At 72.4% G+C, this 55,561-nt stretch carries 55 protein-coding genes and 2 pseudogenes (2 of these 57 running past the window's edge); 25 read left to right on the plus strand and 32 right to left on the minus strand.

From position 1 onward, the window contains the following. Window positions 1–396, minus strand: the 5' portion of a protein-coding gene (locus ABGB06_RS08155; RefSeq protein ID WP_347586810.1) for a transcriptional regulator. It extends 1,002 nt beyond the left edge of the window; 396 of the gene's 1,398 nt are visible here — the first part of the coding sequence; it begins with the start codon at window positions 394–396; its stop codon lies off the left edge, out of view. A gap of 406 nt (window positions 397–802) precedes the next feature. Here ABGB06_RS08155 and ABGB06_RS08160 point away from each other — a divergent pair, with 406 nt between their 5' ends. From ABGB06_RS08160 to ABGB06_RS08170, 3 genes are all read left to right on the plus strand, one after another. Further along, entirely contained in the window at window positions 803–1,456 is a 654-nt protein-coding gene (locus ABGB06_RS08160) for a bifunctional DNA primase/polymerase (RefSeq protein WP_347586812.1), read from the plus strand. 58 nt (window positions 1,457–1,514) lie between these two features. Beyond that, window positions 1,515–2,360 (plus strand): ABC transporter ATP-binding protein, encoded by an 846-nt coding sequence (locus tag ABGB06_RS08165; RefSeq protein WP_347586814.1) that lies wholly within the window; start codon window positions 1,515–1,517, stop codon window positions 2,358–2,360. A gap of 134 nt (window positions 2,361–2,494) precedes the next feature. Then, window positions 2,495–4,042, plus strand: a complete 1,548-nt coding sequence (locus tag ABGB06_RS08170) for a transporter (protein WP_347587511.1) — start codon at window positions 2,495–2,497, stop codon at window positions 4,040–4,042. On the opposite strand, the gene ABGB06_RS08175 is transcribed toward ABGB06_RS08170, so the two are convergent. Both ABGB06_RS08175 and ABGB06_RS08180 read right to left on the minus strand, forming a co-directional pair. Further along, the gene (locus tag ABGB06_RS08175; RefSeq protein WP_347586816.1) at window positions 4,029–4,901 is read right to left on the minus strand and encodes an alpha/beta hydrolase; all 873 of its coding nucleotides are present in this window, start codon (window positions 4,899–4,901) and stop codon (window positions 4,029–4,031) included. The two genes, ABGB06_RS08170 and ABGB06_RS08175, sit on opposite strands and share 14 nt — an antisense overlap. A gap of 343 nt (window positions 4,902–5,244) precedes the next feature. Next, on the minus strand, window positions 5,245–5,937 hold the full coding sequence (locus ABGB06_RS08180; protein WP_347586818.1) for a metal-dependent transcriptional regulator: 693 nt from the start codon (window positions 5,935–5,937) through the stop codon (window positions 5,245–5,247). Between the two features lie 137 nt (window positions 5,938–6,074). Here ABGB06_RS08180 and ABGB06_RS08185 point away from each other — a divergent pair, with 137 nt between their 5' ends. Beyond that, window positions 6,075–6,848, plus strand: a complete 774-nt coding sequence (locus tag ABGB06_RS08185) for an SIS domain-containing protein (RefSeq protein ID WP_347586820.1) — start codon at window positions 6,075–6,077, stop codon at window positions 6,846–6,848. Between the two features lie 394 nt (window positions 6,849–7,242). Here the strand turns inward: ABGB06_RS08185 and pdxH are convergent, their stop codons facing one another. After that, window positions 7,243–7,866, minus strand: a complete 624-nt coding sequence (gene pdxH, locus ABGB06_RS08190) for a pyridoxamine 5'-phosphate oxidase (RefSeq protein ID WP_347587513.1) — start codon at window positions 7,864–7,866, stop codon at window positions 7,243–7,245. Between the two features lie 279 nt (window positions 7,867–8,145). On the opposite strand from pdxH, the gene ABGB06_RS08195 reads away from it, so the two are divergent. From ABGB06_RS08195 to ABGB06_RS08210, 4 genes are all read left to right on the plus strand, one after another. After that, on the plus strand, window positions 8,146–9,294 hold the full coding sequence (locus tag ABGB06_RS08195) for a citrate synthase 2 (RefSeq protein WP_347586822.1): 1,149 nt from the start codon (window positions 8,146–8,148) through the stop codon (window positions 9,292–9,294). A 1-nt stretch (window position 9,295) separates the two neighbouring features. Continuing rightward, on the plus strand, window positions 9,296–10,135 hold the full coding sequence (locus ABGB06_RS08200; RefSeq protein WP_347586824.1) for a phosphotransferase: 840 nt from the start codon (window positions 9,296–9,298) through the stop codon (window positions 10,133–10,135). A gap of 37 nt (window positions 10,136–10,172) precedes the next feature. Then, window positions 10,173–11,102, plus strand: coding sequence for a PhzF family phenazine biosynthesis protein (locus ABGB06_RS08205; RefSeq protein WP_347586826.1), 930 nt, complete (start codon window positions 10,173–10,175; stop codon window positions 11,100–11,102). A gap of 122 nt (window positions 11,103–11,224) precedes the next feature. Further along, window positions 11,225–11,500 carry a hypothetical protein gene (locus ABGB06_RS08210; RefSeq protein WP_347586828.1) on the plus strand — a complete coding sequence of 92 codons (276 nt, stop codon included), beginning with the start codon at window positions 11,225–11,227 and terminating at the stop codon, window positions 11,498–11,500. Between the two features lies 1 nt (window position 11,501). On the opposite strand, the gene ABGB06_RS08215 is transcribed toward ABGB06_RS08210, so the two are convergent. Then, a complete protein-coding gene (locus ABGB06_RS08215; protein WP_347586830.1) occupies window positions 11,502–11,660 on the minus strand; it encodes a hypothetical protein in 159 nt (52 codons plus the stop codon). Between the two features lie 135 nt (window positions 11,661–11,795). On the opposite strand from ABGB06_RS08215, the gene ABGB06_RS08220 reads away from it, so the two are divergent. After that, window positions 11,796–12,185: a hypothetical protein gene (locus ABGB06_RS08220; protein ID WP_347586832.1), complete on the plus strand. Its 390-nt coding sequence runs from the start codon at window positions 11,796–11,798 to the stop codon at window positions 12,183–12,185. A gap of 98 nt (window positions 12,186–12,283) precedes the next feature. On the opposite strand, the pseudogene ABGB06_RS08225 reads toward ABGB06_RS08220, so the two are convergent. Then, window positions 12,284–12,424, minus strand: a pseudogene (locus tag ABGB06_RS08225) (WYL domain-containing protein); the annotation flags it as partial. Window positions 12,425–12,472: 48 nt separating this feature from the next. On the opposite strand from ABGB06_RS08225, the gene ABGB06_RS08230 reads away from it, so the two are divergent. Beyond that, a complete protein-coding gene (locus tag ABGB06_RS08230) occupies window positions 12,473–13,072 on the plus strand; it encodes a hypothetical protein (RefSeq protein ID WP_347587560.1) in 600 nt (199 codons plus the stop codon). Here ABGB06_RS08230 and ABGB06_RS08235 read toward each other — a convergent pair. The 3 genes and pseudogenes from ABGB06_RS08235 to ABGB06_RS08245 form a co-directional block, all read right to left on the minus strand. Then, a complete protein-coding gene (locus ABGB06_RS08235) occupies window positions 13,056–14,033 on the minus strand; it encodes an alpha/beta hydrolase (RefSeq protein ID WP_347586834.1) in 978 nt (325 codons plus the stop codon). The two genes, ABGB06_RS08230 and ABGB06_RS08235, sit on opposite strands and share 17 nt — an antisense overlap. Before the next feature lie 115 nt (window positions 14,034–14,148). After that, a pseudogene (locus ABGB06_RS08240) lies at window positions 14,149–14,791 on the minus strand (response regulator transcription factor). Between the two features lies 1 nt (window position 14,792). Continuing rightward, window positions 14,793–16,016, minus strand: coding sequence for a transposase (locus ABGB06_RS08245; protein WP_347586836.1), 1,224 nt, complete (start codon window positions 16,014–16,016; stop codon window positions 14,793–14,795). A 297-nt stretch (window positions 16,017–16,313) separates the two neighbouring features. On the opposite strand from ABGB06_RS08245, the gene ABGB06_RS08250 reads away from it, so the two are divergent. Then, window positions 16,314–17,132 (plus strand): NAD(P)H-binding protein, encoded by an 819-nt coding sequence (locus tag ABGB06_RS08250; protein WP_347586838.1) that lies wholly within the window; start codon window positions 16,314–16,316, stop codon window positions 17,130–17,132. 10 nt (window positions 17,133–17,142) lie between these two features. Here ABGB06_RS08250 and ABGB06_RS08255 read toward each other — a convergent pair whose 3' ends face one another. The 9 genes from ABGB06_RS08255 to ABGB06_RS08295 form a co-directional block, all read right to left on the minus strand. Further along, window positions 17,143–18,369 (minus strand): hypothetical protein, encoded by a 1,227-nt coding sequence (locus tag ABGB06_RS08255; RefSeq protein WP_347586840.1) that lies wholly within the window; start codon window positions 18,367–18,369, stop codon window positions 17,143–17,145. Window positions 18,370–18,417: 48 nt separating this feature from the next. Further along, window positions 18,418–19,215, minus strand: coding sequence for an inositol monophosphatase family protein (locus tag ABGB06_RS08260; protein ID WP_347586841.1), 798 nt, complete (start codon window positions 19,213–19,215; stop codon window positions 18,418–18,420). Next, window positions 19,212–19,838, minus strand: a complete 627-nt coding sequence (locus ABGB06_RS08265; RefSeq protein WP_347586843.1) for a 2'-5' RNA ligase family protein — start codon at window positions 19,836–19,838, stop codon at window positions 19,212–19,214. Before ABGB06_RS08265 ends, ABGB06_RS08260 begins: the two co-directional genes overlap by 4 nt. Beyond that, the gene (locus ABGB06_RS08270; RefSeq protein ID WP_347586845.1) at window positions 19,835–20,701 is read right to left on the minus strand and encodes a carbohydrate kinase family protein; all 867 of its coding nucleotides are present in this window, start codon (window positions 20,699–20,701) and stop codon (window positions 19,835–19,837) included. The genes ABGB06_RS08265 and ABGB06_RS08270 overlap by 4 nt, the downstream gene beginning before the upstream one ends. Continuing rightward, entirely contained in the window at window positions 20,698–21,966 is a 1,269-nt protein-coding gene (locus ABGB06_RS08275) for a DUF4145 domain-containing protein (RefSeq protein WP_347586847.1), read from the minus strand. Before ABGB06_RS08275 ends, ABGB06_RS08270 begins: the two co-directional genes overlap by 4 nt. 136 nt (window positions 21,967–22,102) lie before the next feature. Beyond that, window positions 22,103–22,855 carry a methyltransferase domain-containing protein gene (locus ABGB06_RS08280; protein ID WP_347586849.1) on the minus strand — a complete coding sequence of 251 codons (753 nt, stop codon included), beginning with the start codon at window positions 22,853–22,855 and terminating at the stop codon, window positions 22,103–22,105. Between the two features lie 35 nt (window positions 22,856–22,890). Next, the gene (locus ABGB06_RS08285) at window positions 22,891–23,934 is read right to left on the minus strand and encodes an acyltransferase family protein (protein WP_347586851.1); all 1,044 of its coding nucleotides are present in this window, start codon (window positions 23,932–23,934) and stop codon (window positions 22,891–22,893) included. A 250-nt stretch (window positions 23,935–24,184) separates the two neighbouring features. Then, window positions 24,185–24,865: a response regulator transcription factor gene (locus ABGB06_RS08290; protein WP_347586853.1), complete on the minus strand. Its 681-nt coding sequence runs from the start codon at window positions 24,863–24,865 to the stop codon at window positions 24,185–24,187. After that, complete coding sequence (locus tag ABGB06_RS08295) at window positions 24,862–26,331, minus strand: sensor histidine kinase (protein WP_347586855.1); 1,470 nt, start codon at window positions 26,329–26,331, stop codon at window positions 24,862–24,864. Before ABGB06_RS08295 ends, ABGB06_RS08290 begins: the two co-directional genes overlap by 4 nt. 152 nt (window positions 26,332–26,483) lie before the next feature. On the opposite strand from ABGB06_RS08295, the gene ABGB06_RS08300 reads away from it, so the two are divergent. After that, the gene (locus ABGB06_RS08300) at window positions 26,484–27,008 is read left to right on the plus strand and encodes a GNAT family N-acetyltransferase (RefSeq protein ID WP_347586857.1); all 525 of its coding nucleotides are present in this window, start codon (window positions 26,484–26,486) and stop codon (window positions 27,006–27,008) included. On the opposite strand, the gene ABGB06_RS08305 is transcribed toward ABGB06_RS08300, so the two are convergent. Further along, window positions 27,005–27,562: a GyrI-like domain-containing protein gene (locus tag ABGB06_RS08305; RefSeq protein WP_347586858.1), complete on the minus strand. Its 558-nt coding sequence runs from the start codon at window positions 27,560–27,562 to the stop codon at window positions 27,005–27,007. The two genes, ABGB06_RS08300 and ABGB06_RS08305, sit on opposite strands and share 4 nt — an antisense overlap. Before the next feature lie 72 nt (window positions 27,563–27,634). On the opposite strand from ABGB06_RS08305, the gene ABGB06_RS08310 reads away from it, so the two are divergent. Next, complete coding sequence (locus tag ABGB06_RS08310) at window positions 27,635–28,177, plus strand: DinB family protein (RefSeq protein ID WP_347586859.1); 543 nt, start codon at window positions 27,635–27,637, stop codon at window positions 28,175–28,177. A gap of 3 nt (window positions 28,178–28,180) precedes the next feature. Here the strand turns inward: ABGB06_RS08310 and ABGB06_RS08315 are convergent, their stop codons facing one another. Genes ABGB06_RS08315 through ABGB06_RS08330 form a run of 4 tightly spaced genes read right to left on the minus strand, consistent with a single transcriptional unit; the run spans window position 28,181 to window position 32,550 of the window. After that, on the minus strand, window positions 28,181–29,017 hold the full coding sequence (locus ABGB06_RS08315; protein WP_347586861.1) for a carbohydrate ABC transporter permease: 837 nt from the start codon (window positions 29,015–29,017) through the stop codon (window positions 28,181–28,183). Beyond that, complete coding sequence (locus ABGB06_RS08320) at window positions 29,014–29,973, minus strand: sugar ABC transporter permease (protein ID WP_347586863.1); 960 nt, start codon at window positions 29,971–29,973, stop codon at window positions 29,014–29,016. Before ABGB06_RS08320 ends, ABGB06_RS08315 begins: the two co-directional genes overlap by 4 nt. A 13-nt stretch (window positions 29,974–29,986) precedes the next feature. Continuing rightward, entirely contained in the window at window positions 29,987–31,291 is a 1,305-nt protein-coding gene (locus ABGB06_RS08325; protein WP_347586864.1) for a sugar ABC transporter substrate-binding protein, read from the minus strand. Further along, a complete protein-coding gene (locus tag ABGB06_RS08330; protein WP_347586866.1) occupies window positions 31,288–32,550 on the minus strand; it encodes an aminotransferase class V-fold PLP-dependent enzyme in 1,263 nt (420 codons plus the stop codon). The genes ABGB06_RS08325 and ABGB06_RS08330 overlap by 4 nt, the downstream gene beginning before the upstream one ends. 209 nt (window positions 32,551–32,759) lie before the next feature. On the opposite strand from ABGB06_RS08330, the gene ABGB06_RS08335 reads away from it, so the two are divergent. Then, window positions 32,760–33,473 carry a FadR/GntR family transcriptional regulator gene (locus ABGB06_RS08335; RefSeq protein ID WP_347587515.1) on the plus strand — a complete coding sequence of 238 codons (714 nt, stop codon included), beginning with the start codon at window positions 32,760–32,762 and terminating at the stop codon, window positions 33,471–33,473. A 104-nt stretch (window positions 33,474–33,577) separates the two neighbouring features. Here the strand turns inward: ABGB06_RS08335 and ABGB06_RS08340 are convergent, their stop codons facing one another. The 4 genes from ABGB06_RS08340 to ABGB06_RS08355 form a co-directional block, all read right to left on the minus strand. Next, window positions 33,578–33,988 carry a RidA family protein gene (locus tag ABGB06_RS08340; RefSeq protein WP_347586868.1) on the minus strand — a complete coding sequence of 137 codons (411 nt, stop codon included), beginning with the start codon at window positions 33,986–33,988 and terminating at the stop codon, window positions 33,578–33,580. A 261-nt stretch (window positions 33,989–34,249) separates the two neighbouring features. Further along, entirely contained in the window at window positions 34,250–35,809 is a 1,560-nt protein-coding gene (locus ABGB06_RS08345) for a sodium:solute symporter family protein (RefSeq protein WP_347586870.1), read from the minus strand. A gap of 167 nt (window positions 35,810–35,976) precedes the next feature. Next, a complete protein-coding gene (locus ABGB06_RS08350) occupies window positions 35,977–37,251 on the minus strand; it encodes a glucarate dehydratase family protein (protein ID WP_347586872.1) in 1,275 nt (424 codons plus the stop codon). A 349-nt stretch (window positions 37,252–37,600) separates the two neighbouring features. Next, a complete protein-coding gene (locus ABGB06_RS08355) occupies window positions 37,601–40,540 on the minus strand; it encodes an FAD-binding and (Fe-S)-binding domain-containing protein (RefSeq protein ID WP_347586874.1) in 2,940 nt (979 codons plus the stop codon). Between the two features lie 214 nt (window positions 40,541–40,754). Here ABGB06_RS08355 and ABGB06_RS08360 point away from each other — a divergent pair, with 214 nt between their 5' ends. From ABGB06_RS08360 to serC, 7 genes are all read left to right on the plus strand, one after another. Then, window positions 40,755–42,653 (plus strand): ATP-binding protein, encoded by a 1,899-nt coding sequence (locus ABGB06_RS08360; protein WP_347586876.1) that lies wholly within the window; start codon window positions 40,755–40,757, stop codon window positions 42,651–42,653. Next, entirely contained in the window at window positions 42,650–43,159 is a 510-nt protein-coding gene (locus ABGB06_RS08365) for a roadblock/LC7 domain-containing protein (protein WP_347586878.1), read from the plus strand. Before ABGB06_RS08360 ends, ABGB06_RS08365 begins: the two co-directional genes overlap by 4 nt. Beyond that, complete coding sequence (locus ABGB06_RS08370) at window positions 43,156–43,527, plus strand: DUF742 domain-containing protein (RefSeq protein WP_347586879.1); 372 nt, start codon at window positions 43,156–43,158, stop codon at window positions 43,525–43,527. Before ABGB06_RS08365 ends, ABGB06_RS08370 begins: the two co-directional genes overlap by 4 nt. Beyond that, the gene (locus ABGB06_RS08375) at window positions 43,508–44,137 is read left to right on the plus strand and encodes an ATP/GTP-binding protein (protein WP_347586881.1); all 630 of its coding nucleotides are present in this window, start codon (window positions 43,508–43,510) and stop codon (window positions 44,135–44,137) included. The genes ABGB06_RS08370 and ABGB06_RS08375 overlap by 20 nt, the downstream gene beginning before the upstream one ends. Window positions 44,138–44,244: 107 nt before the next feature. Next, window positions 44,245–45,459, plus strand: coding sequence for a cytochrome P450 (locus tag ABGB06_RS08380; protein WP_347587517.1), 1,215 nt, complete (start codon window positions 44,245–44,247; stop codon window positions 45,457–45,459). A 59-nt stretch (window positions 45,460–45,518) separates the two neighbouring features. Then, complete coding sequence (locus tag ABGB06_RS08385; RefSeq protein WP_347586883.1) at window positions 45,519–46,805, plus strand: cytochrome P450; 1,287 nt, start codon at window positions 45,519–45,521, stop codon at window positions 46,803–46,805. A 122-nt stretch (window positions 46,806–46,927) separates the two neighbouring features. Continuing rightward, complete coding sequence (serC, locus tag ABGB06_RS08390) at window positions 46,928–48,046, plus strand: phosphoserine transaminase (protein WP_347586885.1); 1,119 nt, start codon at window positions 46,928–46,930, stop codon at window positions 48,044–48,046. A gap of 75 nt (window positions 48,047–48,121) precedes the next feature. Here serC and ABGB06_RS08395 read toward each other — a convergent pair whose 3' ends face one another. Together ABGB06_RS08395 and ABGB06_RS08400 are read right to left on the minus strand one after the other, a co-directional pair. Next, on the minus strand, window positions 48,122–48,970 hold the full coding sequence (locus ABGB06_RS08395) for an ABC transporter permease (RefSeq protein ID WP_347586887.1): 849 nt from the start codon (window positions 48,968–48,970) through the stop codon (window positions 48,122–48,124). Then, window positions 48,967–49,995, minus strand: coding sequence for an ATP-binding cassette domain-containing protein (locus ABGB06_RS08400; RefSeq protein WP_347586889.1), 1,029 nt, complete (start codon window positions 49,993–49,995; stop codon window positions 48,967–48,969). Before ABGB06_RS08400 ends, ABGB06_RS08395 begins: the two co-directional genes overlap by 4 nt. Window positions 49,996–50,120: 125 nt before the next feature. Between ABGB06_RS08400 and ABGB06_RS08405 the strand changes: the two genes are divergently transcribed. Next, window positions 50,121–50,888: a TetR/AcrR family transcriptional regulator gene (locus ABGB06_RS08405; RefSeq protein ID WP_347586891.1), complete on the plus strand. Its 768-nt coding sequence runs from the start codon at window positions 50,121–50,123 to the stop codon at window positions 50,886–50,888. On the opposite strand, the gene ABGB06_RS08410 is transcribed toward ABGB06_RS08405, so the two are convergent. Continuing rightward, a complete protein-coding gene (locus ABGB06_RS08410) occupies window positions 50,876–51,445 on the minus strand; it encodes a Uma2 family endonuclease (protein WP_347586893.1) in 570 nt (189 codons plus the stop codon). The two genes, ABGB06_RS08405 and ABGB06_RS08410, sit on opposite strands and share 13 nt — an antisense overlap. 54 nt (window positions 51,446–51,499) lie before the next feature. Next, the gene (locus ABGB06_RS08415; RefSeq protein ID WP_347586895.1) at window positions 51,500–52,558 is read right to left on the minus strand and encodes a hypothetical protein; all 1,059 of its coding nucleotides are present in this window, start codon (window positions 52,556–52,558) and stop codon (window positions 51,500–51,502) included. Between the two features lie 187 nt (window positions 52,559–52,745). Between ABGB06_RS08415 and ABGB06_RS08420 the strand changes: the two genes are divergently transcribed. Beyond that, window positions 52,746–53,264 (plus strand): hypothetical protein, encoded by a 519-nt coding sequence (locus tag ABGB06_RS08420; protein WP_347586897.1) that lies wholly within the window; start codon window positions 52,746–52,748, stop codon window positions 53,262–53,264. A 105-nt stretch (window positions 53,265–53,369) separates the two neighbouring features. Further along, window positions 53,370–54,365 (plus strand): aldo/keto reductase, encoded by a 996-nt coding sequence (locus ABGB06_RS08425; protein ID WP_347586899.1) that lies wholly within the window; start codon window positions 53,370–53,372, stop codon window positions 54,363–54,365. Between the two features lie 169 nt (window positions 54,366–54,534). On the opposite strand, the gene thpR is transcribed toward ABGB06_RS08425, so the two are convergent. Continuing rightward, window positions 54,535–55,134, minus strand: coding sequence for an RNA 2',3'-cyclic phosphodiesterase (gene thpR, locus ABGB06_RS08430; protein ID WP_347586901.1), 600 nt, complete (start codon window positions 55,132–55,134; stop codon window positions 54,535–54,537). Window positions 55,135–55,176: 42 nt separating this feature from the next. Between thpR and ABGB06_RS08435 the strand changes: the two genes are divergently transcribed. Beyond that, on the plus strand, window positions 55,177–55,561 hold the 5' portion of the coding sequence (locus ABGB06_RS08435; RefSeq protein ID WP_347586903.1) for a GNAT family N-acetyltransferase. It continues 116 nt past the right edge of the window; the window shows 385 of its 501 coding nt (coding positions 1–385); its start codon is at window positions 55,177–55,179; its stop codon lies beyond the right edge, outside the window.

Below are 55,561 nucleotides of genomic sequence, written 5' to 3' on the forward strand. Positions count from 1 at the left end.
ACTGCCGCTGCCGGGGCCGTCGTTCTCCCGGCGGGCCACGTCGGAGCGCCACAGCTCGGTGGCCTGCTCCAGGCAGTCGGTGAGGTCGACGGCGAAGTGCAGGCCGACCGAGGAGCCGAGCTGCCGGGAGTTGCCCATGCCGATCTCGTCGACCGTGACGGGCCGCCCCAGCTTGCGGCCCAGGGCCTCGGCGATGACGTCGGGCGCCCGCCCCCGCGGCTGCTGGCCCCGGATCCAGCGGGCCACGGAGGTCTTGTCGTAGCGGAAGTCGAGACCGCGTTCCGCCGCGCACATGTTGACGCGGCGTGCCAGCCCGGCGTTCGAGCATCCCGCCTCCCGGATCAGGGAGAGCAGTCGCTCGTTGGGCTGACGGGCGATCAGTGGTCTGGCGGTCATCAGCGGCTCCCACTAACGGTCACTTACCGGGCTCATGACTGCCCGCTCCGTTACGGGTCCATCCACCACGCCCCCAGTCGTGCACCGATGCGCCCCAAATGCGGGCCGGGGGCTCAACGAGGCGGCCCAACGGCCGTAACTCCCGGGTGTCTTCCGAGTTGTGTTCGATGTGGAAGAGACCTTCGGAGTCACCTCAGCCGTCAACGTCCCCTGGCAGATCCCCTCGTCCCCCGCGCGTCCGCCGGCGGCTCCCCCCGCGGCGGCAGGGCCCGGAGGAGGTTCCGGAGAGAGCCCGTCGCCAACGCCCGCGCGGGGCGCCGCGAGCGCGTCCGAGGCGCGCCGGGCGCGCCCGGACGCGCAGGTAGCGGACCAGGTGCCGGCCCAGTCGCCGCCCCGCGGACGACGGATGCGGCCCGGGCTGCAGCCGCGGCAGCCGTCCACGACGCGGTCGTACGCGGCACCCGCGCTGGAGCACGCGGTGCGGTACGTGGAGGAGCGGCACTGGGACGTGGTACCGGGGAGTTGGCTGGAGTTCGGACCGTCCGGTGCCCGGTGCTCGTGCGGGGACCGTGTCTGTCCGGCGCCAGGGGCGCATCCCGTGCGCCCCGACTGGGCGGCGCAGGCCACGGGCAGCGCGAGCGCCGCCCGGCGGCTGTGGACCGCGGAGCCGCGGGCCTCGGTGCTGCTGCCGACCGGGCGCTGCTTCGACGTACTGGAGGTGCCGGAGTCCGCGGGTTGTCTGGCGCTGGCCCGGATGGAGCGGCTGGGCACGGAGCTCGGCCCGGTGAGCGCCACCCCGTACGGCCGGATGATGTTCTTCGTGTTGCCGGGCGGCGTGGCGAAGGTGCCCGCGCTCACCCGGCGGCTCGGCTGGGTGCCGGACACGCTCGACCTGATGACGTGCGGCGACGGCGGGTACGTGCCGGCGCCGCCGACCTGGACCGGTCCGCGCGGCTCGGTGCGGTGGGTGCGGGAGCCGACCTCCGCCAACCGCTGGCTGCCCGACGTCGAGGCCCTGCTGCCGGCGCTGGCCTACGCCTGCGGTCAGGAGAAGCGCTGACCGCCCGCGAGGGACCGGTCCCGGCTGAATGACGCGGACACGCCCTAGGGTGAAGGGCATGACGGTAGACGGGGAGCGTGGCGGGGCCGGCGCGGAGGTTGCCACCGGCTCGGGGTCGGACGCGGCGGGCGAGGGGCCCGTCGCCGTCCGGGTGCGCGGGCTGTGGAAGCGGTTCGGGGAGCAGCCGGCGGTCGCCGGCATCGATCTGGACCTGCCGGCGGGACGGTTCATCGGCCTGGTGGGGCCGAACGGCGCCGGCAAGACGACGACCCTGTCCATGATCACCGGACTGCTCCGGCCCGACGAGGGCCGGGTCGAGGTGGTCGGGCGGGACGTCTGGCGGGACCCGGCCGACGTGAAGGCCCGGATCGGCGTGCTCCCCGAGGGTCTGCGCCTCTTCGAGCGGCTCTCCGGCCGGGAGCTGCTGACGTACCTGGGCCGGCTGCGCGGCCTGCCGGTGGCCGAGGTGGAGCGGCGGGCCAACCAGCTGCTCGACGTGCTCGACCTGTCCGGGGCCCAGCACAAGCTGGTCGTGGACTACTCGACGGGCATGCGGAAGAAGATCGGGCTGGCGGCGGCGCTCCTGCACAATCCCGAGGTGCTCTTCCTCGACGAGCCGTTCGAGGGCGTCGATCCCGTCTCCGCCCAGACCATCAGGGGGGTGCTGGAGCGCTACACCGCCTCGGGCGCCACCGTGGTCTTCTCCAGCCACGTGATGGAGCTGGTCGAGTCGCTGTGCGACTGGGTCGCGGTGATCGCGGCCGGCCGGATCCGGGCGCACGGCACGCTGGCCGAGGTGCGGGGCGACGCGGAGTCGTTGCAGAGCGCGTTCCTGGCGCTGGTGGGCGCGCAGGGCAATCCGGCGGGGCAGAGCCTCGACTGGCTCGGCGGCGGTGCCCGGTGAGCGCTCCCGCCGCCGGGCGGGCTCCAGCCGCCGGCGGATCGCTGGCCGAGGGGCCGCGGCCCACCCCCGGCGCGCCGACCCCGGTCTCCCGCCGGACCGCGACCGCGGTCTTCGTGCAGCTCAAGCTGTCGCTGATGCGGAACGGGCTGCGCCAGTCCACGGGCCGCTCGGCCGCGTTCGTGGGCTCGGTGGTGGTGGCGCTGCTGTTCGGCGGGTTCGGGCTGCTGGGCCTGGTGCTGCTGCGCGGCCACGAGAACGCGACGGACGTCGGCGTGGTGCTGATCGCCGTCATCGCCCTGGCCTGGGCGTTCGTGCCGCTGTTCGTCGGCGGGCTGGACGAGACGCTGGATCCGGGCCGGCTGGTGATGCTGCCGCTGCGCCCCGAGCGGCTGGTCGTGGCCCAGCTGGTGGCCTCGTTGGTGGGCACCGGGCCGCTGTTCACGCTGCTGCTGCTGGTCGGCGCCGTGCTGGCCGTCGCGGAGGGCGTCGCCGGGGCGGTGGCCGGGGTGCTCGCCGTGCTGCTGGTGCTGCTGGTGTGCCCGACGCTGACCCGCGCCGTGGCCACCGCCAACACCCGCCTGCTGACCAGCCGCAAGGGCCGCGATCTGGCGATCTTCAGCGGCGTCGTGATCGCCTTCGGCATCCAGGGCGTCAGCATGGCCGCGTCCCGGCTCTCCGGCGAGCAGGGTATGGGCCCGGTGGAGGCGACCGCGGACGTGCTGCGCTGGGTGCCGCCGGCCTCGGCCGTGGACGCCGTGCGGGCCGCCGGCGAGGGGTCCCACGCGGTCGCGGCGGCGGGTCTGGCCGGCACGGCGGCGCTGTTCTGGCTGCTGCTGTGGTGGTGGCAGCGCGCGCTCACCCACCTGATGACCTCCCCCGACGCGTCCACCCTCCAGGAGCCCCCGGACGAGCGCCGGGAACGGGCGGGCGGCTCGGGCGGGCTCGCCTCGCTGCTGCCCACCGACCGCACCGGCACGGTGATGCTGCGCACCCTGCGCTACGGCTGGCGCGACCCGAAGACCAAGCTCGGCTGGGTCATGGCGCTCGGCATGGGCCTGCTGCTGCCCGTCGTCTACGCGGTGCAGGGCAACAGCAACATCTACAACGCCTGCTGGGCGGCCGGGCTGCTCGGCCTGCTGATGTACAACCAGTTCGGGCAGGACTACAGCGCCTTCTGGCAGGTGGCGCAGACGATCACCTCGGCCCGCGACGCCTTCGTCGAACTGCGGGCCAGGGCGCTGGCCATCGGGCTGGTCGCGGCGCCGTACACCGTCATGGTGGTGCTGCTCTCGGCGGCGCTGTTCGGCGAATGGGCGGCGCTGCCGGACGCGATGGGCCTGGCCCTGGCGGTGTTGGGCGCGCTGTTCGGCATCGGCGCGGTGACCTCGGCGCGGTTCCCGTACTCCGTCCCGCAGGACAACCCGATGAAGAACGTCGCCCCGGGGCAGGGCTCGGTCGCCTGGTTCAGCATCGTGCTCGGCACGTTGGCGGGCGCGGTGGTGGTCTCCCCGGTGATCGCCCTGACCATCTGGCTGAACGTGGCGGACAGCGCCCTCACGTGGCTGGTGCTGCCGGTGGGCGTCGGCTACGGGACGCTGGTCGCCTATCTCGGACTGCGCGTGGGCGCCGCCATGACGGCCCAGCGTCTGCCGGAGATCCTCGTGGCGGTCAGCAGGTCGTGACCCGGGCGAGGAAGGCGCCGACCGGCTCCCGCCAGGCGTCCGGGCGCTCCAGATGGGCGAGGTGGCCGGCTTCGGGCACGTCGGCGTACTCGCCCCTGGGCAGCACCCGCACCATCTCCTGCGCCTCGGCGCGGCCGAGCTCGCCGTCGATGCCGCGGATCACCAGCGCCGGACAGCGCACCTGGGCCAGCTCGTCCCAGTGCGCGTCGTGCACCCAGCCCTCGCGGGCGGCCAGCATCTGCTCCCAGCGGAACGCCGGCCGCCAGCCGTCCGGCGCCTCGGCCATGACCTCCGCGAAGAACTCCCCGCGCGCCGGGCGCGGACGGTCCAGCGTCGGGTCCTCCTCGCCGAACCAGCGCCGGACGTCGGCCAGCGTGGCGAACGGCAGCGGCCAGGAGGCGAACCACTGCTCCCATTCGCGCTGGGAGCTGACGCCGAGGGCCGAGGGGCGCATGTCGCAGAGCACCACCGCGCGCACCAGGTCGGGCCGTCGGGCCGCGAGCTGCCAGGCGGTGAGGGCGCCCATCGCGTGTCCGATCAGCGCGGCCGGCGCCAGGCCGAGCTGCTCCACGGCGGCCGCGGCGTCGGCGACGTAGGCGTCCCGGTCGAACGAGTCCGGCTTCGCGCTCTGCCCGTGCCCGCGCTGGTCCAGCGCGACCGCGCGGTACCGTCCGGACAGCCAGCGCGCGGTGTCGGCCCAGTGCGCGGCGCGGCCCAGCAGGCCGTGCAGCAGCAGGATCCCCCGGGCCGGGCCGGGCGCCGGGTCGGGAACCGGTGGCGGGGTCTTGGGCGGCTCGGCGAACTCCCAGGCGGCGAGACGCACTCCGCCGTGCCCGGTGACGCTGACCCTTCGCACCATCCGCACCGACCCCCTGCTCCCGCTGTGCCCGCTGCTCCAGTGGTCCCGACGTGTGCCGTCGCCGTGCCGCTCGTGCTGGCCTGCTCGCCACCGGGCGAACCGTCCCCGGGTCCGGCAGGATCAAGGATATCGAAACTAAGTTCGAAAAAGGCCGTTCATCAGCGCTAATCCCCTCGTTCGAGTGATGCCGGGCGGGCATCGGGAGCGGTCGGGGAGGGGAGACAGCAACGGGGAGGGGCACCGGATCCCGGGAGCTCGGGGCCGGGGTCAGTGGAGAGGGGTGACAGGTGGGCCGGCCGCGACGCGCGGCCGGCCCGCCCACGTCCGAGGCCCACCGGGCGGCTCACCCCTTGGCCACGAAAACGTGCATCGCGACCGCCGGCTCCAGCTCGGCCGCCTCGCCGCCGCTGCCCACCTGCACTCCGCCGCCGGCCCCGGAGGTGACGCTCACCGAGGCACCCGGCTGCACGCCGGCCCGCCGCAGCGTCTGCATCACCTGCGCGTCGGCCTGGATCGGCTCCCCGATCCGGCGGACGATGACGGTCTTGCCGCCGTCCGCGTCCAGCTCGGACAGCGCGACCATGCCCTCCTCGAGGAAGGGATCGGCCTGCACCGTCTCCCCCAACTCGGCCAGGGCCGGGATGGGGTTGCCGTACGGGGACTCGGTGGGATGGTTCAGCAGCTCCAGCATCCGCCGCTCCACCGCGTCGCTCATCACGTGCTCCCAGCGGCACGCCTCCGCGTGCACGTGCTCCCACTCCAGGCCGATCACGTCCACCAGCAGACACTCGGCGAGGCGGTGCTTGCGCATCACCCGCTCGGCCAGCCGGCGGCCCTGCTCCGTCAACTCCAGGTGGCGATCCCCGGCGATGATCAGCACCCCGTCCCGCTCCATGCGGGCGACCGTCTGGCTGACGGTCGGCCCGCTCTGCTCCAGGCGCTCGGCGATCCGCGCGCGCATCGGGACCACCCCTTCTTCCTCCAGCTCCAGGATGGTGCGGAGGTACATCTCGGTGGTGTCGATGAGTCCGGACATGAAAGCCCCTAGATTCCTCGTGCGGTGGCCCTCGTCCAATTGTGACGTATGCCAGTGACAACCGTTCCCGTTCTGCGATACCAACGGGCGCGGATTCGCACCGCGGATCGTCGGACCGGGAAAGGGGACTTCCACTCATGAGCGACGCCACCCTCGGCACCCAGTATCTGGACGCCGCCATCGGACTGCTCACGCGGATCCGGGACCAGGAGGCGGACGGACTGGCCCGGGCCGCCGCGCTGGTCGCCGACACCGTGGCGGCGGGCGGCAAGCTGTTCGCCTACGGCGCGGGCCACTCCGCCCTCCCGGCCCAGGACCTCGTCTACCGCGCCGGCGGGCTCGCCCTGGTGAACCTGCTTTCGGTGCCGGGCACCACCGGCGTGGACGTCACGCCCGCCACCCTCGGCAGCGCGCTGGAGCGGGTCGGCGGTCTGGCCCAGGCGACGCTGGACAGCAGCCCGGCGCGGGCCGGTGACCTGCTGATCATCGTCTCGCTGTCCGGGCGGAACGCGCTGCCCATCGAGATGGCGTCGCACGCCCGCTCGCTCGGCCTCACCGTGATCGGGGTGACGTCCCTGGCCTACGTGGCGGGCGAGGGCGGCGCGACCGCCTCCCGGCACTCCTCGGGCACCTACCTGAAGGACCACTGTGACCTGGTGCTGAACAGCGGCATCCAGGTCGGTGACGCGGAGCTCACGCACGACCGGATCGCCGCGCCGTTCGCGCCCGCCTCCACCGTGGTGGCCGCGGCCCTGCTCCAGGCCGTGATCGCACAGGCGGCCGGGGAGTTGGCGGAGCGGGGCATCGATCCGCCGCTGCTGCGCTCGGCGAACCTGGACGGCGGCGAGGCGTGGAACGAGCGGGTGTACGCGGAGCACGCCGACCGCATCCTGTGGCGCTACCGCTCCTAGGACGCCAGACGCCGTGACCCCGGACGCCGGATCCCGGGGAGAAAAAAAGAGCTTGTCTCGACGCGGACCCTCCGCCTAGCGTGTGGGGTACACGAGAAGGGAGGTGGTTCGGCAGATGAGTGAGAACCGGACGCGTGAGGTGACTGCGGCCTAGGGCCGTCGTCCCACGACACGTGGCGCCGGCGCCGCCGGCCAATCCCATGCAGTCACCCGATCCGCGGGCCGCCGGTAACGTCCGGCCGGCTTCCCGGACGCCCAGCGTCCGGGAACCAAGGCCCGCGGGTCGTTTCTTTTTGTGGTTCTCCGTTGTTGTTTTCTGACGAGCTTCTTTTTCCGGCCGGTGCGCTCGCTTCCTTATCCGCCGCGACACGCACCCCGGCGGGTGACTCGGGCCTCAGGGACAGAGGCGCTCGACCGACCACCGCTCGCCGAGCCGGACGTAGCGCAGCCGGTCGTGCAGCCGATTCTCCCGGCCCTGCCAGAACTCCACCGTCTCCGGCACCACCCGGTATCCGCCCCACTGCGGCGGTGCAGGCACGTCCTCGCCCTCCGGATAGCGCTCGGCCAGCGCCGCGTACATCCGGTCGAGCTCGGCCCGCGAGGCGACCTTGGACGACTGCTCGCTCGACCACGCGCCCAGCTGCGAACCGTGCGGCCTGGTGCGGAAGTATCCGACGGACTCGTCCCTGCCGGTGCGGGACGCGGTGCCGGAGACGATCACCTGCCGGGCGATGCCGTGCCACGGGAAGAGCAGCGAGACGTGCGGGTTGGCCTCGATCTCCTGGCCCTTGCGGGAGCCGTAGTTCGTGAAGAAGACGAAGCCGCGGTCGTCGAAGTGCTTCAGCAGCACCGTGCGCGAGCTGGGGCGGCCCCGCGCGTCCGCGGTCGCCAGGACCATCGCGTTGGGCTCGTGCAACCCGCTGCCGGCGGCCTGCGCGAACCAGTCCTGGAACTGCGCGAACGGGTCGGTGGCGAGCTCCTTCTCGTCCAGGCCCGCGTCGCGGTACCTGGCGCGCATCGCGGCCGGGTCGAGCTGGCCGCCGGGGGTGCCGGGCTCGGTGCGGGACTCGGCACGGGACTCGGCACCGGGATCTGCGCGAGGATCTGGGAGGGGATCGGGACGGGCGTCGTTGTCGGCGTGGGGCACGCGCCATATCTTGCATCACCCCGCTGACAGTGGTGACCCCGGCGGGGTTTTGTCCCACGCTCTGTGCCTGGAAGGCGCCTGCCGGGTGCCTCGCGGACACCCGTGGTTAAGGTGGCGCCCAGAGCCCGCGCCCGTACGAGGAGTCCCCCCATGTCCGAGGCCCACCCCGCGTCCGGCCCGTCCGGCACCGGCCCCGACGCCCCGCCCGCCTTCGTGCCGGGCCTGGAGGGCGTCATCGCGTTCGAGACGGAGATCGCCGAACCGGACCGGGAGGGTGGCGCCCTGCGCTACCGCGGGATCGACATCGAGGACCTGGTCGGCCACGTCTCGTTCGGCCAGGTCTGGGGCCTGCTGGTGGACGGCGCGTTCGACCCCGGGCTGCCGCCGGCCGAACCGTTCCCGCTGCCGGTGCACTCCGGCGACGTCCGGGTCGACGTGCAGTCCGCGTTGGCCATGCTGGCGCCGGCCTGGGGCCTGCGCCCGCTGCTCGACATCGACACGGCCCAGGCCAGGGAGGACCTGGCCCGCGCCGCCGTGATGGCGCTCAGCTACGTGGCGCAGTCCGCCCGCGGGCCCGGCCTGCCGATGGTGCCGCAGCGGGAGATCGACCGGTCGGACAGCGTCGTGGAGCGCTTCATGCGGCGCTGGCGCGGCGAGCCCGACCCGCGGCACGTCGCCGCCGTCGACGCCTACTGGACGTCCGCCGCCGAACACGGCATGAACTCCTCCACCTTCGCCGCCCGGGTGATCGCCTCCACCGGCGCGGACGTGGCCGCCGCGCTGTCCGGCGCGGTCGGCGCCATGTCGGGTCCGCTGCACGGCGGCGCGCCCTCCCGCGTGCTCGGCATGATCGAGGAGGTGGAGCGCACCGGGGACGCGGCCGGATACGTCAGGCGCCGGCTGGACGCGGGCGAGCGGCTGATGGGCTTCGGCCACCGCGTCTACCGCGCCGAGGACCCGCGCGCCCGGGTGCTGCGGCGCACCGCCGAACGGCTGGGCGCGCCGCGCTTCGAGGCCGCCGCGGCGCTGGAACGGGCCGCGCTCGCCGAGCTGCACGCCCGCCGCCCGGACCGGGTGCTGGCCACCAACGTGGAGTTCTGGGCGGCCGTGGTGCTGGACTTCGCCGAGGTGCCGGCCGCCATGTTCACGGCGCTGTTCACCTGTGCGCGCACGGCCGGCTGGTCGGCGCACATCCTGGAACAGAAGCGGACCGGGCGCCTGATCCGCCCCTCCGCGCGCTATGTGGGCCCCGCGGCCCGCGACCCGCACGACCTCGCCGGCTATCCGCAGGGCCGGTAGCGTGGCCGCCGGGGAGGAACCGCTGGCCGGCGGCCTGTCGAACGCCGGCGCCGTGGTGCGCCGGGGCGATGTGGTCGACCGCCCGGCGCCGCCCACCGCGCGTGCCCTGCACGCCCATCTCCGCGCGCTCCGCCGGCAGGGCTTCGACGGCGCGCCCCTCCCGGTCCGGCTGGCCGACGACGGACGCGAACAGCTGAGCTTCGTCGCCGGCGAGGTGCCGATCCCGCCGTTCCCCGACTGGGCCCTGACCGACTCCGCGCTGCACTCCGTGGGCGTCCTGCTGCGGCGGCTGCACGACGTCAGCGCGGCCGTGCCGGTCGATCCGGGCGTCGCGTGGCCGCGGGACCTGGCCGATCCGGAGGGCGGGACGATGCTGTGCCACAACGACGTCTGCCGGGAGAACGTCGTCTTCCGCGCCGGTCGCGCCGCCGCCCTGATCGACTTCGACCTGGCCGCCCCCGGCCGCCCGGTCTGGGACGTCGCCATGGCCGCCCGGTACTGGGTGCCCATGCGCGACCCCGCCTCCGCCGCGTCCGTCCACCCGGCGGGCCTGGACGTGCCGGCCCGGCTGCGGCTGTTCGCCGACGGCTACGGCCTCTCGCCGGAGCAACGCGCCGCGCTGCCCGGCGTCATCGTGCGGGCCCACGACGTCTGCCGCGCCTTCGTCACCGACCGGGTGTCCGCCGGCGACCCCAACTTCACCCAGGCCCTGGCCGACCGCGGCGGCCCGGAGCGCTGGGACCGCCTGCGGACCTGGTTGGTGGCCCAGCACGACACGTTCAGCGCGGCGCTGCTGGGCCGGCCCGGCCGTGAGGAGCCGGGGCAGCACACCGGAAATTGAACGCGCGCGCCGGTGGGATGGCTCCTAGAGTGCGGGGGTGGACTACAGCTACTACCTCGCAGACGTCTTCACCCAGCGACCCTTCGGGGGCAACCAACTCGCCGTCTTCCCCGACGCGCGCGGCCTGTCCACCGCGGACATGCAGGCGCTGACCCGGGAGTTCAACTTCTCCGAGACCACCTTCGTGCTGCCGGCCGAGGACACCCGGCACGACCCGCGCGGCACCCGCCGGGTGCGGATCTTCACGCCCGCCATGGAGTTGCCGTTCGCCGGCCACCCGACGGTGGGCACGGCGGCCGTGCTGGCGACCCGCGAGGGCGTCGGCGACGCGAACGGCGAGCTCGTGCTGGAGGAGGGCGTGGGCCCGGTCGCGGTCCGGGTGGACGGCACGTTCGCCCGGTTCACGGTGACCGCGCCGTACGAGAGCGCGGACCACGAGCCGCCCGCGCCCGAGATCGCCGCGGCGCTCTCGCTGTCCGCCTCCGACCTCGTCGAGTGCTGGTACGGCGGGGTGGCCCTGCGGTACTGCTTCGTGCGGCTGCCGGACGCCGCGACCGTGGACCGGGTGGTGCTCGACCGCGGCGCGTGGTCCGCCGGCGTGGCGGGCGGCTGGTCGCCGCACCTGTACGTCTTCGCGGGCGACGTCCGGGACGGCGGGCGGCTGCACGCGCGGGCGTTCGTGCCCGAGATCGGCGTGGGCGAGGACCCGGCCACCGGCTCCGCCTGCGCGGGTCTGGTCGCCGGTCTGGCGCTGCGCGGAACGGCGGAGCCCGGCGGCACCGCGGAGGAGAAGGGCCAGGACGAGGCGGAGTTCTCGGTGACGGTGCACCAGGGCGTGGCCATGGGTCGGCCGAGCGAGATCGAGGCCACGGCCTACATCCGGGACGGCAGCCTCACCGGCGTGTCCATCGGCGGCCACACGGTCATCCTCGGCGGCGGCACGCTGGATGTGCCTACCAACTCGTAACGATGCTGGTGGGGTTGCCCCCGTTCACCTGACGCGACCCCCTCGGACGCCTACCATGGCTGTGCGTGACGGCACGAGCGGGTTGAGCGACGAGGGGGTCGGGCTCGGTGACACGTCCTGTGGTGCGACGGCTCCCCCCGGAGATCGTCGGCGTCGAGCCGTGCCCCGTCTGCCACCAGCGCCCGGTGAAGCTGCCGGGGTTGAGCCAGCCGTTATGCCTGCACTGCTTCGCGGCCGAACGCCTGACCCACGAACGCCAGGCCGCCACCTCCCCGCGCTACGTCACGGCCAGCATCGCCGGCCCCGACTGCCCCGCCTGCGGCAGCACGGACGTGGACGCCGACGGCGCCCTCTGGTGGTGCGAGTCCTGCGGGGCCTGCACCCGGGTGGCGAGCTGACTCAGGCGGGGCCCGCGACCAGGGGGCGGAGGGCGTCGGCGAGGGCGTCCCCCTCGACGAGCTGGGCGGGCCCGTTGAACGGCACCCCGACCAGTCCTCGGGCAGCCCGGGGCCGGCACCCTCGTAGCGACAGCAGCACGCCGACGCCCAGGCGCCGCAACGGGTCGACGCTCCCCGGCGTTGGTCGAGCGCCATGACCCGCCCCCGCCCCCTCTCCCTGTCCGTGTGCGCGTCCGAATCCGTACCATCCCAGCCGGTCCGGGTCCCCTCCCCGCCCGCGGGGAACGATCAGGGCATGAGCGATGCGGACGATCCCCGCGCCGACGACCCGCCGCCCCCTCCCCATCCGTCCGAACGCGCCTGGCACAACCGCGTCCCGTCCCCCTTCTCCCCCACTCCCCGCGGCACGACCTTCCTCCGGGCCCTCGGCGCCGCGGCGCTGTGGGGTGGCGTGCTGGGCGCGTTCCTCGCCGGCGTGGCGACGCGGCACCCTCCGGAGGAGGCGACGGCGGCCGATCTGGTCGTCCCCGTCGCGGGACCGACCCTGCTGGCCGCGCTGCTCACCTGGGGGATCACCCGCAGGCGCCGCCGCCCGTTCCGGCACCTCGCGCTGATCGCCCTGCCGCTGTTCCTGTGCTTCTCCGTCCTCGTCGACTACGCCCTCGTCCACGTCACCCGGCGGTAGGCCCCTCAGCCGTCGCCGCCCGAGCCGGCGGCGCGCAGCGCCCGGGCCCCGGTGGCCAGCACCTCGTAGGTCGGCGCCAGCGCGTACATCCGGCGGGGCACGAACGCCGCCGCGTCCGGCTCCGGCGGCTCCCGCACCCCGGTGCGGCGCGGCTCCCGGATCCGGTCCACGCGGAAGATCCGCCAGTCCGCGCGGTCGTCGTCGTAGGCCAGCGGGTACCAGCGGGCCCGGGCGGCGACCTCGGGGCGTACGTCGCGCCGGAACTGGCGACCGCCGACCCGGACCAGGTGGCCGGCGTCTACCTGATCGGCGGCCTCGGCTTCCCCACCGAGGCCGACCTGCCCGACCTGACCGACGCGGAGCCGGCCGCCTGGCAGGCGACGATGAACCAGGACTGGATGAGCGGCGTGGACCACCACGCGCTGCTGCGCGCGGCGCCGCGGACGTTCGCCTACGGCTGGCTGGGGGCACCTCCCAGGCCGCCAGGGCCTGGGGGAGACTCGCCGGTCGCGGCGCTGGCCTGGACGGCCCAGACGTTCCACGAGTTCAACACGGCCGACCGCCCGCTGGACCAGGTGCTCGACCGGGACCTGTTCCTGACCAACGTCACCCTCTACTGGCTGACCGGCACCTTCGGCACGTCCTCCTGGCCGATGTACGACAGCGCGGCGGGACTGGCCTGGCCGACCGGCCGGAAGACGGCCCCGACGGGGGTCCTCGACGGCTCCCTCCCCGCCGTCCGCCGCCTCGCCGAACGCCACACCACGATCCTGCACTGGCCCGCCGACAACCACGCCGAGCACCACTTGGTCGCCTTGGAACGCCCGGAGGCCCTGGCGGCGGACCTGGCGGAGGCCCTGGCGGCGTTCTTCACGAAGGTCCGCTGAGCGCCGGCAGGGCGGCGAGCCAGCCGGTCAGGATCTCGTTGAGCTCGTGGCGGCGCTCCTGCTGGATCCAGTGCCCGCAGCCGTCCAGGATCCGCGAGGTGACCAGGCCGGGCAGGGTGCTGGGGTAGGCCTCGATCGCCTGGCCCAGCCAGGTGGTGGGGCCGTCCAGGGTGCCGCCGACGAAGAGCGACGGCTGGGTGAGGGGCCGGCCGTTGAGGTCGGCGAGGTCCGCCCAGTCCCGGTCCATGTTGCGGTAGCGGTTGAGCCCGCCGGTCAGGCCGGTCCGCTCGAACTCCGCGGCGTAGACGTCGAGATCCGCGTCGCCGAGCCAGGCGGGGCGGTCGGCGGGGAACCGGTCGCGCAGCGTTCCGCCGCGGCTCACGAACTCCGGGGCGAGGGCGCCGGACGCGTGCCTGGTGTCGCCGGAGAGGGCCGCGTAGAACCCCGCGAGCCAGCCGCGGACGTCCGGTTCGATCTCGGCCTCGGCCCGGCCCGGCTCCTGGAAGTAGGTGACGTAGAACTCCTCCTCCCCGCCCATGCTCGCGAAGACCTCGCTGGGCCGGGGGCCGCCGGGCGGCGCGTAGGGGACGCTGAGCAGTCCGACCGCGCGGAACACGTCCGGCCTGAGCAGTGCGGAGTGCGCGGCGATGGGCGAACCCCAGTCGTGCCCGACGATCACCGCGGACTCCTCGCCGAGCGCCCGCACCACGGCGACGTTGTCCTCGACCAGGTCGACCATCCGGTACGCGGCCCCGTCCCCCGGTCTTGAGGAACGCCCGTAGCCGCGGACGTCCATCGCGACCGCGCGGTACCCGGCGGCGGCCAGCACCGGCAGCTGATGCCGCCACGAGTACCAGAACTCGGGGAAGCCGTGGACCAGGAGCACGAGAGGACCTGTCCCCTGCTCCACCAGGTGGATTCTGCCGGCGGGCGCCGGGACCAGCCGATGCGTGACGTTCATGACCGGAGTGGACTGCGACATGTCTCGATCATGCGAGAGACACGACGCGCCCGACGAGCGCCGTTGCCAATCCGGCAAAAACCGCTCATGTGCCCGAGTGCCGGAGAACCAGTCCTCACCGCGGGCGGGACAGCAGTCCTCGATCCAGCGCAACGACCACCGCGTGCGTGCGGTCGCTGACGTCGAGCTTCGCGAAGACCCGCAGGAGATGGGTCTTCACCGTCGCCTCCGCGATGCTCAACCGCCTGCCGATGTCCGTGTTGGAGAGGCCGTCGGCCACGCCGTTCAGCACGTCCAGCTCACGCGCCGTCAGCGCCACCTGGGTGGGACGCCGCATGCGGGCCACCAGCCGCGCCGCGACCCGTGGCGCCAGCACGGTCTCGCCCCGGGCCGCGGCCCTGATGGCGTCGACGAGTCTGCTCACGGGTGGTGTCCTTGAGCAGATACCCCAGGGCACCGGCCTCGACGGCGCGTTCGATCTCCTCGTCGGTGTCGTAGGTGGTGAGGATCAACACCCGGGTCCCGCTCCGGCCGCCGGCGATCTCGGCGGTGGCGGCGACCCCGTCGAGCACGGGCATCCGCAGATCGACGAGTGCCACGTCGGGCGCGAGGCGTTCGACAAGCTCCACGGCCTCCCGGCCGTTGCCCGCCTCGCCGACGACGTCGATGGCGGGCTCCGCGGCCAGCAGGGCGATCACCCCCGCCCGCATGACGGTGTGATCGTCCACCACGATGACGCGGATTCTGGTGTCTGCCATGTCACACCTGATCGGTCGTGGGGATCATCGCGAGGACGCGGGTGCCCTCGCCGGGGGAGCTGGTGACGGTGAGCTCGCCGCCGAGCTCGGCCAGGCGTTTGCGCATGCCGTCGAGGCCGAAACCACGGGAGTCCTCGATCAGGAAGCCACGGCCGTCGTCGGTGATCTCGAGTTCGAAGCCGTGGGGGTACCGGGCGAGGACGATGCCCACGGTGGAGGCCTCGGCGTGCTTGCGCACGTTGGCGAGGGACTCCTGGGTGCAGCGCAGCAGGGCGATCCGGGTCTGCTGGTCGCAGGCCACGTCCGGCAGGTCCGCGCTGACGGCGAGGCCGGTGTCCTCGGCGAACCGGTCCAGGGTGCGGCGCAGCGCCGGGACGACCTGGCCGAGGCCGACGCCGCTGCGCGGGGCACCCGAGCTGACCAGGACGCGCGCCTCGGCGAGGTTGTCGCGGGCGGTGCGCTCGATCGAGAGCAGTTGTTCGGCGCTCCTGCGTGGATCGGCGCGCAGGCCGGTGCGGGCCGCCTCCGCCAGCACCACGATGGAGGCGAAGCCCTGCGCGAGGGTGTCGTGGATCTCCCGCGCGAGCCGTTCGCGCTCGTCCGTGGCGCCCTGGCGTCGGTGAGCCTCGGCCAGCCGCTCGGCGGTGAGTTCCTTCACCCGCCGGGCCAGGCTCTTCAGGGCGGTCAGGACGGCGAGGTGGACCCGGTCACCGGTGGGTCGTAGTCGGGCGAGGGCGTCGGTGCGGGCCTGGCCGGTGAGGCGGCGGTAGGTGGCGCGAATAGCGTCGGGCGCGCTGATGAGGAGGTGCCCGATCTGGTTCAGCGCGGCGGTGCGGGCCTTGACGCAGGAGCGGGCGGCGTTGTGTAGGGCCCGTATCCCGGCGACCGAGTCGGTCTTGGGCGCGCTGGAGGCGCGTCCGGACAGGGCGGCGCGTGCGGCCGCGTAGGCGTCGATGGGATCGGACTTGCCGGCCCTGCGGCGTTCGGCCCGGTCGGGCCGGTTGACCTCCACGACGTGCAGGTCCCGCGCGCGGGCGGTGCGGGTGAAGCCGGCCCCGTAGGAGGAGGTGCCTTCCACACCGATCGCGATCACGTGTCCGTGTGCGGTCAGGAAGGCCACGGCCGCGGCATACCCGGCCGCGGTGGTGTCGAACTCGGCGTCCGCGAGGTGGCCGCCGTTGTCGCTGATGACAGCGACGTGAAGCGTGTCGGCATGGGAGTCCACCCCTGCGACAACCCGCGCTTCGGCTGTTCCCTGTGCGACCACTGCTGCCATGCTGGTGACGCCTTCCTAGCCGGAGGTGGGCGTCGGTCGGGCGGCGCAGACAGGACATTGAGGGGGCTTCTGACCAAGCTCCTATCAGGTCATGTTCCGCCCGGCCGAAGCCGTGAGAACAAGCCCCGACGGCCGGACAGAACAAGCCGCAGACAGCCCAGCAGGGCGTCAGTCAGTGGGAGAGCCACGACCACCGGAACCCGCGTACGAGTATCAATGTCAGTGGTGTCTGTTTGACTCGGTGGTATGAGTGAACGAGACGTACTGGTGCTGGGGGCGACGGGCTCGACCGGACGGCGCGTCGCCGGGATGCTCAGGGACGCGGGTGTGTCGGTGCGGCACGCGTCGCGGCGCGGGTCCTTCCGGTTCGACTGGACGGTTCGGGACACGTGGGAGCCGGCGACCGCCGGGGCCGACGCGATGTATCTGATGGCGCCGCACGAGTTGCCCGTCGATCCCGAGTTCGTCCGCCGCGCGGTCGAGCAGGGGGTGCGGCGGATCGTGCTGCTGTCCAGTCGGGGCATCGAGGTCATGGGCGACGAGCGGCTGCTGGCGGCCGAGCGGACGGTCCGCGACTCCGGGGTCGAGTGGACGATCGTGCGTCCTGACTGGTTCGACCAGAACTTCGACGAGGGCTTCTTCCAGCCGGCCGTCATGTCCGGCGAGTTGGCCCTGCCGCTGGGGGACGCGCGCATGGCGTTCGTGGACGCCGACGACATCGCGGCGGTGGCGGCGACGGCGCTGACCGAGGACGGGCACGCCGGCCGGAGCTACGAGGTCACGGGGCCGCGCGCGCTGTCGTTCGAGGAGGCGCTGGCGGTCATCACCCGCGAGTCGGGCCGGCCCGTGCGCTATCGCGGAGGCGACGCGGACTATCGGGCCGCCCAGTCGTCGTTCGGCATACCGCGGGACCAGACGGAGGCGGAGCTGGCGGCGTTCACCGCGCTCCGGGAGGCCGGCGACGGCGAGCCCACGGACACCGTGCGCGAGGTGACCGGCCGGCCGCCCGTCCCCTTCGAGACGTACGCCGCCCGCGCGGCGGCCCACGGCGCCTGGCGGGAGTGAGCCGGCTCGGTCATTGTGGGTGCCGGCGTAGCAGGGTCCGCAGCATCTGCCTTGCCGGCTGCACGACGGTGGTGAGGGCGATGGCGCCCACTGCTGCGGCGAGCACGGACACCAGGAAGAGTCCCGGGTGCGGCTCCGTCCACAAGGCGCCTGCCGCGAACGCGACACCGACCGGCAGGCCGATGACGGTCAGCAGACCGAGCGCCGCGTTGACGCTGCGGTTGGTCAGTGCGTCGACGAGGCGACCGGCATCAGCCAACTCGCTGATGATGTTCTCCAACAACGTCGGCAAGGCATGCTGTGCCTGGAACTGCCGAAGCAGTTCATTGCCCTTGCCGTGCACGGTGATATGGCTGAACCACAGGCGTCTGCGGACATGCATGAGCCTGTATTCCAGCCCGGCCAGTACCTCTGGGTCGAACTGCTCGGCTTGTACGCCGGCCACGTTGTTCGCCACGTCGTTCAGCGCGTACAGCTGCATGCACCCGACGAGCAACGCATCAAGGTAGATGCTGTGCACGTAGACCTCGGCCGAGGAGTGGAACTCCCTCTCCTCTCCCGAGTCGGGAGATGTGCCCACGAAGGCCATGCCGTCCCTGAGCACGAGAGCTTTCCAGTCGGCGGAGAACAGCACTGCTCCCGAGCGGACAGACGCGTCCTCCGGGTCAGGGGCGAAGCGCGCCTCTGTGCTGGCGGAGGCCAGCAACCAGAGCCACTGGTCCGCCGGAGACCAGTCTCCATAGTGGTCCGACATCACCCGATCGGGGGCGTCGGTAAAGGTCACGTGGGCCACTGTCCTTGCCCGTGAGTCACCGGGCGTCAACTGCACGCCGTTGGGGAGCAACTCCTCAAGCTTCCTTCGGCAGTCGCTCTCCTCGGCAGTCGCAGTACTCAGCCGCGCGAGATCCTCCAGCACGACCACCGGATCGCGCCGGGGATCCGTCGGATCGGTCAGCTCCACGTGCAGGACGGCGAGTCCCAGTTCACCGCCCACCAGGGGCATGCGCAGGACCTCGATGCCTTGGACGCCCGCCCCGGCGAGCCGCTCCCGGGGCTCGAACAGCCTGAACCAGCGAACGGGCGCCTCAGCGGAGCCGTACAACGCTTCCCGCAGTCGGGGTTCGAAGTAGGTGAGTCGAAGTTGGTGGTCGGCTGCCTCAGACCGTGTAGGCACCCGCAGCGGCAGCGCGCCTGACCGCCAGCATGGGTCTGTCCCCAGCCGGACCTCGTAGATCACGCAGCCGGTACTCCGTCGCAGCATGCACCCTCTTCTCCTCAAGCCCGTTCATCGACGCGCATCGAACGAACTCGCGGACGGTGTGGACTCCCACAGGTCGACCAGCTCTCGTGCGACGCTCTCCTCTCCGGCCACGAGAAGCGGGGAGTTCCACGAGAACGGATGACCTCCTCGCCCCAGGATTGTTCCCTCCCTCTTCCGGACCAGAGCGAGGCCTGCCGCCACGTCCCACGGCTTCGGACTCACACACACGCACGCGTCCAGCCATCCCTCGGCAACACCGGCTAGATCCAGGCTCATGGCCCCGCGAATCCTGAGCCGCCGAGTCCTCTCGTGCAGGGCCCTCAGAAACGCCCCCACACTGACGGGCCCACCAGAACTCCCCGAAATCCCGACCGTCGCCTTGGACAGATCTCGTGCCCTGGATGGCGCAGAAGCATGAGCGGTCTCCGGGCCGACGCTCCAACGTAAGCCGAGCGCGGGCGCGTGGATCACGCCCAGGACAGATTCGTTCTCGGCGGCCAGCGCCAACGAGACGGCGTAGAACGGATCTCCGTTCGCGTAGTTCGCCGTGCCGTCGATGGGGTCCAACAGCCAGTGGCGTGACGCCGTCGAGACGCCGTCGGACGAGGCCGATTCCTCACCCATGACCGGAATATCCGGAGTCCGGTCGTGGAGAGCTCGCGACACCCGGCGCTCGACTTCGACGTCTGCGTCTGTGACCTCCTCACCAGACGGCTTGAGCCGTTGTCTCGACCATTCGGATCCCGCTTGTCCGAGCCATTCGGCCACCGGCTCGACCGCCTGTTCTGCGACGGCGAGAAGTTCGTCGTCCGTCAGGCTCACGACGGATCCAGATGCCACAGCGCGAGAGTCTCCGAATGAGCTCCCTGCTCCCCCATGGTGTAGAAGCTCAGACGATCGAAGGTCCACGTCTGCGGTACTGATGTCCGATCGGGGGCCGAACGAACGATCTCGCGCGCTACTTCATCCTCCGCGCGTCCCAGCGTGATGTGTGGGGCGTACGCGTCACCGGTGTACCGATACCCGTAGCGCGCATAGCTGGCCTGCTCGCTGTCAGTGAAAGCCGACGTGTCCTTAGACGAGTCGAACGCCTCGCGGTCCAGTAGGGGATCCAGGATCGCCAGCGTTGCCTGCTGCAGTTTTTCCAGCAAGGGCGGGCGTTCCAGTGACAGGAACACCCATCCCGTCGCCTGGTACACGATCCCGGCGAAGCGAAGACGAACGCTCGGTGGCAGGTCCACCGAAGCACTGATGCGATCCAGTTCCTGCCGGGGATCCAGCGAATCCACGAACGGCCCCTGGAAGACGGTGACGTGCGGCAGGTTACCGTCCACGGACAGCGCGGGCCGCAATCCGTCGGGGCCACGCACCTCGTTCTGCACCCGCAGCGCCGAGCGCAGGTCGTCGTCACAGGGGAGCAGCGCTACGCCAAGCCACCTCGTCATGGATGTCCTCCTACCTTCATAATCACTCGCAGTGCGGCGTCGAGTCCTCTGCTCATGCAGGTCACGGGGGCTTCCCCACTCAACCAGGCAGCGAGTACTCCGGCGTCGAAGGCGTCTCCACCACCCGTGCGGTCCACGGGTTCCTCGGGAACCGTCGAGGCCCGAAAAAGGTCGCCGGAACGAGCGGCCCAAAGGGCCCCCTCGCTGCCCACGGTCACGATCACGTCGGCTGAGAGACGTCGGGCCAGGCGCAGCGCCGTGCCCGCTGTGTCACCGGGCACCGCATCCGGCAGCCGGTCTGCCTCGTCCGCGTTCATGAAGTTCAGGGAATCCCTCGGAGCGAGGGACGACATGTCACGGCCGTTCCACTCAACGGAGACCGACCGCTGTGTCTCACCGGCGAGAGCCACCAGCCGGGAGAGCGCGGGCGAAGGCTCACCCACCACGTGCAGATGATCAGCCTCCCGCACGTGCCTCTCCTGGACAGCGTCGAAAGCGAGATTCCGGTCGGCCCCGGCGAAGGTCATCATTCTCTTGCCCTTACCGGCCGACAAGACGATGGCCATGCTGGTACGAGCATGTCGGTCCACCTTCATCAACGTCGTTCTCACGCCGCCGGCTCGCAGAGAGTCCAGACAGACCGTCCCCAGGGCGTCGTCGCCCACCGTCGAGACGAGCCAGACAGCACAGCCCTGATGAGCGAGGCCCATGGCGGTGTTGGCCGCCGAGCCTCCGGGCTCCGCCGAATACTCTCCCCCGCGGAGCTTCTCGTGATCTCGCGGCAGCCTTTCCGACCGAACGATGATGTCGAAGTTCGTCCCGCCCACGACGAGGACACGGCGGTGAGGTTTCCCAGCCGTCATGCGGGCTCCCCCAGCCGGTAGCTCTCGAAGAGGACGTGACGCACCAATCGCTCACGGCTCTCCGCGCTGCTCTGTAGAGGGAAGGAGGCGTGTGTGACAAGGTCTCGGACCAGAAGCTGGAACCGGGACTCGTCGGAACCAAGGCCGTGGAAGCACCGCATCAGCTCACGGTGAAGGTCCTGCGCCTCAATCTCCAGTTCCCGCAGCCAGTCCCGGTGGGCAATGAGCACGTTGGACGCAGCCATGCGGAGCCGCTTCTGTGTCGCTGGCGGAAGCATTTCGGAGTTCAGCAGTTCGAAGTACCCGTCATCGTCGCGGGCGTGCATGCGCAGGTTCTGGCCGCCAACCGCCAGTACATCCTGGTTCAGGTGGAACAGTTCCAGGCCGAGATGGTGCGGAACGTCCAGGACCCGTACGCCCAGGTCTCGCAGACCTGCCTCGTCGGTCGACAGCGCCGCCAGCACGTTACCGAACATGTCGCTGTGCTTGGGCACAGCGATCTGGGCTCCTGCTGGCTTCGCCAGGAACTCGGGGCCGGTCACGTTTCCCCACCGCCCGCGTCGGGCGGCGAGAAGGAAGAAATTACGTCCGCCCATCGAGTAGCCTACCCTGCCGATGTTGACGACGGAGGATCTGATGGTTTCGTCCGTCTCCATCAGGCGCCGCACACGCTGTTCGTTGTAAATGGCGAGATCGAGAAGTCGTCGGGAGACGTCGTGGACGAGATTGTCCGACCAGGGAAGTTGGACGTGCGTGACCCGGTGGTTGTGCCGTGCCAATAAGTGGTCCAGTTCGCAGCCCAGGAGCACCGCCTTCACGACGATCAGCGTGGAATCCGCGAGGCGTGTCGTTCGTGTCCGGAGTGGCGTGTCGACGAGTTCGCGTCTGGCGGTGTCCTCGGCCTGTGACTTGCTCACCTCTCCGTACCACACTGCCAGCCGCGTCAGTGCGTTGAGGCACGGCCGCACGTCTTCGGCGGAGATCTCTTCCCCCCGCGCTTTCTGCGCGTGGCTGCCGTAGTTGCCATAGTTCTGGATTGTCCGGACCGCGAGCACCAGCTTGGGCGGCAACACTCCCTGCGCACCCAGCACGGTGAGAAGCGCTTCCAGAGTCGGCTTCGATCCGATGGTTTCGCGCATGGCTACGTCGAGAAGCATCGCTTCGGCTGCCCTTCGTGCGGTGCTGAGGAAGACCTCGGGATCCGCCTCCGCGTAACGGAGCGCCTTCCGGTAGAGCCGGAGCGACTCGCCCCCGCCAGCCGTCACGTCACACCACCCAACCCCCTCAAGCCTGGCGTGACCTTAGCAAGCCTCCCACATACTCGGAACCACACCTTCTGCCCGTGTCCGCAGCACTTCGCGCCGCATCTCTGCGCAGTGGGCGCCTGGCCCGTGTCGTGCCCTAATCGGCCGGTTGGGCCTCGATCAGGAAGCGTTGGGCGTGGGCCACGAAGGGGCCGTGCCGGTCCATGAAGGTGTGGAGCTCGGCCAGGCGGTCGCGGTAGGCGTCCACGGTGAAGTCCGGCACGGTCCATATCACCTTGCGGAGGAAGTGCACCACGGCCGCGACGTCGAAGAACTCCATGCGCAGCGCCTCCTGCCGGAGGTCGGTCACCACCATGCCGGCCGCCTCCGCCTCCGCCACGACCATCATCGGGAAGCGCTCCATCTTGACCGGCTGCGCGCCCATCATGAAGTCCCGCAGCTCGCGCACCGTGCCGGCGCCGATCTGCTGGGAGAGATAGCTGCCGTGCGGGCGCAGCACCCGGTGGACCTCGTCCCAGCGGGTCACCACGGGGTGGCGGCTGACCACCAGGTCGAAGTGGTCCGTCGGGAACGGGAGGTCGGCCTCGTTGTCGATCTCGACGACGGCCGCGTCGAACTTCGCCAGGTTGCGCCGGGCGATCGCCAGGTTCGGCGGCCAGGACTCCGTCGCCGCCAGCAGGCGCGGGGCCACCGGGATGGTGGCCAGCACCTCGCCGCCGCCGGTCTGGATGTCGAGCGCCGCCTCGACCTTCGCCATCCGCTCGGCGATGAGCCGGGCATAGCCCCAGGACGGGCGCTGCTCCGTGGCGCGTCCGTCGAACCAGGAGAAGTCCCAGCCGTCGGTCGGGACCGCGGCGCCTTCGGCGAGGAGCTCTTCGAACGTGGGCATGGCGGAGATGATGGCAGGTCATCTCCGGCGGGCCGTCAGCGGGTCATCGGGCCGGTTCCGCGCCCGGGTTGGACGAGGGGGCGGGCGAGCGCGCGCACCGGCGGGGAGGCGAGGGTGGCCGCGGCGAGCACGCAGAGGATCACCAGCGCGGCCTGGTCGGTCCAGGTGTCGACGCGCAGCACGGCCTCCGACGCGTGCACCGGTCGCAACACCAGCGGATGCAGGACGTAGATGTAGAGGCCGCCAGAGCCGAGGTAGGTGAGGAACGGCAGCCGCCCGCGCGGCGCCAGCCGGATGACGCTGAGCGCGACGGCCATGCCGCAGAGCAGGATGGCGACGCGGACCGCTGCCCAGGCCCAGGGCCCGGGCAGCGGTTCGCCCATTTCCGCGTAGGGCCCGGGCATGTTCAACCAGCTCCGGTCGACGTGGTCGCGCAGCGGCCAGGCGGCGGCGAGGGCGACGACCAGCACCGTCCAGGCGGCCGGGCGGCTCAGCCGGGCCCGGAGGGACGTGAGGAGGCCGCCGTCCCTGAGCTTCCAGCCGAGCAGGAAGAAGGGGAGGAAGCACAGCGTGCGGGAGAGTTCGAGGACGTCCCGACCGACGAACGGGGCGTAGCCGGCGAGCGCCGCCACCCCGACGGACACGACGAGCGGGTGGCGCAGCCGGGCCAGCACGGGCAGCGCCAGCCGCCATATCAGCAGCGCCAGCAGGAACCACATCGTCAGGGACGCGCCGTGCACGGTGCCCGGCCACTCGCGCGCCGACATCGCCCAGATCTGGACGTGGCCGAGCAGCAGGACGGCGAGGTAGGGCAGGAGTATCACCCCGGCCAGCCGCCGGCAGCGCGGGACGGTGAGCGGCGCGGCGCTGCTGAAGTAGCCGGCCAGGATCGCGAACATCGGCACCCGCAGGGGCCAGGTGGCCACGTACAGCCAGCGCAGCGCGTCCAACCGGTCGTGCACCGGCCCCGCCACGTGCAGCAGGACGACCAACGCGCCGGCCACGAACCGGAGGTTGTCCCACGAGGGATCACGCCCCGTCTCGCGGACCGGCGGGCTGTTGCGAAGCTTCTGCGGCACGGGGCGCCTCCTCGGGTGGACGGGGCATGGGCGGATGACAGGGGTGTCGAAAGGAGATGTCCGGATGTGGACGGGGGCGTGCGAAAGGACGGCATGACGGAGCGGCTGGGGGTGCCTGGGGTGCGGCCGTTGCGGGCGACGGTCCGCGCTTTCCGCGCTCGTCAGGACACGCTGGGTGACTCGTGGTGCGCGCGGCGGTGTTCGGTCGGCCATGCCTGGCCGGCCCGGGAGTTCCCGGTGCTGGCCGGTGCTAGCCGCCCGGCTCTGCGTCCGGTTGCGCGGTGACCAGGCCGGTTTCGTAGGCGAGGATCACGGCCTGGGCGCGGTCGCGCAGCCGCATCTTGGTGAAGAGCCGGTTGATATGGGACTTGACCGTGTGGTCGGTGACACAGAGGCGCTGGGCGATCTCGTCGTTGGACAGGCCCCTGGCGATCAGCACCAGCACCTCCGTCTCGCGGGCGGTGAGCCCGTCGAGCCGGCCGCGTCGGGGGAGGTCGGTGGGACGGTCGCGGGCGAAGGCGGCGATGACGCGGCGGGTGACGGTCGGCGCCAGAAGCGCCTCGCCGCCCGCCACCACCCGCACGGCGTGCAGCAGTTCCGGGAAGGTGGCGTCCTTCAGCAGGAAGCCGCTGGCGCCGGCGGCGAGGGAGTCGAAGACGTACTCGTCCAGGCCGAAGGTGGTCAGCATCAGCACCCGGGTCGACTCGCAGCCCGGGGTGGCGAGGATGCGGCGGGCGGCCTCGATGCCGTTCATCCGCGGCATGCGGACGTCGAGCAGCGCGAGGTCGGGCCGGTGCTCGGCGGCGAGCCGCACGGCCTCGACGCCGTCCGGCGCCTCGCCGACCACCTCGATGTCGTCCTGGGTGGCCAGCAGGTTGGCGAAGCCCGCGCGGACCACGGCCTGGTCGTCCGCGACGATCGCCCGGATCACGGGGTCTCCCGCGGGATGCGCGCCTCGGCCGGTTCGTCGTGCAGCGGGAGTTCGACGCCGAGGCGGAAGCCACCGTCCGGCCCCGAGCCCGACTCGAAGCGCCCGCCCAGCAGCGTCACCCGCTCCCGGATGCCGATCAGCCCGAGCCCTTCGGTGGCCGACGCGCCGGACGACGGGCCAGGTCCGTCGTCGCTGACGCGGATCCCGAGGCGGTCGGGCCGGTGCTCGATCTCCACCAGCACGTTCGCCTCGGGGGCGTGTCGCCGGGCGTTGGTGAGGGCCTCCTGGACGATCCGGTACGCGGACAGCTCCACCGAGGCCGGCAGTCCGGCCGGCGGGTCCTCGACGCGCAGCTCCGCGCTGCCGCCGGCCGACCGGTGCCGTTCCACGAGGTCCGCCAGCCCGGCCAGGGTCGGCTGCGGGGCGTCCGCGGCGGCGGGCTGTCCCTGCCCCGCCGAGCGCAGGACGGTGAGCAGCTGCCGCAGCTCGTCGAGCGACTCGCGGGAGTGGGTGGCGATCGCCTGGAACTCCGTCCGGGCCTCGGGCGACAGCCCGGGCGTGGTGTACGTGGCGCTCTCCGCCCGGACCGCGATCACCGAAACCGAATGCGAGACGATGTCGTGCAGTTCCCGGGCGATGTCCGCTCGTTCGTCCTCGGCGGCCCGCCTCCTTTCCCTGGCGATCAGTCGGGCCTGGGCGGCCTCCTGCTCGCGCCGGGTCCGGGCGTCCCGGGTGCGGACCAGTTCGGCGAGGGCGACCGTGATCAGCACGCCGCAGGCGAGCGGGAGCGTCTCGAGCAGCCAGTCGCTCGGGCCTCCCAGGCGCTGCAGGCCCGACTCGATCCAGCGCTGGTCCTCCCCGTACCTCTTCCAGAGGGCGTCCACCCGGTTCACCACCACGAGGGCGACGAGCCCGTAGCCGGCCGCCGTCACCGAGTGGTGTATCCGGTGTCTGGTCAGGATGGCGAGGCCGAAACACAGGCAGACGGCGGCGGTCAGCATGGTCTCCGGGTAGAAGACGAGGGTGACGAGCCCGGCCGGGATGGCGAGATGGGCGGCCAGCCCCGGATACCTGCGACGCCACATCAGGGGGAACATCGCCGCGGCGCTCAGCACCGTACGCAGGATGCCGTCCCGCAGCTCGCTGCCGTGGGTGTCCCAGTGGCCGCAGCTGGCCTCGCCACAGGTCAGAGTGGCACGGTCCCCCTGCGCCTCCACCACGTCGCTGCCCCACACCAGGCAGAACACGCAGGCCAGGACAGCGAGGAGCGCGACGGAGACCCAGGGGTAGGCGGGCGCCGAGGTCCAGGCATGGAGGCGCGCCCGGGTCCGGTCGGCGATCCGGCCCCAGTCGATCGTCGACCTCGACGCCTCGGTCCGGCCGGAGACGAGCGCCGCGTGCTCCTCCGGCGACATCACCAGACGGCGCAGGAAACCGGGAGGCGTTCCGGTGTCGCGTGCGGTCATGCCGACCATTCTGCGAACGCGGCGGGGCCGTTGGCCTCACCGCACGGTACGAAGTTCGGTGCGCGGTTCCGCCGCGCCCTCATACCGTGGTGTGAGGGCGCGGGCTCCTTATCCGGTGGAGCCGCGGTGGCCGGTCGCGTGATGATGCGGGCATGAGCACTGAGTCGGGGATCGAGCCCACCGCCGCACCAGCCACCCGGCCGACCGTCACCCGACGTGCCGGGCCCGGGGACGTCGCGGCGCTGGTGCGGCTGCGTGGGCTGATGCTGACGGACATGGGGCTGGTCGACTCGCCGGACGAGGGGGCCTGGCGGGAGCTGGCCGTGGCGTGGTTCGCCGGGAAGCTCGGCGACCGGGACGAGTTCGCCGCCTTCGTCGTGGAAGACCCCGAGCTCGGCGTGGTGAGCAGCGCGGTCGGCTCCTGCGACCAGCATGCGCCCGGCCCCAGCAATCCGAGCGGCCTCTACGGGTACGTCTCCAACGTCAGCACCGACCCGCGCCGCCGGCGCCGGGGGTACGCGCGGGCCTGTCTCGACGCGCTGCTGCGCTGGTACGAGACGGAGACGCCGGTGCGTGTCGTCAACCTCAACGCCACGACCCACGGTCTCGGCATGTACACCAGCCTCGGCTTCGCGGCCCCGCGCTACCCCTCCCTCCAGGCCCGGCTGTCCGGTTAGGGCGTGCCCGGGGACCGGTCGGCGAGGCGGAAGGCCAGGACCATGTCCCACCGGGACATGTCGGGCTGCTCGGCCGGGTCCGTCAGGTACTCCTCCAGGCGGCAGCCCCAGGCCTCGCCCTCTGGGGTGTCCCGGGCGTCCCAGCTCAGCCCCCGCTCGTCGGCCCAGGCCAGCAGGTCCGCGGTGACCTGGAGCAGGTCGTCGGGGTGGCCGGTGTGCGCGACGGTGGCGTACCGCCCGCCCGGCAGCACGCCGGCCGCGACGTCGCCCTCCGGTCCGGGCCCGGTCGCCGGGCCCGGCGGCGGGGCGGCCACCGGCACGCCCACCGAAACGTCGAGGCGGCGTTCCATGTCGATGACGTGGTACCGGAAGAAGGGCGCGCCGACCGGGGTGATCCCGCGGGCGCCGAGCCAGGCGAACAGCTCGGGCATCCGGTCGGCGATGTCGGCGATGGTCTCCATCGTGACGTACGAACGGATCCCCACGTAGGGCTGCTCGGGACGCTCGACGACGGTGGGGGTGGACGAGGGCTGCTGGGCGGGCGTGTCGGTCATGACAGCAGGGACTCCCCGTCCCGCGGAAAATCATCGGTCGCCGGGTCGGATCCCCGTCTAGACTCGCCGCCCATGACGACCGACCTGGACGAACACGGACGCCCCGAGCCGCCATTCGCGGGCGACGAGGCCGCCACCCTCCTCGGCTTCCTGGAGTTCCAGCGCGCGACCCTGGCCTGGAAGTGCGCGGGCCTGGACGCCGCCGGGCTGAACACGACGGTGGCGAAGTCGTCGATGACGCTGGGCGGGATGCTCAAGCATCTGGCCTTCGTCGAGGAGATCTGGTTCTCCCGGCGGCTGCTGGACCGGGAGATACCTTCCCCGTGGAAGGAGGTCGACTGGGATGCCGACGAGGACTGGGACTGGCATTCGGCCGCCGACGACACCCCCGAACAGCTCCACACGCTGTGGCGGGACACGGTGGAACGCTCCCGTGCCGCGGTCGCGGAGGTGATGGCCGCCGGCGGCCTGGGCCAGCCGGCCCGGCGCGGCCTGTCCGACGGCGGCCACCCCAGCCTGCGGTGGATCCTCGTCCACATGGTCGAGGAGTACGCGCGGCACAACGGCCACGCCGACCTCATCCGCGAGTCGATCGACGGCTCGGTCGGCGAATGAGCCTCACCCCCGGACCGCGCCCGAGGTGAGGCCCTGGACGATGTGCTTGCTGGCGAAGGCGAAGAGCACCATCGTCGGCAGGATGGTGAGCACCGCCGCCGCGGACATCGAGCCCCAGTCGATGTTGAAGCTGGATATGAAGCCGTTCAACGCGGTGGGGATCGTCTTGTTCTCGTCGCTGTTCATCAGCGTGACCGACAGGAACAGCTCGTTCCAGCAGTTGACGAAGTTGAAGATGAACGCGGCGGTGATGCCCGGGCGCATCACCGGGAGCAGCACCCGGAAGAGCGCCCCGAGCCGGGAGAGGCCGTCGATCATCGCGGCCTCCTCCAGCGCGTCCGGGATGTTCTCGAAGAAGCCGCGCAGCATCACCGTGCAGAACGGGATGCACATCGCGACGTAGACGAGGACCAGGCCGAAGCGGTTGTCGACCAGCCGCAGGTCGGTCATCAGCAGGTACAGCGGTCCCAGCGCGATGAAGCCCGGGATCATCTGGGTGACCAGCGCCGCCATCAGCACCGCGGTCTTGGTGCGGAACTCGAAACGGGCCAGCACGTAGCCCGACAGCATGGAGATCGCGGTCGCGGTCACTCCGGCGACCGTCGCGACGACCAGGCTGTTGGTGAGGTACACGCCGAACTCGGCGTCCTCGAACAGTCCGGCGTAGTTCTCCAGGGAGAACGACTCGGGCCAGTAGGCGATCGGGTAGGAGAAGACGTCGCCGGGGTCCTTCAGCGACGTGATGGTGATCCAGTACAGCGGGAAGACGGTGATGACCAGCCAGAGCGTGAGGAAGAGGATCCGGGTGACCCGCCCAGCGGCGGACTCCTTGTCGATCATGACCGCGCTCCCCTCCGCTCGCGGGTGGCCAGCAGGTAGAAGACCGAGAAGACGAGGAGGTTGGCGATGACGATGAGGCCCAGCGCGGACGCCTTGCCGTAGTCCCCCTGCTGGGTGATCTGGATCATCCACGTCGTCACGATGTGCGTCTGGTCGTTCGGACCGCCGCCGGTCATGCCGAAGATGATGTCCGGGAAGTTGAAGATCCAGATGATCCGGAGCAGCACGGTCAGCGCCAGCGTGACCCGGATGTACGGGATGGTGATCTGGAACAGCGTCCGGACCCGGCCGGCGCCGTCGAGCGCGGCGGCCTCGTAGAGCTCGCCGGGCACCGACTGCAGCGCGGCCAGGATCATGATCGCGAAGAACGTCACGCCGTACCAGATGTTCGCGACGATGATGGCGGTCATCGCGGAGCCCGGTTCGGCGAGCCACGGGACCGGTTCGTCGATCAGGCCGGCCTTCTGCAGCAGGTCGTTGACGACGCCGAACTCGCTGTTGAACATCCAGCGGAACAGGATGCCGATCAGGAACCCGGACACGGCCCAGGGGAAGAAGATCAGCGCCTGGTACACCCCGCGGAACGGGAAGCGCCGCCGGAGCCACAGCGCGAGGGCGAAGCCGATGAGGAACTGGGGGACGAGCGAGGCGACCACCCACAGCACGGTGTTGCCGAGGACGGTGCCCCAGGCCGGGTCGTCGACGATGGCCCGGAAGTTGTCGAAGCCGACCCAGGAGAGGTCGGACAGGTCCGCGAGGTTCCAGTGGCGGAACGCCATCTGGCTGCCGCGGAGCATCGGGTAGTAGACGAACACCGCGACGAAGAGCGCGGCGGGGGCCAGGTAGGCGGCGATGACCAGGCCGCGGCGCGCGGTGAAGGCCGGCCGGGGCCGGCCCCCACCGCGGGCCGGGACACGGGCGGGGGCCTTGGTCGGCCGGGTCGAGGGTGGGCTCACGTCCGCCGCCCGGTCAGCTCTCGTTCTGCCATTTCTCGGTCCAGTAGGTGTCCCAGCTGTCGAGCAGTTCCGCCGGGGACATGTCGCCGAGCAGCACCGACTGCACTTCGGAGTCGGCCTTCTGGGCCCATTCGGTCCACCAGGGCGCGTCCCTGGGCTCCGTCACGGTGATGTAGGTGTCGGACTCCTCGGTCATGGTCACGTAGCTGGCCCACGGCCCGGTCCGGTAGAACTCGTCCTCGGCCGCCCCGTCGAGGATCGGGACGAGGCTGTTCTCCTTGCTGAAGGTCAGCGACGCCTCGCCCTCGGCGAGGAACCGCACCAGCTGCATGGCCTCGGCGCGGTGCGAGCTGCTCTCGGCGACGCCCCAGCCGGCGGTCGCCAGCGGCTGCACGGCCTTGCCGCTCGGCCCGGTCACCAGCGGGGCCGTGCTCCACTGGTCCTCGTCGACCGCGTTGGACTCCCGCACCGAGGCGATCACCTCGGGGTCCTGGAGCAGGAAGGCGGTCGAGCCGTTGGAGAACCCCTCGACCATCTCCGGATATCCCCAGGAGACCGACGACGGCGGCGCCGCCTGGTCGAACAGCGCGAAGTACGTCCGCAGCGCGTCCTCGGCCTCGGGCGCCGAGAAGATCGAACCGCCGTCGGCGAGTTGGTAGCCGTTCTCGGGGTTGATCGCGTCGGCGACGTACGCCTGGATCGCCGCGGTGACGTTGCCGGCGGCGCCGAGGCCGCCGCGGAACGCGTACCCGTACTGGCGGCTGTCCTCGTCCTGGATCGCGGACGCCTGCTCCAGCAGGTCCTCCCAGGTGGCGGGCGGCTCGTCGAAGCCGGCCTCCTCGACGAGGTCGGTGCGGTAGAAGAGGCTCAGCCCGTAGAAGCCGTAGGGGAGGAAGTAGGTGTGGCCCTCGGCGTCCTCGGCCGCCGCGGTGGCGTTGTCCGTCAACGCGTCCCAGCCGCCCCAGTCCTTCAGGTCACCGCTCATGTCGTGCAGCCAGCCGTTGGTCGACCACGGGCCGACGGTGGTGTCGCGGACCTCCAGCACGTCCACGCCGCTGCCGGACTGCAGCATCTGCTGGAGCTTGTTGTCCGCCTGGTTGGTGGGTGGCGACACCAGCTCGACGTCGATGTCGGGGTGTTCGGCCTCGAAGTCCTCCAGAAGCTGCTCCAGCAGCTCCGTGCGGACGGGGTTGGTCAGGCTCTCGACCATCTGCAGCGTGACGCCGCCGCCGGCCGGGCCCTTGGCACAGCCGGGCAGCAGCAGCGCCGCGGCGGTGACGCCGACCGCGGCCACCACCCTCGCCTTACGTGTTCTCACCTTCTGCCTCCCTGGTCAAGCTGGTCCAGCTCGGCCCGCCGGGTGCGGGCCCAGGAGCCGAGCACGGGCACGCAGCGCTCGGCGAAGTACTCGAAGTCGGCGGCCGTGGTGTACACGTGCGTGGACAGCCGGAGGTAGCCGACGCCCTCGAACGCGGTGAACGCCGCCGCGACGCCCAACTCCTCGGCCACCCGGTCGCGGAGCGCGCCGGCGTCGGCGTCCGCGGTGACCAGCCCGTCGGGCAGCCGGACCAGCCGCAGCGCGTTGACCGGCATGCCCACGTCGACGGCGCAGCTGAAGCCGGTGAGTTCGGCGAAGGCGTCGGCGACGATCCGTTCCGCGTAGTCGGCCAGCTCGCGCATGTACCCGCGGGCGGTCTCCCAGCCCCAGGTGCGTTCGACGAAACGCAGCGCGGTCGGCGCCGCCAGGTAGCTGGTGACGTCCAGCGTGCCCTGGGTGTCGAAGCGGTCGGGGAACGGCTCTGCCGCGCCCCAGGAGTCGATCAGCGGGTAGAGGTCGTCGCGCAGCGGGCCGCGGGCCACCAGGGTCGAGGTGCCGCGCGGGGCGCAGCCGAACTTGTGGAGGTTGCCGACCCAGAAGTCGCAGTCCAGGTCCGCGAGCGGATCGTCGATCAGCCCCGGCACGTGGGCGCCGTCCACCAGCACCGGAACGCCCAGCCGTCGGGCCGCCGCGCTGATGCGCGCCACGGGGAGCAGCCGGGCGGTCGGCGAGGTGATGTGGTCCAGCACGACCAGGCAGGTCCGCTCGCCGAGTTCGGCGATCACGGCGTCGGCCGCGCGGTCCGCGTCGGCGTCGAGCGGGACCCGCGCGACGCGGACGGTGCCGGCCCAGCGTCGGGCGAGGCGTTCGGCGCCCATGGTGACGGCGCCGTAGCCGTGGTCGGTGACCAGGATCTCGCCGCCGGGTCGCATCCGCAGGCTGCCGTAGACGGCGCTCGCGCCGCCGCTGGCGTTCGGCACCAGCGCCAGGTCGCCGGGGGCGACGCCCAGGAACTCCGCGATCTCGGCCCGGGCGGCCGCGACCCGGCGGGGCACGGACACGAACCAGGACACCGGGGAACGTTCCATCTGGGCGCGCAGCCGGTTCTGGTCCCGCTGCGCGACGACCGGAACCGCCCCGTACGACCCGTGGTTGAGGTGCCGCACCGTCGGGTCCAGCGACCAGGCCGCCGCGGCGGCCCGTCCGTCGGGCAGGAGCAGCGGCCGCGGCGCGGTCCTCTCCCGTTGGATACCAGCCAAGTCATCAGATCTTTCTGGACAAGTCATATGATGATTGCGCGGCATCGTGGCACAGAGCCGCAGGACTGGCAAGGGTCTCGGGCAAGACTCATCTGATGACATGAAACGGTCAGAAGGACAGCGTCCGATGACCTGGTCCGACGACTGGCTAGGATGGCCCGGGCCGGGCGGCGCCCCGGCCCGGTGGAGGGGAAGCGATGTCCACAGCGATGTCCGCAGTCGACAGGGCGTTTCACGGCCTACGGCACATGATCGCCACGGGACGCCTGGGCGTGGGGCAGCGCATGCCGCCGGAGAACGAGCTGTGCGAGGAGCTGGGCGTCTCCCGGGGCTCGCTCCGCGAGGCGGTGCGGATGCTCACCGCGCTGCGGGTGGTCGAGCCGCGGCACGGTTCGGGCACCTACGTCTCCCAACTGCGGCCCGAGGACATCATCGGCAGCCTGTCGCTGACCGTGGACCTACTGCCGCTGAGCGGGCTGTTGGAGATGTACGAGCTGCGGCGCGTGCTGGAGGCCCATGTCGCGGCGCAGGCCGCGGCCCGGATCACGCCGGAGACGCTGGAGCCGCTGCTCGGCCACCTCGACGCGATGGAGGCCATCGAGGCCAGCGAGGACCCGTCCGCGATCACCGAGCTCGACCGGCGGTTCCATTCGGCGATCGCGCAGATCGGGGGGAACCGCACCCTGGAGTCGCTGCTCGACGTCTTCCGCGCCCGCTCCCGGGCGTACCAGGTGTTCACCCTGCCGGAGAGCGCCGAGATCAAGCGGGCGAGCGACGCGGAGCACCGGGCGATCGCCACGGCCATCGCCAACCGGGACCCGGTGGCCGCGGCCAACGCGGCGGCGACGCACGTCGCGCACACCGAGCAGCTGCTGCACGCCTTCCTGCCGCCGCCCGACCCGGGCGGCACGGCGCCCGCCTAGCCGGCGGTCGGGGCCGTCGGTCAGGTGGGCCGCCGCCCGGCTGGGCCTGGGCGACCGCCTGGCCCGGGCGGACCAGCCGGGGCGGACCGGTCAGGGCGGGCCGGTCAGGGCTCGGGGACGAGGGCGAGGGCCTCGATCTCCAGCAGCAGGTCGGGCCGGAAGAGCGCCGCGACCTGGACGGCCGAACTCGCCGGCGGGCGTTCGGTGTCGATCACGGCGTCGCGGGCCGCGCGGACAGCGGGCAGGTGGGCGACGTCGGTGACGAAGTAGGTGAGCTTCACGACGTGCTCGAAGGCGGCGCCCGCCGCGGCGAGGCACGCGGCGAGGTTGTCGAAGACCTGCCGGGCCTGGGCGGCCGGGTCGCCGGGGCCGACGACCTCGCCCCGCGCGTCGAGCGCGACCTGCCCGGAGACCGCCACCAGCCGGCCGGTGCCGGTGACCACGTGGGAGTAGCCCGCGCCGGGCATCACCCCCTCGGGCGACGGGATGTGGCTGAGATGACTCGGACGGCTCATGGCGCGAAAGATTATCCCGCCGGCATTGAACCGGCACACGGGTTGATCCGTGTGTGGGGGCAGCGGGTGGCCACCGATCGCCTCGGTCCCCCGCGGACGCGGCCGGCCCGCCCCGAGCCCTCGCCAGGAACCGGAGGCGGGCCGGCCGTGTCACCCCTCGACGGGGGTTGGTTCGACGGGCTGGGGGGTGCCGCCGCGGGGCGGGGCCGAAGCCCACGCCCCGCGGCGGTCGTCCCCGACCCGCTCCCGGAAGCGCGACGGTCAGCGCGCGGGGACCCGCTCGTCCGGCTCCTGACGTCCCTCTCCCCGGCCCTGCTCCGGCAGCGGCGCGGACGCGGCGGCGGATCCGGTGCCGACCGGGTCGGTGCTGAGCGAGTCGATGAGCGTGTCCCGTTCGTCGTTGCCCTCCGGCTTGACCAGGCCGATGACGATGTAGAGGACGAGCGAGGTGAGCAGCGGCAGCCCGACGACCTGCGCCTGGGAGGCGTCCTCCACGATGTAGAAGACGACGTACCAGACGGCCAGTCCGCCGGCCCACGAGGCGATCGCGGCGGTCGGCCCGTTGCGCCGGAACCACGGCAGCAGTCCGAGCATCAGCGGGATGGAGATCGGTCCCATGGTGGCCGCGACCAGATCCACCACGACGTCCAGGACGAAGCCCTCGCCGCCGGTGGTGATGGCGATGAGCATGCTGACCGAGACGAAGATGACGGTGGTGATCCGGGCGAACGTCAGCTGCGCGCGCTCGGTGAGCCGCCGCACCTTCGGCACCAGGACGGGCGCGATGTCGCGGGTGATGACCGCGGTGATGACGTTGGAGTCGGAGGCCACCATCGCCATGGTGTGGGAGAAGAAGCCGGCGAGCAGCAGCCCGATGAGGCCGGCCGGCAGCAGCTCCTGGGCCATCTGGATGTACGACTCCTCGCCGTTGTCCAGGTTGGGCACGATCAGCGGGGCGGCGAACATCGGCAGGAAGAGGATGAACGGCCACACCAGCCACAGCCCGCTGGACAGCAGCGCCGAGCGGCGGGCGTCGGAACCGGTGGGCGCGGCCATGTAGCGCTGCGCCAGGTTCCACATGCCGCCGTTGTACTCGAACGTCTTCACCAGGAGGAACGCCAGGACCAGGACGGTGGTGACGTTGTCGTTGACCGGGTCGTTGTGGTCGGCGGGCAGGTCCTCCCACATCGTCCAGGCGAAGCCGACGCCCAACTCGCCCATCACCGCGATCAGCATGGCGACGCCGGCGACGGCCTGGATGACGAACTGGCCCATGTCGGTGAGCACGTCGGCCCACAGGCCGCCCACCGTCATGTAGGCCATGGTGGCGACGCCGGTGAGGATGATGCCCCACTCCAGCGGGATGTCGGCGAAGCCCTTGAGCAGCACGGAGATCGCGACCCATTTGGCGGCGATGTCCACGACCTTCAGCGCGGCGCCGCTGTAGGCCAGCACCTGCTGGGTGGGCAGGTTGTAGCGCCGGGCCAGGTACTCCAGCGGGGACTTGACGTCGTGTTTGGCGCGCAGCCGGTTCCAGCGCGGCGCGAAGAGGAACGCGCCGACGCCGACGCCGAGTCCGATGGTCAGCGCCCACCAGACGTAGACGGTGAGCCCCGAGTCGTAGGCGACGGCGGCGAAGGCGACGAACATGACGGCGCTGTAGCCCGACATGTGGTGGGAGATGCCGGAGAGCCACCAGGGGATCTGGCCCCGGGCGACGAAGAAGTCGGCGATGGTGTGGATGCGTTTCTTCGACCACCAGCCGATGGCTACCACCACGAGGAAGTAGCCAACGACCACGGTCCAGTCGAGCGCGGACATCACGGCTCCCGATGGGGTGTGGGAAGGGGGAAGGGAGTGCGAGAGGTGCGGTGCGGCGAGTGGGTGGTGCGTGCGGCGAGTGGGTGGAGCGACGTGCGGGTGGTGCGCTGAGCGGGTGGAACGGGTGAGCGGGTGGGTCGGGGACCGCGCGGTCGGCTACTCGCGCGTCACCAGTGCGCCCGGCGGGGCTGGAAGTCGGGGTCGAAGCGGCGCATGTAGGCGGTGTCGTCCCGGCGCCTGATGCCGCAGCGTTGGTACTGCTCGTGCATCACGGCCAGCGCGTCCCGGTCGAGTTCGACGCCGAGACCTGGCCCCTCGGGGAGCGGCACGGCGCCGTCCACGAAGCGCAGCGCGCCGGGCGCCACCACGTCCTGGCCGTTCTGCCACGGCGTGTGGGTGTCGCAGGCGTGGTTGATGTTGGGCGTCGCGGCGGCCAGTTGGGTCATGGCGGCCAGGCTGATGCCCAGGTGGGTGTTGGAGTGCATGGAGAGCTCCAGGCCGAACGTGCCGCAGAGCGCGGCGACCTGGGTGGAGCGCACCAGGCCACCCCAGTAGTGGTGGTCGGTGAGCAGCACGCCGATGGCCCGCCGGGCGATGGCCGGCGGCAGGTGCTCGTGGGTGACCACGCACATGTTGGTGGCCAGCGGCATCGGCACCTCGGCGGCCACCTGGGCCATGCCCTCGATCTCGGGCGCCGGGTCCTCCAGGTACTCCAGCACGCCGTCCAGCGCCTTGCCGACCCGGATCGAGGTGGCGGGCGTCCAGGCGGCGTTCGGGTCGATGCGCAGCGGCAGGTCGGGGAACGCGTCGCGCAGCGCCAGCACCGCCTCGACCTCCTCGTCGGGCGGCAGCACCCCGCCCTTGAGCTTGATCGAGCCGAAGCCGTACTCCTCGACGAACAGCCGGGCCTGGGCGACGATGCCGGCCGGGTCGAGCGCGGGCCCGAACCGGTCCTCCGGATGGTCGGGGGCGTCCGGATGGCCGGCCCACTTGTAGAAGAGGTACGCGCTGTACGGCACGGCGTCCCGCACCGGGCCGCCGAGCAGGTCGGCGACGCGCAGCCCGGCCGCCTTGCCCCGGATGTCGAGGCAGGCGACCTCGAACGGGGAGAAGACCCCGTCGACCGTCTTCTGGTTGCTGCCGGCGCCGGTCAGGCCGTGCTGGTCGGTGAAGACGTCCGTGCCGACGCTGGCGGCGACCCGGGCGTAGAGCTCGTGGTGCGCGTGCACCTCGACCCGCGCCTCGACCAGGTCCTGGGCGGCGGCCCGCAGGCGCGCCAGATGCTTCAGGTCGCCGTAGGTCTCGCCGAGGCCGCTGACGCCCTCGTCGCTGACCACCTCGACGACGGCGCGCAGCGCCCAGGGCTCGTGCACGCCACTGGCGTTCAGCAGCGGCGGGTCGCGGAAGGCGACAGGGGTGATGTGAATCTCGCGAATCCGCATGGCCCATCGTCCTCCGGCGCTCTCGGGCTCCTTGCTGGCGTCCTCCGACGTTCACCCTTATGAACAACGGCCATTCTCATGAACGCACGTGGCAAAGGTAGGAGCCCCCCTCAGGGCAGTCAAGGGGCTGAACTGCGACGGCGGGGCAGGGCGTGTCCGCACAGTCGCGTCGGATCAGGCCGCGGCTCCCCAAGGCCCTCGGGGCCTGGGGGAGTACTTGGGCGTGCCCGACAACGCAGCGAGGCGCCGTGACTGGCGTCGCGGGCGCATGGGGGCACCTCCCAGCCTCCCCCAGACTCCGTCCGGGGGGACCCCCATGGGCTGAGGGAGGGACTGGGCGGACACGCCCTTAGCGCCGGGTCGGGCGTTCGGGCAACGCCTCCGCGAGGACTTCGGCGAGGTGGCGGGCGTGCCGGTCGCCGAGCTGGGCCAGCTGGGTGCGACAGGAGTACCCGTCCGCCAGTAGCTCGGCGTCCGCCGGGGCACTGCGGACGGCCGGGAGCAGCACGTCCTCGGCGCAGGCCACGGAGACGTCGTAGTGCCCCCTGGTGTAGCCGAAGTCCCCGGCGAGACCGCAGCAGCCGGCGGACAACTCGCCGGTCAACCCTGCCCGTTCGCGCAGCCGGCGGTCGGCCGCGTCGCCGAGCACGGCGTGCTGGTGGCAGTGGGTCTGCCCGGCCACCGGGCGGTCCACCCGCGGCGGCGTCCAGTCCGGAGCCCGCTCCTCGAGCGTCTCCGCGAAGGTGCGGACCGCGTCGGCGAGGCGCTTCGCGCGCGGGTCGTCCGGCAGCAGTTCGGGGAGGTCGGTGCGGAGCGCCGCCGCGCAGGGCGGTTCGAGCACGGTGACGGTCAGCCCGGCGTCGAGGACCGGCTCGAGCGCGTCGAGGGTCCGGCGCTGCACTGCGCGGGCCCGGTCCAGCTGCCCGGTGGTGGTGTACGTCAGCCCGCAACACACGGCGCCCTTGCCGGGCGGCAGTACGGGGCGCACCCCGGCCGCCAGCAGCACGTCGGCGGCGGCGACGCCCGCCTCCGGCGACAGGTAGGTGGTGAACGTGTCGGGAAACAGCAGAACGCTCGGCTCCCCGCCAGCCCCGTCGGTGCCGGCGCCGGTGCCGGCCGGGGGGAGGTGGGGGGCCAGGAGCCGGGTCATGGGGGTTCGGGGCAGCCGGGGGATGGGGCGTTCCGGGGCGATGCCGGCGAGGCGCTTGGCGAGGGCGGCCACCGGCGGCACCCGGGTGGCGAGGTTGGCGAGCGGCGCCAGCCGCAACGCCGCGACCAGCCGCAGCCATCCCGGGAGCCGGCCCATCGCGTAGTGCGCCGCCGGGCGGCGCCGCCCCGCGTAGTGGTGGTGCAGGAACTCCGCCTTGTAGGTGGCCATGTCCACGCCGACCGGACAGTCGCTGCGGCAGCCCTTGCAGGACAGGCACAGGTCCAGCGCCTCGGCCACCTCGGGCGAGCGCCAGCCGTCCGTCACCACCTCGCCGACCAGCATCTCGTGCAGCAGCCGGGCCCGGCCCCTGGTGGAGTGCTGCTCCGCGCCGGTGGCCCGGAACGACGGGCACATGACGTTCGGGCCCGCGACGTCCTCGCGGCAGCGGGCCACCCCGACGCACCGGCGCACCGCCGCCGAGAAGTCGCCGCCGTCCTCGGGGTAGGCGAACGCCACCGAGGGCGGACGGCTCGGCAGGCCGAGGAAGCGGAGGTTGGCGTCGAGCGCGGCGGGCCGGGCGATCACGCCCGGGTTGAGGCCGCGGTCCGGGTCCCACAGCGACTTGAACCGGTCGAAGACGCCGACCAACTCCTTGCCGTACATCCGCGGCAGCAGTTCGGCCCGGGCCAGGCCGTCGCCGTGCTCGCCGGAGAGCGAGCCGCCGTGCCGGACCACCAGGTCCGCGATCTCCTCGGAGAACGCCCGGAACCGCGCCACCCCGTCCCGGTCCAGCAGGTCGAAGTCGATGCGGACGTGGATGCAGCCGTCGCCGAAGTGGCCGTACGGCAGGCCGCGCAGGCCGTGGTCGCGGAGCAGCGCGCGGAAGTCCCGCAGGTACGCGCCGAGGCGCTCGGGCGGCACGGCGCAGTCCTCCCAGCCTGGCCACGCCTCGCTGCCGTCCGGCATCCGGGTGGCGGTGCCCGAGGCGTCCTCGCGCACCCGCCACAGCGACCGTTGCGCGGCCGGCTCGGTGACCACCGCCTGGTCGAGCGAGTCCGCTGCCCGGCACAGCTCGGCCGCGTGCGCCAGCGCCTCCGCCCGGTCCGCGCCGCCGACCTCCACGAACAGCCACGCGTCGCCGCGCGGCAGGGCGGCCCGGGCGAGCGGATCCGGCACCAGCTCGCTGGCCATGCCCTCCACGGTCAGCGGGCCCCCGGGGTGCTCCCCGCCGATCTTCCCGACCTCGCCGGCGCCGGCGAGGCCCTGGGGGCGGACCAGCCCGGCCGCCGCGTCCGCCGCGGCCGACTCGTCGGCGTACCCGAGCACGGCGAGCACCCGAGCGCGCGGCGGTTCCACGAGCCGCACCGTCGCCTCGGTCAGCACCCCGAGGGTGCCCTCGCTGCCGGTGAACGCCCGGGCCCAGTCGCGGCCGCGTTCCGGCAGCAGCTCGTCCAGGGCGTAGCCCGAGATCCGGCGCGGCAGGTCGGGGAAGCCGGTGCGGAGCAGCGCCAGGTGGCGAGCGGTCAGCTCCGCGACGCCCGAGCGCAGCGGCTCGGGCACCCCGTGGCCGCCACGCTCCAGGTGGGCCGACTCGCCGCGGTAGCCGAGCACGTCCAGCGCGAGCACGTTGTCCGCGGTGGTGCCCCAGGCGACCGAATGGGCGCCGCAGGAGTTGTTGCCGACCATGCCGCCGATCGTGCAGCGGCCGTGGGTGGAGGGGTCGGGGCCGAAGGTCAGGCCGTGCCGGCCCGCGGCGTTCCGCAGCGTGTCGCAGATGACGCCCGGCTGGACCACGGCCGTGCGGGCGGCCGGATCGACGGCGAGGATGCGGTTCATGTGGCGGGTGAAGTCGAGGACCACCCCGACGCCCGTCGCCTGCCCGGCGATACTGGTGCCGCCGCCGCGCGCCACCACGGGCGTCCCGTGTTCGCGGCACACCGCCAGCGCCGCCGCCACGTCCTCGGCGTCCCGCGGCGCGACCACGCCGAGCGGCACCCGCCGGTAGTTCGAGGCGTCCTGGGTCACCAGCGCCCTGCTGCCCGCGTCGAACGCCACCTCGCCGCGGACGGCGCCGCGCAGCGCCTCCGCCAGCGCCGCGGCCCTGCCCGTTCCGGTCCGACTGATCCGTGTCCCATGCATAGGGACAGGGTGCCCCGTCACGCGCCGCACTCCCGGAATCCTGGCCCCTCGAATCACATAACGCGACAGCCGGAAGGGAAGGGCTAACACCCAGAAGACCACCCCAGACGACCGGGAAGTCACCTATAGTGTTGGCCAATTGCACCGGGGATCGATCTGCTCACCCTGTCCACCGGTCATATCCGATCTCCTCCGCCCACGAGGACTCCGATTCATGACAGCGCTCACCATCCAGGCGCGCCGTAAGACGGAGCGTCCCCCCGCCAGGCTGGTACTGCTCTCCCTGCTCGTGTCGGTGACCGCCACCGGAGTCGGGTGGCTGGGCGCGGTGTACGCGGCGCCCGACTCGTTCGAGGTCCCGATGGCCTGGGGTGCCGGCACCGCCGCCGTGGCGCTCTCCGCCTCCGTGGCGACCGCGGCGTACGGCATCAGCCGGGCCCGGCGGCTGCGCTCCCGCCTCGACGCGATGGAACGGGACAGCATCCGCTTAGCCGACGAGACCGTGCCCGCCCTGGTCGGGCGGCTGCGCGAGGGCCAGTCCGCCGATTCGGCGCTGGCCGCCACGGCCGCGGCGACCACCACCGAACTGGCCGGCCGCTCCCTGGGGGAGTCCCTGGCGGAGCAGGCCCGGCGCTCCCGGCACCACGAGGGAGACCAGCGGGACCAGAAGGGCAGCGGGAAGGGAAGGAAGCGGGGCCGCCGGGGCAGGGGTGCCGCGGCCGAGGCCGCGTCGGCCGAGCTCCTGGCCGAGGCCGAGCTGCGGGTGCTGCGCACGCTCGCCCAGGAGGTCGGCCGCAGCGAGGCGAGCCGGGCCGCCGCGATGTCCGCCTGCGCGAACGCCGCCGGGCGGATGCAGGCGCTGGCCACCAGCATGCTGGCCGACCTGCGGGACATGGAGCACCGGCACGAGGACGAGGCCGTGCTCGCCGACCTGCTGCACCTCGATCACCGCACCGCGCAGGCCGGACGGCTCGCCGACAGCATCGCGGTGCTCACCGGCGCCAGGTCGGGCCGGCGCTGGCCCAAGCCGATCGTCATGGAGAGCATCCTGCGCGGCGCGATGGGCCGCATCGGCGGATACCGGCGGGTGCGGCTGCACTCCACGGCCGGCGTCGCCGTCGCCGGGCACGCGGCCGAGGGCGTGATGCACGCCCTCGCCGAACTGCTCGACAACGCCGCGAACTTCTCGCCGCCCACCGCCGAGGTGCACGTCTACGTGGAGGAGGTCCCGGCGGGCGTCATCGTCACCGTCGAGGACAGCGGCCTGGTGATGGGGGAGGTCGCGCTGCGCCGCGCGGAACGGGCCGTCTGCCGCGAGCAGTCGCTGGACCTGACCGCCCTGTCGGGCACCCGGCTGGGACTCGCCGTGGTCGGCTGCCTGGCCCGCAAGCACGGCCTGGCGGTCACCTTCCGCCCGTCGGCCAGGGGCGGCACGGGCGCGCTGCTGATGATCCCGCACGCGCTGCTCAGCCAGCCCCGCGAGGCGCTGCCGCGCCCGCCGCAGCGTCCCGTCCCCTCGGGCGAGGCCGCCCCGGTCGCCCCGGTCGCCGGGCCGGCGGACGCCGAGGGCGTGATCCGGCACGTCCCGATCCCCGGCGGGCGCCCGGACGCGGGCGACACGCACGAGACACACGAGCGTCACGGGGCCCCCAACGCCACGGCCGCCGGTTCCGGGCCCCGCGGCACCGTCGTGGCCCTCCGGGCCGACGGCGGTGCGCCGACCGACACGGCCGCCCCGCTCGCCGCCACCGCGCCCGCCAACGGGGGCTCCGCCGCGCTCCGGGCCGCCGCGGCCGGAGCGCTCGCGGCCGAAACCGGCACGGCCCCCGAAGGCGATCGCGGCCACGACGCGGCAAGCGGCCCGCTCGGCACCGCGGACCACGCGCCGCTGCCCGAGTCCGTGGAGTACAGCGCGGCCGGGCTGCCGAAGCGACGACGCGGGCAGGCGTTGGCCGCCGCGCATCCGGACGGGCTGCCGGGCACGGAGCGCCGGGAGACCCGCGAGCGGACCGCCCACGACGACGCGCGCTCGCTCGCGGACTCCGCCGAACGCTTCCGCGCGTTCCGCCGCGGGATGCGCGGCGAGGCACCGGAGGGTGGCGAGACCACGTGACCACACCGTCCACCGGCACCCGCCGGACCGCACCCGGCTGGCTGCTGGAGAACCTGCTGTCCCGCACCCCGGGCGCCCGGCACGCGCTGGTGCTGTCCCGGGACGGGCTGAAGCTGACCCGCACGCCCGAGCTGACCGACGACCAGGCCGACCAGCTGGCCGCGATCGCCGCCGGCATCCAGAGCCTGTCGCACGGCGCGTCCGTGGAGTTCGGCGACGGCACGGGCGGGGTGCGGCAGTCGATGACCGAGTTCTACGGCGGCATCCTGTTCATCGTCGAGGCCGGGCACGGCGCCCATCTGGCGATGGTGGCCGACGAGGACGCCGACGTGGGCCTGATCGCCCACAACATGCACGAGCTGGTCGAGCAGCTGTCCGAGTACCTCGCCGCGCCCGCCAGACGCCCCGACGCGGCTCCGCCTGACCTGCCCGACCTGACCGACCTGCCCGACGTGCCGGGCCGGTCGGATCTGGCGAACTTATCCGAGGGAGGCGGGGCGGCATGAGCCGCCCGGCGCGGGACGAGAACCCCGACCGCCTGTACACCGTCACCGGGGGACGGAGCCGAGCCGCCGCCCAGGTCTTCGACCTGGTGACGCTCGTGGTCAGCGAGTCGGACCCGACCCCCGGCATGCAGTCGGAGCACGCCCGGATCCTGCGGATCTGCCGCAACCCCACGGCCGTCGTGGAGATCGCAGCGAACCTGCGGCTCCCGGTCAGCATCGTCAAGATCCTGCTGAGCGACCTGCTGGCCATGGGGCGGATCACCGCGCGCCACCCGCGCGCCGTCCGGGCCACCACCACGGCGGACGGCACGCACATCACGGACCCCGAACTCCTTGAGCAGGTGCTCGTTGCCCTCCGCAACCTCTGAGACGGTCGCCGAACCGTCGAACCGGCTCCCGCTGCGGCCCACCGCCGACCAGGGGCTGAAGATCGTGATCGTCGGCGGCTTCGGCGTCGGCAAGACCACCCTGGTCCGTTCGGTCAGCGAGATCCGCCCGCTGAACACCGAGGAGACACTGACCCAGGCCGGCGAGAACCTGGACCGGCTCTCCCCCGGGTCCGGCAAGTCGGCCACCACGGTGGCGTTCGACTTCGGGCGGATCAGCCTGGACGAGCGCACCGTGCTGTACCTGTTCGGCGCGCCGGGCCAGGAGCGGTTCTGGTTCCTGTGGGACCGGCTCTTCTCCGGGACCCTGGGCGCCGTCGTGCTGGTGGACACCCGGCGGCTCGCCGACTCCTGGTACGCCATCGACCGCCTGGAGCACCACGGCACGCCGTTCATCGTGGCGTGCAACGACTTCGGCGGCCCGCGCCACTCCCCCGAGGAGGTGCGCGAGGCGCTCGACCTGTCCCCCGGGGTGCCGTTGATCGAATGCGACGCGCGCTCCCGGGAGTCCAGCAAGACGGTGCTGATCACCCTCCTCACGCACCTGCAGTCCCTCGCCGCAGCAGCCGCAGCCCAGGAGACGCCCCGGTGACCCCGCCCCACCACCCCTCGTCGCAGCCGTCGTCGCAGCCCTCGTCCCCGGACGGGCCGCGGCCCGGGCCCGCGGCGACGCCGCCGTCCGCCCTCGCCCCCGACGCCGTGCCGCTGGCCGGGCCGCGCTTCCACACGGATCCGGCGTCGCTGTACCGGGAGCTGCGCGCCGCGCACGGGGCGGTGGTGCCCGTGTCGCTGCCCGGCGAGGTGCCCGCCTGGCTGGTGATCGGCTACCGCGAGCTGCACCAGGTCACCGCCGACAGCCTGCTCTTCACCCGCGACATGGGGCTGTGGAACCAGTGGCCGCGGATCCCCGACGACTGGCCGCTGCTGCCGATGGTCAACCGGCGTCAGCCGTCGATCTACTACACGGTCGGCGCGGAGCACCAGAAGCATGTGGACGTGGTGGTGCCGGCGCTGGAGGGCGCCGACCCGTTCGAACTGCGCAAGCACGCCGAGGAACTGGCCGACGGGCTGATCGACCGCTTCTGCGACCGGGGCGAGGCGGAGCTGGTCGGCGACTACGCGCGGATGCTGCCCGTGCTGGTGCTGGCCCGGGTGGTGGGCTTCCCCGACGCCGAGGGCTCCGGTCTGGCGCGGGCCATGAACGCCCTGGCGGACGGCGGCGACGACGCCATCGACGGCCACCGGCACCTGGCCGCCGCGATGACCCGGCTGGTGGCCGCGAAGCGGACCCTGCCGGGCGCCGACGTGGCCTCCCGGATGCTGGCCCACGAGATCGAGCTGACCGACGAGGAGTACATGCTCGACCTGATGTCCGTCACGGCCGCCGGACATCTGCCCACCGCCGACTGGCTCGGCAACTCGCTGCGCCTGATGCTCACCGACGGCCGGTTCGCCGCCTCGCTGGCCGGCGGCCGGCACAGCGTCGGCGAGGCGATGAACGAGGTGCTGTGGGAGGACACCCCGACGCAGATCCTCGCGGGCCGCTGGGCCGCCAGGGACACCTCGCTCGGCGGCCGGCACGTCCGCGCCGGCGACATGCTGCTGCTCGGCCTGGCCGGCGCCAACGGCGATCCGCAGGTGCGCCAGGAGGGCCAGCCGTACACCGGCGGCAACAACGCGCACTTCTCCTTCAGCCACGGCGAGTTCCGCTGCCCCTTCCCGGCGCAGGAGATCGCCGAGGCGATCGCCAGGACCGGGATAGAGGTGCTGCTGGACCGGCTGCCCGACCTGGAGCTCGCCGTGTCCGCGGACCAGCTGGTGCGGCGTCCCTCGCCGTTCCTGCGGGGGATGACGGCGCTGCCGGTGCGCTTCACCCCCACCCCGGCGCTCCGCCGCATGTTCCCGGCCCCGTAGGCCCGCGCGGCCGGCCCCACGCCCCGGAATCCGTCCGGGAAACCCCAGGAGGCGATCCGATGAGCTGCCCCGTTCCGCACTCCACCACGGCCACCACGGCCGGCACTCCCCCAGGCCCGGCGCCGATCGTGCTCGACCCGCTGGTGCGGGACCTGCACGGCGAGACCCGGCGGTTACGCGCCGCCGGCCCGATGACCCGCCTCGAACTGCCCGGCGGCGTCACCGCCTGGACCGTCACCGGGCACGCCGAGGCCAGGCAGGCGCTGACCGATCCGCGGCTGGTCAAGGACATCAACGCCTGGGACGCCTGGCGGGACGGCCGGGTCACCCGGCGCTGGCCGCTGATCGGCATGATCGACGCCGGGCGCAGCATGTTCACCGTGGACGGCGCCGAGCACCGGCGGCTGCGCGCCAAGACGGCCCAGGCGATCACCGCCCGCCGGGTGGCGGCGCTGCGCCCGGCCATCGAGGAGATCACCGACCGGCTGCTGGACGAGCTGGCCGCGCGTGGCGCGGAGCTGGCCGCCGAGGGCCGCCCGGTGGACCTCAAGGCGGTCTTCGCGCTGCCGCTGCCGATGACCGTGATCAGCCTCCTGATGGGCGTGGACTCGGCCGAGCACCCGCGGCTGCACCGCCTCTTCAAGGCGTTCTTCAACGGGCTGACCCCGCAGGACGAGCGGCTGGCGGTGATCGCCGAACTGGACACGATCTTCGCCCGGATGGTCGAGGAGAAGAAGGCGCGGCCGACCGACGACCTGACCTGCGCCCTGATCGAGGCCGAGGACGGCGGCGAGCCGCTGACCGACGAGGAGGTGGTCGGCAACCTCAAGTCCATGGTGGCGGCCGGCCACGAGACCACCATCAGCCTCATCACCCACGCGGTCCGCGCCCTGTGCACCCACCCCGACCAGCGCCGGCTGGTGCGGGCGGGCGAGGTGCCCTGGGAGACGGTGGTCGAGGAGACGCTGCGCTGGAACACCCCGACGCCGCACCTGCTGATGCGCTTCGCCACCGAGGACGTGGAGCTCGGCGGCACGGTGATCGCCCGCGGCGAGGGTCTGGTGATCTCCTACCACGCGATCGGCTGGGACGAGCGGCAGCACGGCCCGACCGCCGACCGCTTCGACGTGACCAGGCCCACCCCGATCCGACACATCACCTTCGGCCACGGGCCGCACATCTGCCCGGGCGCGGCGCTGGCCCGTCTGGAGGCGGTGATCGCGCTGCCGGCGCTCTTCGAACGGTTCCCCGAACTGGACCTCGCCGTGCCCGACCAGGAGGTGCGCAACCTGCCCATCGTCACGCAGAACGACCTGGTGGAACTGCCCGTGTGGCTGGGGGCGTGAGCGTCCGCGAACGGGACGCGAAGCGGTCGGCACCGATCACCCTCCGTCCACGAAGCGGAGCGATTGTCTCAGCGGACGGACAATGCGCTGTCTCGGCAGACGGACGGACTACCCTCCGAGTCGTGGCCGATATCGAGATTCCCGCTGACATCAAGCCCGCCGACGGCCGGTTCGGATCGGGCCCCTCCAAGGTGCGCACCGAGGCGCTCGCCGCCCTGGCGGAGACCGGCACTTCCCTGATGGGCACGTCCCACCGGCAGGCCCCGGTGAAGAAGCTGGTGGGCCGGGTCCGGGCGGGCGTCCGGGAGCTGTTCTCGCTGCCCGAGGGCTACGAGGTGGTGCTGGGCAACGGCGGCTCCACCGCCTTCTGGGACATCGCCACGCACGGGCTGATCGAGGCGAAGTCGCAGCACCTGTCGTTCGGCGAGTTCTCGTCCAAGTTCGCCAAGGCGGCCAGCAAGGCGCCGTGGCTGGACGAGCCGACCATCGTCTCGGCGACCCCGGGTTCGCACCCGCTGCCGCGCGCCCAGCGCGGCGTCGACGCGTACGCGCTGACGCACAACGAGACCTCCACCGGCGTGGCCATGCCGATCGAGCGGGTGGCCGGGGCCGACGAGGGCTCGCTGGTGCTGGTCGACGCCACCTCGGGCGCGGGCGGCCTGCCGGTCGACATCGCCCAGTCGGACGTCTACTACTTCGCCCCGCAGAAGTCGTTCGCCGCCGACGGCGGGCTGTGGATCGCGGCCTTCTCGCCGGCCGCGCTGGACCGCGCCGAGCGGATCCACGCCTCGGGCCGGCACGTGCCCGAGTTCTTCTCGCTGCCCACCGCGATCGACAACTCGCGCAAGGACCAGACGTACAACACCCCGGCCCTGGCCACGCTCTTCCTGCTGGCCGACCAGCTCGACTGGCTGAACGGCAACGGCGGCCTGTCCTGGGCCACCCAGCGCACCGCGGACTCCGCCTCCCGGCTGTACGCCTGGGCGGACAAGCACGAGCACGCCACCCCGTTCGTCACCGATCCGGCGCAGCGCTCGCAGGTGGTCGGCACGATCGACTTCGGCGACGGCGTCGACGCGGCCGCGATCGCGAAGGTGCTCAGGGCCAACGGCGTCGTCGACACCGAGCCGTACCGCAAGCTGGGCCGGAACCAGCTGCGGGTGGCGATGTACCCCGCGGTGGACCCGGCCGACGTCGAGGCGCTCACCGCCTGCGTCGACCACGTCATCGACCGCCTCTAGCCGACCGCGCGCCGGCACCCACGCCTCGCCGACCGCCGTGGCCCGTCCGGGCCACGGCGGTCGCGGCGTTCCGGGCTAACGGCCCAGCGCCTGGTACTTGCGGACGGCGAGCGGGAGGGCGATCGCCGTGATGATCACCGGCCAGACGGCGGCCATCAGCAGCGCGTGCTCCTCGATCCAGCTGCCCCCGGTGGGCAGCGGGTTCCCGTACAGGTCGCGGATCGCGTTGGCGGTGGACGAGACCGGGTTCCACATCGCGATCCAGCCCAGCCAGTCCGGCATCAGCGACGGCGGGGTGAAGACGCTGGAGATCATCCCGAACGGGAAGGCCACCGCGAAGAGGTTGCCCGCCGCCTCCTGGTTCGGCACCAGCAGGCCCAGGTACACCCCGATCCAGATCAGCGCGAAGCGCAGCATCAGCAGCAGCACGAACGCGTAGAGCGTGGCGAGCAGGCCGCCGTCCGAGCGCCAGCCGACGATCAGCGCGATGCTCGCCATGACCACGAGGTCCAGCGCGGCGTGCAGCAGGTCAGAGACGCCGCGCCCGGCGACCACGGCCGAGGGCGTCATCGGCATCGACCGGAAACGGTCGGTGACCCCGCGCTCCTTCTCGATGGTGACGGCCATCGCGGTGTTCATGAAGCCGAAGGCCATCGTCATGGCGAACATGCCCGGCATCGCGAAGTCCTTGTAGTCGGCGCCGCCGCCGACGTCCATGGCGCTGCCGAAGACGTACACGTACAGCAGCACCGAGACGATCGGGAAGCCCAGTTGCCAGGCGATCAGCGAGGGCTGCTTCACCAGATGCGTCAGATCGCGCCGGACGATCGTCCAGCAGTCGGCGAACGCCCAGTACAGCCGGCGCTCGGGCTCGGCCAGCCGGTCGGCGGCCGGGGACCCGGTGGTGGCGGTGGTGGTGCTCATGCGACGCTCCCCTCCTCCTTCTCGCTCTTCTCTGTTCTCCCGGACTTCTCCGGCTTCCCGGCCTCCGTGGTCTCTCCGTCGCCGCCGGTCAGGCGGAGGAAGACCTCGTCGAGGGTGGGCCGGCGGAGCCCGATGTCCGCGATCCGCGCCCCCGCCTCCTGCAGCGTGCGGGCCACCTCGGTCAACGCGGCCACGCCGTCCCGCACCGGCGCGTGCACCTGGAGCCGCTCCTCGTCGGTGCGCGGCCCGACGCCCCTGGTCACCCGGGCCACCGCCTTGACCGCCACCGGCAGGTCGTCCGGTTCCTCCACCACGACCTCGATGCGGTCGCCGCCCACCGCGCGCTTCAGCCCGGCCGGGGTGTCCTCGGTGATCTTCCTGCCGTGGTCGATGACGGCGATCCGGTCCGAGAGCTGGTCGGCCTCGTCCAGATAGTGGGTGGTCAGCAGCACCGTGGTGCCGGCGGCGGTGAGCTGGCGCACCGCCGCCCACACCTCGCTGCGCCCGCGCGGGTCGAGGCCGGTCGTCGGCTCGTCGAGGAAGAGCACCTCGGGCGCCAGGATCATGCTGGCGGCCAGATCGAGCCGCCGGCGCATGCCGCCGCTGAAGGTCTTCACCTGCTTGTCGGCCGCCTCCGCCAGCGAGAACCGCTCCAGCAGCTCGTCCGTCCGCCGGTGCGCCCGCCCGTGGTCCAGATGGAACAGCCGGGCGAACATCCGCAGGTTCTGCCGGGCCGTGAGTATCTCGTCGACGGCCGGGTTCTGTCCGGTCAGCCCGATCCGGCGGCGCACCTGGCGCGGCGCGCGCCGGACGTCGTGGCCGCCGACCGTGGCCCGCCCGCCGTCCGGGCGGAGCAGGGTGGCGAGGATCCGGACCGTGGTGGTCTTGCCCGCTCCGTTCGGCCCGAGCAGGCCCATCACCGTGCCGCGCCGGACGGCCAGGTCGAGGCCCTCCAACGCGGTCTTGTCTCCGTAGCGTTTGCGCAGCCCTTCGGCCACGACCGAGTAGTCGGCGGTGTCAGCCATGTGCCCCGTCCCGTGCGTCGTGGATGGCGGAAATAAACTGGGTACGTTGTACTCACTATAGCCACACAGCGTACGGCGTACCCAGATTATTTCCGCCGGCGGACTTCGGACCTCGGAGCGGCACCATGACGACGGCACACAGCGGCAGCGGCGACCTCAACCGCAGCCTCCAACTGCTCTGGCAGGGGCGGGAGACCGCCACCCGGGGACCCAAGCCCGGGCTCACGCTGGAGGCGATCGTCACCGCCGCCGTCGGGGTCGCCGACCGGGAGGGGCTGGCCGCGCTGTCGATGCGCCGGGTGGCCGCGGAGCTGGGCGTCGGCACCATGTCGCTGTACCGCTACGTGCCGGGCAAGGGCGAGCTGCTGGACCTGATGCTCGACCACGTCAACGCCCCCGGCAAGGAGGAGCAGGAGGAGTACCGCGGCAAGCACTGGCGGCCCCTGCTGGAGCTGGTCGGCGTCAGCATGTTCGAGCTCTACCGGAGCCACCCGTGGCTGCTCCAGGTCAACCAGACCCGGCCGCTGCTCGGACCCAACTCACTGCTCGGCTTCGACATCGCGCTCTCCTGCCTGGAAGGGCTCGGCCTCACCGGCCAGGAGAAGGTCACCATCATCGTGACCCTGGACTCGTACATCACCGGCATCGCGCGGACGTACGTCCTGCACCAGCAGGCCGCCGAGGAGTCGGGCATCACGGACGAGGAGTTCTGGGCGGCCCAGGCCCCGATCATAGAAACCGCCCTGCAGAGCGGCTGCTACCCGCACGTCTTCCAGCTCGACGAGGACAGCTTCTCCCTCCCCTACGAGGACTCGATGCGCTTCGGCCTCGCCCGCCTCCTCGACGGCCTGGAAAGCTTCATCGAGACCCGCCGCGGGCGTCAGCGGACGTAGCGCTTGAAGATGTCCGTCTCCAGCGCGAAACCGACGGGCTCGGGAAGGGCGACCTCCTCGCCGAACGACACGGTGTGGGTGTCCCGGTAGCGCCCGCGCTCGGGCCCGCTGTGCACGGTGACCGTGGAGGCGTCGCGATCGATCAGCAGGTACACGGGGATGCCGGCGGTCGCATAGGCCGCCGGCTTCTCGAGGCGGTCGCGGCGGTCGGTGTCCCGGTCGTAGGAGGTGATCTCGACGGTCATCAGCGCCCCGTCCGGATCGGCCCACTCGCCGGCTCCGGCGAAGTGCGCCACCGGGGCCAGGACGCCGTCGGGGCGGACCCGGCCCTGCCGGTAGGCGTCGATGCGCAGCCCTCGCCCGAGATACAGGTTCAGCTCGGGCCGCGCCTGAAGGCAGCGCCTGATCAGCCACATCCCGATCGTGCTGTGGTCGCCGTCAGGCCCGCGCTTCACCTCGACACGCCCGTTGAAGAACTCCAGCCGCACGGTCTCGGGCGCCGACGCGGCGAGTTCCTCGAAGTCCTCGACCTCCATCTGGGGTCTTTCCGGCGTCATCCGTGCCTCCTTCGGAGGAAGCATCACCCGCGCCGGACAGCGCTCGCCACGGGATCACTCGTTCGACGGGCGACGGCCGGCGAGGCCGAGGCGGCGGAGGCCGACGATGACGACGACGGCGAGGGCCAGTATCAGGACCGTGGAGCCGGAGAGCCCGTCACCGTCGTCCTCGCCGGCGGAGCCGCCCGCCGCCGCGTCCGTGTCGTCGCCCGACTCGCCATCCGCGTCCTCCTCCTCGTCCGGGCGCGGTTCGGCGTGGTCCGGGCGCAGCTGGCCGGTCAGTTCGGACGGTTCGACCTCGCTCCGCTCGCCCTCCGTGCCGAACATCAGCCAGCCGCCGTCCGGCGTGAAGGTGACCGACTCCCCCTGGTCCTGGAACGGCATCGGCACCTGCTGCTCGATCGGCGTGGGCGCGTCGTCCTCCCAGCGGTACATCTGCGAGGTGAAGTACCCGCGCAGGAACAGCCGGGTGCCGTCCGGCGAGAACGCGCCGTCCGTCACCCACAGGTCGAGGTCGGCGACCGGTTCCAGCGTGGTCACGTCCGACTCCGAGAGACCGCTCTCGGGTGCCGCGTACAGCGTGCCGCCCTCGTCGCTCTTCTCGGCGACGTAGACCCGGCCGGTCTGCGGATGCACCATCAGCGCCTCGGCGTCGCGCGGCCCGTCGGCGTACGTCACCGGGTAGATGGTCGGGGTGACGGTGGCGTCGGCCAGCTGCTGCGGCTCCGCGAAGCGGTAGATCCACACCTCGGGCCAGTTGCCGCCCGTGTTGTCCCCGATGTCCGCGACGTAGAGGTCTCCGTCGGGTCCGATCGAGATGGCCTCGACGTCCCTGGCCTCGACTCCCTCCAGCGTTATGGTGGCGAGCGTCTCCCCGGTTTGCGCGTCCACGGCGTACACGTACGGCAGCGAACCGCCGTTCGGGTCGCTGTCGTTGTGGGTCCAGTACACGCCGGGGTGTCGGCTGCTGGCCTGGAGGCCGCTGGACTCCGTGATGCGCGGGTCCTCGATGGTGAACGCGGACGGTGGGTCCGCGGCCGCGGGCACGGCCGTCGCGGCCAGGGGCGCGAGCAACGGCGCGAGCGCCAAGGCGATGACGGTTCGGGGCGACATGGGCCCAAGCCTGCCATCCGGTCACCTCGCCAGGGCACCGGCAACGCCAGGAACGCGCCACTCTCGGTCACTCGGTGAAGTGTTTGCATCAACTCGGCGTACAGACAGAAAATTTACGACCGGCATAGCCGGCATATCAGTCAGTTGTGTTGCACAGCCACCTGCGCCCAATCTAGGTTCCCTGCCCATGAGTGGACATGGTCAAAACATTCCGGCGCCGACCGCGCCGCTGCCGACCCCGGCGACCGACGGACCGGACAAGAAGCTGGTCATCGTCGGCATCGTGGGCTCGGTTCTCGCCGTCCTCGGTTCCTTCCTCGGCTGGGTCACCGTCGAGGATGCCGACGAATCCCTCGCCGGCACCGACGGCGACGGCGTCTTCACCCTGATCACCGCGGCGATCACGGCAGTCCTGCTGATCGTCGGCATGGTCACCAGGAAGGGCATGGTCGCCGCCTCCGCCGCGGTGCCCGCGCTGATCACCTTCGCCATCGGCCTGCTGAACTTCCTCGACCCCGCGCGTCTGGCCAAGGCCTCCGCCGAGGGCGACGAGGCGTTCGAGGGCGCGTCCTCCGAGGAGATCGACGCGATGATCGAGGGCATCGAGTGGACCACGGCCGCCGGTCTCTGGATCGTGCTGCTGGGTGCGCTGGCGGGCGTGATCGCGGGGGTCATGGCCGGCCTTAAGGCTCGCTCCAGCAACTGATCGCAACACATCGCACACCGCACAACCCGTCCGCGCTGTCAGCCCGCCAGGGTCGGCAGCGCGGACGCTTGCCTAGAGTGCGCTCCACGGCGTTGGGTGGGGAACATGAAGTACACGCAGCTTGGACGCACCGGGCTCAGGGTGAGCCGACTGGTCCTGGGGACCATGAACTTCGGTCCGCACACCGATGAGGCGGACAGCCACGCGATCATGGACGCCGCGCTCGACGCGGGCGTCAACTTCTTCGACACCGCCAACGTTTACGGCCGCGATCCGCGGGGCCGCACCGAGGAGATCATCGGCTCCTGGTTCGCCAAGGGCGGCGGCCGGCGCGAGAAGGTCGTGCTGGCCACCAAGGTCTACGGCCCCATGACCGCCGACGGCAGCCCGGCCTGGCCGAACCACGACAAGCTCTCGGCGGTCAACATCCGCCGTGCGGTGGACGCCAGCCTGAAGCGGCTGCAGACCGACCACATCGACCTGTACCAGTTCCACCACATCGACCGGAACTCCCCCTGGGAGGAGATCTGGCAGGCGATCGACGTGCTGGTGCAGCAGGGCAAGATCGTCTACGCCGGTTCCTCGAACTTCGCCGGCTGGCACATCGCCCAGGCCAACGAGGCCGCCGCGCGCCGCGGCTCGCTCGGGCTGGTCAGCGAGCAGTGCCTGTACAACCTCGCCGAGCGCCGCGCCGAGATGGAGGTGCTGCCGGCCGCCGAATCGTACGGGCTCGGCGTCATACCGTGGTCGCCGCTGCACGGCGGGCTGCTCGGCGGCGCGATCCGCAAGGAGCGCGAGGGCGGCGGGCTGCGCAGCTCCGGCGGCCGGTCGGGGGAGGTGCTGGCCGACCCGGCGCAGCGCAAGCAGATCCAGGCCTACGAGGACCTGGCGGAGAAGCACGGCCTGGCCCCGGGCGAGCTGGCCCTGGCCTGGCTGCTGACCCGCCCGGCCGTCACCGGGCCGATCGTCGGACCGCGGGTGGGCGAGCAGCTCGACTCGGCGGTGCGCGCGGTGGACCTCGACCTCGGCGAGGAGCTGCTGAGCACGCTCGACGAGATCTTCCCCGGCACGGGTCCCTCGCCGGAGGCGTTCGCCTGGTGAGACGTGCCGGTCGCGGCGGTGCGGGCAGTCAGCCCAGCGCCGCCGCGACCGCCACCACGGCGAGCAGCACCACGAGGGCGGCGCTGACGAGCCGCGTTCTGGTCTTGGTGTTCACGCCCCAACGGTAACCTTCCCGGCGTCGTGGCCGGCCGACCGGCCGCTCAACGCCTCACGTCCCCTCGGCGGCACGGCCGCCGAGCGGCCACGTGGCCGCCGGGACGTAGGTGTGCGCGCCGGGGCGTTCGTCCGCGTTCGCGTTGCGCATCAGCACCAGCTCGGCGGCAAGCCACTCGCGGCCGGTGAACGGCGCCAGCGCCGCCGTGTACGGCGCGAACGCCACCGGCCGGGGCGAGCGCACGTTGCGGGCCACGGTGAGGTGCGGCCGGTAGCTGGGGTGGCGTTCCGCGGTCTCGGGCAGGCCGAGCGCGAGCCCGTCCTCGGCCGTCGCCGCGGCGAGCCCGGCGAGCGTCGTCCGGTCGCCGGCGACGCCGGCGCCCAGCGCCCACTCCCCCAGCGACTCGCCTCCGGCGAGCCGCAGCGCGAACGGCTGGAGGGCCCGTGCGGTGGCGGCCAGCCGGTCGCCCAGTTCGGCCAGTCGGTCGGGGTCGGAGATCTGGCCGTAGTAGGCCAGCGTGATGTGCCAGCCGTCCCGTTCGGTCCAGCGCAGCCGTTCCGCGTCCGGCAGCGCGGCCAGCTGCCGCACCACGCCGGCCAGTTCCTCGGCCACCGCGGGCGGCGGCAGTATCGCCGTGAAGTAGCGTTCGCTCACTCGTTCGGTCCTCCGTTCGTCCTGCGGGCTAGCATCTCCCAGATGGAGATCAGAAAGGGCGGAGAGGGCGACCTCCCCGTGATACTCGGCATGCTGGACGGTGCCGTGGATTGGCTCGTCGCCCGGGGGCGCACCGGGCAGTGGGGCACCGAGCCGTGGTCGGCCCGGCCGCGGGCGGTGGAACGGGTGGGCGAGATCGTCAGGTCGGGCACGCCGTGGCTGGCGGAGATCGACGGCCAGCCGGTGGGCACCATCACCCTGAGCCCGGAGCACAGCCCGTACGTCGCGCCGCCGCCGGAGCCCGAGGTGTACGTGCACCTGCTGGTGACCGACCGCCGGCACGCCGGGCGGGGCATCGGCGCCGCGCTGCTCGCCCACGCGGTGGCCGAGGCCCGCAGGGAGGGCGTCGGCCTGCTCCGCGTCGACT

The organism is Streptomyces sp. B6B3, from assembly GCF_039871525.1.
In the GTDB taxonomy this organism is placed as follows: domain Bacteria; phylum Actinomycetota; class Actinomycetes; order Streptomycetales; family Streptomycetaceae; genus Streptomyces.

Bases quoted from the DNA above. Each gene is read 5' to 3' on its own strand.
- ABGB06_RS08160 (WP_347586812.1), top strand. From the start codon at position 803: ATGCGGCCCGGGCTGCAGCCGCGGCAGCCGTCCACGACGCGGTCGTAC.
- ABGB06_RS08165 (WP_347586814.1), top strand. From the start codon at position 1,515: ATGACGGTAGACGGGGAGCGTGGCGGGGCCGGCGCGGAGGTTGCCACC.
- ABGB06_RS08170 (WP_347587511.1), top strand. From the start codon at position 2,495: ATGCGGAACGGGCTGCGCCAGTCCACGGGCCGCTCGGCCGCGTTCGTG.
- ABGB06_RS08175 (WP_347586816.1), bottom strand. From the start codon at position 4,901: ATGGTGCGAAGGGTCAGCGTCACCGGGCACGGCGGAGTGCGTCTCGCC.
- ABGB06_RS08180 (WP_347586818.1), bottom strand. From the start codon at position 5,937: ATGTCCGGACTCATCGACACCACCGAGATGTACCTCCGCACCATCCTG.
- ABGB06_RS08185 (WP_347586820.1), top strand. From the start codon at position 6,075: ATGAGCGACGCCACCCTCGGCACCCAGTATCTGGACGCCGCCATCGGA.
- pdxH (WP_347587513.1), bottom strand. From the start codon at position 7,866: ATGCGCGCCAGGTACCGCGACGCGGGCCTGGACGAGAAGGAGCTCGCC.
- ABGB06_RS08195 (WP_347586822.1), top strand. From the start codon at position 8,146: ATGTCCGAGGCCCACCCCGCGTCCGGCCCGTCCGGCACCGGCCCCGAC.
- ABGB06_RS08220 (WP_347586832.1), top strand. From the start codon at position 11,796: ATGAGCGATGCGGACGATCCCCGCGCCGACGACCCGCCGCCCCCTCCC.
- ABGB06_RS08235 (WP_347586834.1), bottom strand. From the start codon at position 14,033: ATGAACGTCACGCATCGGCTGGTCCCGGCGCCCGCCGGCAGAATCCAC.
- ABGB06_RS08250 (WP_347586838.1), top strand. From the start codon at position 16,314: ATGAGTGAACGAGACGTACTGGTGCTGGGGGCGACGGGCTCGACCGGA.
- ABGB06_RS08265 (WP_347586843.1), bottom strand. From the start codon at position 19,838: ATGACGAGGTGGCTTGGCGTAGCGCTGCTCCCCTGTGACGACGACCTG.
- ABGB06_RS08270 (WP_347586845.1), bottom strand. From the start codon at position 20,701: ATGACGGCTGGGAAACCTCACCGCCGTGTCCTCGTCGTGGGCGGGACG.
- ABGB06_RS08280 (WP_347586849.1), bottom strand. From the start codon at position 22,855: ATGCCCACGTTCGAAGAGCTCCTCGCCGAAGGCGCCGCGGTCCCGACC.
- ABGB06_RS08295 (WP_347586855.1), bottom strand. From the start codon at position 26,331: ATGACCGCACGCGACACCGGAACGCCTCCCGGTTTCCTGCGCCGTCTG.
- ABGB06_RS08300 (WP_347586857.1), top strand. From the start codon at position 26,484: ATGAGCACTGAGTCGGGGATCGAGCCCACCGCCGCACCAGCCACCCGG.
- ABGB06_RS08305 (WP_347586858.1), bottom strand. From the start codon at position 27,562: ATGACCGACACGCCCGCCCAGCAGCCCTCGTCCACCCCCACCGTCGTC.
- ABGB06_RS08310 (WP_347586859.1), top strand. From the start codon at position 27,635: ATGACGACCGACCTGGACGAACACGGACGCCCCGAGCCGCCATTCGCG.
- ABGB06_RS08315 (WP_347586861.1), bottom strand. From the start codon at position 29,017: ATGATCGACAAGGAGTCCGCCGCTGGGCGGGTCACCCGGATCCTCTTC.
- ABGB06_RS08335 (WP_347587515.1), top strand. From the start codon at position 32,760: ATGTCCGCAGTCGACAGGGCGTTTCACGGCCTACGGCACATGATCGCC.
- ABGB06_RS08340 (WP_347586868.1), bottom strand. From the start codon at position 33,988: ATGAGCCGTCCGAGTCATCTCAGCCACATCCCGTCGCCCGAGGGGGTG.
- ABGB06_RS08345 (WP_347586870.1), bottom strand. From the start codon at position 35,809: ATGTCCGCGCTCGACTGGACCGTGGTCGTTGGCTACTTCCTCGTGGTG.
- ABGB06_RS08350 (WP_347586872.1), bottom strand. From the start codon at position 37,251: ATGCGGATTCGCGAGATTCACATCACCCCTGTCGCCTTCCGCGACCCG.
- ABGB06_RS08355 (WP_347586874.1), bottom strand. From the start codon at position 40,540: ATGCATGGGACACGGATCAGTCGGACCGGAACGGGCAGGGCCGCGGCG.
- ABGB06_RS08360 (WP_347586876.1), top strand. From the start codon at position 40,755: ATGACAGCGCTCACCATCCAGGCGCGCCGTAAGACGGAGCGTCCCCCC.
- ABGB06_RS08370 (WP_347586879.1), top strand. From the start codon at position 43,156: ATGAGCCGCCCGGCGCGGGACGAGAACCCCGACCGCCTGTACACCGTC.
- ABGB06_RS08385 (WP_347586883.1), top strand. From the start codon at position 45,519: ATGAGCTGCCCCGTTCCGCACTCCACCACGGCCACCACGGCCGGCACT.
- ABGB06_RS08395 (WP_347586887.1), bottom strand. From the start codon at position 48,970: ATGAGCACCACCACCGCCACCACCGGGTCCCCGGCCGCCGACCGGCTG.
- ABGB06_RS08400 (WP_347586889.1), bottom strand. From the start codon at position 49,995: ATGGCTGACACCGCCGACTACTCGGTCGTGGCCGAAGGGCTGCGCAAA.
- ABGB06_RS08405 (WP_347586891.1), top strand. From the start codon at position 50,121: ATGACGACGGCACACAGCGGCAGCGGCGACCTCAACCGCAGCCTCCAA.
- ABGB06_RS08410 (WP_347586893.1), bottom strand. From the start codon at position 51,445: ATGACGCCGGAAAGACCCCAGATGGAGGTCGAGGACTTCGAGGAACTC.
- ABGB06_RS08415 (WP_347586895.1), bottom strand. From the start codon at position 52,558: ATGTCGCCCCGAACCGTCATCGCCTTGGCGCTCGCGCCGTTGCTCGCG.
- ABGB06_RS08420 (WP_347586897.1), top strand. From the start codon at position 52,746: ATGAGTGGACATGGTCAAAACATTCCGGCGCCGACCGCGCCGCTGCCG.
- ABGB06_RS08425 (WP_347586899.1), top strand. From the start codon at position 53,370: ATGAAGTACACGCAGCTTGGACGCACCGGGCTCAGGGTGAGCCGACTG.